This is a genomic window from Streptomyces sp. NPDC046931 (assembly GCF_040644655.1).
In the GTDB taxonomy this organism is placed as follows: Bacteria; Actinomycetota; Actinomycetes; order Streptomycetales; family Streptomycetaceae; genus Streptomyces.
In genome coordinates this window covers 1-57,031 of record NZ_JBEYWX010000028.1, presented here as the reverse complement: position 1 = coordinate 57,031, position 57,031 = coordinate 1, and the positions used below count along the sequence as shown (strand labels likewise).

The 57,031-nt window shown below is 70.6% G+C and carries 49 protein-coding genes (1 of these 49 cut by a window edge); 17 read left to right on the top strand and 32 right to left on the bottom strand.

All coding sequences use genetic code 11. The features are described from left to right. From ABZ876_RS33135 to ABZ876_RS33105, 7 genes are all read right to left on the bottom strand, one after another. On the bottom strand, positions 1-158 hold the 5' portion of the coding sequence (locus ABZ876_RS33135) for a hypothetical protein (RefSeq protein WP_361788816.1). 37 nt of this gene lie to the left of the window's left edge; the window shows 158 of its 195 coding nt (coding positions 1-158); the start codon lies at positions 156-158; its stop codon lies off the left edge, out of view. Between the two features lie 48 nt (positions 159-206). Next, complete coding sequence (locus tag ABZ876_RS33130) at positions 207-4,487, bottom strand: TIR domain-containing protein (protein ID WP_361788815.1); 4,281 nt, start codon at positions 4,485-4,487, stop codon at positions 207-209. 73 nt (positions 4,488-4,560) lie between these two features. Next, positions 4,561-5,265 carry a hypothetical protein gene (locus ABZ876_RS33125; RefSeq protein ID WP_361788814.1) on the bottom strand — a complete coding sequence of 235 codons (705 nt, stop codon included), beginning with the start codon at positions 5,263-5,265 and terminating at the stop codon, positions 4,561-4,563. Continuing rightward, on the bottom strand, positions 5,265-6,083 hold the full coding sequence (locus ABZ876_RS33120; protein ID WP_361788813.1) for a hypothetical protein: 819 nt from the start codon (positions 6,081-6,083) through the stop codon (positions 5,265-5,267). The genes ABZ876_RS33125 and ABZ876_RS33120 overlap by 1 nt, the downstream gene beginning before the upstream one ends. Beyond that, on the bottom strand, positions 6,080-7,231 hold the full coding sequence (locus ABZ876_RS33115; RefSeq protein ID WP_361788812.1) for a hypothetical protein: 1,152 nt from the start codon (positions 7,229-7,231) through the stop codon (positions 6,080-6,082). The genes ABZ876_RS33120 and ABZ876_RS33115 overlap by 4 nt, the downstream gene beginning before the upstream one ends. Beyond that, a complete protein-coding gene (locus ABZ876_RS33110) occupies positions 7,228-9,516 on the bottom strand; it encodes a hypothetical protein (protein WP_361788811.1) in 2,289 nt (762 codons plus the stop codon). The genes ABZ876_RS33115 and ABZ876_RS33110 overlap by 4 nt, the downstream gene beginning before the upstream one ends. Positions 9,517-9,856: 340 nt before the next feature. After that, positions 9,857-10,816, bottom strand: a complete 960-nt coding sequence (locus ABZ876_RS33105; RefSeq protein ID WP_361788852.1) for an ROK family protein — start codon at positions 10,814-10,816, stop codon at positions 9,857-9,859. A gap of 232 nt (positions 10,817-11,048) precedes the next feature. On the opposite strand from ABZ876_RS33105, the gene ABZ876_RS33100 reads away from it, so the two are divergent. After that, positions 11,049-12,125 (top strand): LacI family DNA-binding transcriptional regulator, encoded by a 1,077-nt coding sequence (locus tag ABZ876_RS33100; RefSeq protein WP_361788810.1) that lies wholly within the window; start codon positions 11,049-11,051, stop codon positions 12,123-12,125. A gap of 95 nt (positions 12,126-12,220) precedes the next feature. On the opposite strand, the gene ABZ876_RS33095 is transcribed toward ABZ876_RS33100, so the two are convergent. After that, on the bottom strand, positions 12,221-13,525 hold the full coding sequence (locus ABZ876_RS33095; RefSeq protein ID WP_361788809.1) for an aldolase/citrate lyase family protein: 1,305 nt from the start codon (positions 13,523-13,525) through the stop codon (positions 12,221-12,223). Between the two features lie 243 nt (positions 13,526-13,768). On the opposite strand from ABZ876_RS33095, the gene ABZ876_RS33090 reads away from it, so the two are divergent. Further along, complete coding sequence (locus tag ABZ876_RS33090; RefSeq protein ID WP_361788808.1) at positions 13,769-14,674, top strand: endonuclease/exonuclease/phosphatase family protein; 906 nt, start codon at positions 13,769-13,771, stop codon at positions 14,672-14,674. A 56-nt stretch (positions 14,675-14,730) separates the two neighbouring features. Here the strand turns inward: ABZ876_RS33090 and ABZ876_RS33085 are convergent, their stop codons facing one another. The 4 genes from ABZ876_RS33085 to ABZ876_RS33070 form a co-directional block, all read right to left on the bottom strand. Beyond that, positions 14,731-15,693 (bottom strand): electron transfer flavoprotein subunit alpha/FixB family protein, encoded by a 963-nt coding sequence (locus ABZ876_RS33085; protein ID WP_361788807.1) that lies wholly within the window; start codon positions 15,691-15,693, stop codon positions 14,731-14,733. 54 nt (positions 15,694-15,747) lie between these two features. Beyond that, positions 15,748-16,533 carry an electron transfer flavoprotein subunit beta/FixA family protein gene (locus ABZ876_RS33080; protein WP_234515268.1) on the bottom strand — a complete coding sequence of 262 codons (786 nt, stop codon included), beginning with the start codon at positions 16,531-16,533 and terminating at the stop codon, positions 15,748-15,750. Positions 16,534-16,727: 194 nt separating this feature from the next. After that, positions 16,728-17,237: a flavin reductase family protein gene (locus ABZ876_RS33075; protein WP_361788806.1), complete on the bottom strand. Its 510-nt coding sequence runs from the start codon at positions 17,235-17,237 to the stop codon at positions 16,728-16,730. Between the two features lie 252 nt (positions 17,238-17,489). Beyond that, on the bottom strand, positions 17,490-17,861 hold the full coding sequence (locus ABZ876_RS33070; protein ID WP_361788805.1) for a thioredoxin family protein: 372 nt from the start codon (positions 17,859-17,861) through the stop codon (positions 17,490-17,492). Positions 17,862-18,096: 235 nt separating this feature from the next. On the opposite strand from ABZ876_RS33070, the gene ABZ876_RS33065 reads away from it, so the two are divergent. Beyond that, positions 18,097-18,825 (top strand): lysophospholipid acyltransferase family protein, encoded by a 729-nt coding sequence (locus ABZ876_RS33065; protein WP_361788804.1) that lies wholly within the window; start codon positions 18,097-18,099, stop codon positions 18,823-18,825. Between the two features lie 6 nt (positions 18,826-18,831). Here ABZ876_RS33065 and ABZ876_RS33060 read toward each other — a convergent pair whose 3' ends face one another. From ABZ876_RS33060 to ABZ876_RS33040, 5 genes are all read right to left on the bottom strand, one after another. Next, a complete protein-coding gene (locus ABZ876_RS33060) occupies positions 18,832-19,524 on the bottom strand; it encodes a phenylalanine--tRNA ligase beta subunit-related protein (protein WP_361788803.1) in 693 nt (230 codons plus the stop codon). Positions 19,525-19,532: 8 nt separating this feature from the next. After that, positions 19,533-20,126, bottom strand: a complete 594-nt coding sequence (locus ABZ876_RS33055) for a transglutaminase family protein (RefSeq protein ID WP_361788802.1) — start codon at positions 20,124-20,126, stop codon at positions 19,533-19,535. A gap of 95 nt (positions 20,127-20,221) precedes the next feature. Further along, the gene (locus tag ABZ876_RS33050; RefSeq protein ID WP_361788801.1) at positions 20,222-21,292 is read right to left on the bottom strand and encodes a low specificity L-threonine aldolase; all 1,071 of its coding nucleotides are present in this window, start codon (positions 21,290-21,292) and stop codon (positions 20,222-20,224) included. Then, positions 21,289-22,041, bottom strand: a complete 753-nt coding sequence (locus ABZ876_RS33045) for an SDR family NAD(P)-dependent oxidoreductase (protein WP_361788800.1) — start codon at positions 22,039-22,041, stop codon at positions 21,289-21,291. The genes ABZ876_RS33050 and ABZ876_RS33045 overlap by 4 nt, the downstream gene beginning before the upstream one ends. 56 nt (positions 22,042-22,097) lie before the next feature. Beyond that, positions 22,098-23,495, bottom strand: coding sequence for a DUF6421 family protein (locus tag ABZ876_RS33040; RefSeq protein WP_361788799.1), 1,398 nt, complete (start codon positions 23,493-23,495; stop codon positions 22,098-22,100). 454 nt (positions 23,496-23,949) lie between these two features. Between ABZ876_RS33040 and ABZ876_RS33035 the strand changes: the two genes are divergently transcribed. After that, the gene (locus tag ABZ876_RS33035; RefSeq protein ID WP_361788798.1) at positions 23,950-24,633 is read left to right on the top strand and encodes a glycerophosphodiester phosphodiesterase family protein; all 684 of its coding nucleotides are present in this window, start codon (positions 23,950-23,952) and stop codon (positions 24,631-24,633) included. A 78-nt stretch (positions 24,634-24,711) separates the two neighbouring features. Here the strand turns inward: ABZ876_RS33035 and ABZ876_RS33030 are convergent, their stop codons facing one another. Next, entirely contained in the window at positions 24,712-25,260 is a 549-nt protein-coding gene (locus ABZ876_RS33030; RefSeq protein ID WP_361788797.1) for a GNAT family N-acetyltransferase, read from the bottom strand. A gap of 73 nt (positions 25,261-25,333) precedes the next feature. Between ABZ876_RS33030 and ABZ876_RS33025 the strand changes: the two genes are divergently transcribed. Both ABZ876_RS33025 and ABZ876_RS33020 read left to right on the top strand, forming a co-directional pair. Then, entirely contained in the window at positions 25,334-25,726 is a 393-nt protein-coding gene (locus ABZ876_RS33025; RefSeq protein ID WP_361788796.1) for a VOC family protein, read from the top strand. 61 nt (positions 25,727-25,787) lie between these two features. Continuing rightward, a complete protein-coding gene (locus tag ABZ876_RS33020) occupies positions 25,788-26,555 on the top strand; it encodes a VOC family protein (RefSeq protein WP_361788795.1) in 768 nt (255 codons plus the stop codon). Positions 26,556-26,726: 171 nt separating this feature from the next. Here the strand turns inward: ABZ876_RS33020 and ABZ876_RS33015 are convergent, their stop codons facing one another. Together ABZ876_RS33015 and ABZ876_RS33010 are read right to left on the bottom strand one after the other, a co-directional pair. Next, entirely contained in the window at positions 26,727-27,344 is a 618-nt protein-coding gene (locus ABZ876_RS33015) for a MarR family transcriptional regulator (protein WP_361788794.1), read from the bottom strand. Continuing rightward, entirely contained in the window at positions 27,341-28,978 is a 1,638-nt protein-coding gene (locus ABZ876_RS33010; protein ID WP_361788793.1) for an FUSC family protein, read from the bottom strand. Before ABZ876_RS33010 ends, ABZ876_RS33015 begins: the two co-directional genes overlap by 4 nt. 172 nt (positions 28,979-29,150) lie before the next feature. Here ABZ876_RS33010 and ABZ876_RS33005 point away from each other — a divergent pair, with 172 nt between their 5' ends. The 3 genes from ABZ876_RS33005 to ABZ876_RS32995 all read left to right on the top strand — a co-directional run bounded on the left by ABZ876_RS33005 (position 29,151) and on the right by ABZ876_RS32995 (position 31,690). Continuing rightward, positions 29,151-29,696: a DUF5134 domain-containing protein gene (locus ABZ876_RS33005; protein WP_361788792.1), complete on the top strand. Its 546-nt coding sequence runs from the start codon at positions 29,151-29,153 to the stop codon at positions 29,694-29,696. 189 nt (positions 29,697-29,885) lie between these two features. Further along, a complete protein-coding gene (locus ABZ876_RS33000; protein ID WP_361788791.1) occupies positions 29,886-30,821 on the top strand; it encodes a M56 family metallopeptidase in 936 nt (311 codons plus the stop codon). Positions 30,822-30,991: 170 nt separating this feature from the next. Further along, on the top strand, positions 30,992-31,690 hold the full coding sequence (locus ABZ876_RS32995; RefSeq protein WP_361788790.1) for an HAD-IA family hydrolase: 699 nt from the start codon (positions 30,992-30,994) through the stop codon (positions 31,688-31,690). Positions 31,691-31,704: 14 nt separating this feature from the next. Here the strand turns inward: ABZ876_RS32995 and ABZ876_RS32990 are convergent, their stop codons facing one another. Next, positions 31,705-31,950, bottom strand: a complete 246-nt coding sequence (locus ABZ876_RS32990; protein WP_361788789.1) for a DUF2630 family protein — start codon at positions 31,948-31,950, stop codon at positions 31,705-31,707. 243 nt (positions 31,951-32,193) lie between these two features. On the opposite strand from ABZ876_RS32990, the gene ABZ876_RS32985 reads away from it, so the two are divergent. Beyond that, complete coding sequence (locus ABZ876_RS32985) at positions 32,194-32,883, top strand: helix-turn-helix domain-containing protein (protein WP_361788788.1); 690 nt, start codon at positions 32,194-32,196, stop codon at positions 32,881-32,883. 66 nt (positions 32,884-32,949) lie between these two features. Here ABZ876_RS32985 and ABZ876_RS32980 read toward each other — a convergent pair whose 3' ends face one another. After that, a complete protein-coding gene (locus ABZ876_RS32980; protein ID WP_361788787.1) occupies positions 32,950-33,414 on the bottom strand; it encodes a DUF6214 family protein in 465 nt (154 codons plus the stop codon). 228 nt (positions 33,415-33,642) lie between these two features. Between ABZ876_RS32980 and ABZ876_RS32975 the strand changes: the two genes are divergently transcribed. Further along, complete coding sequence (locus ABZ876_RS32975; protein ID WP_361788786.1) at positions 33,643-35,055, top strand: FAD-dependent oxidoreductase; 1,413 nt, start codon at positions 33,643-33,645, stop codon at positions 35,053-35,055. A gap of 80 nt (positions 35,056-35,135) precedes the next feature. Here the strand turns inward: ABZ876_RS32975 and ABZ876_RS32970 are convergent, their stop codons facing one another. Continuing rightward, positions 35,136-35,735, bottom strand: coding sequence for a hypothetical protein (locus ABZ876_RS32970; RefSeq protein WP_361788785.1), 600 nt, complete (start codon positions 35,733-35,735; stop codon positions 35,136-35,138). A 282-nt stretch (positions 35,736-36,017) separates the two neighbouring features. Between ABZ876_RS32970 and ABZ876_RS32965 the strand changes: the two genes are divergently transcribed. Then, entirely contained in the window at positions 36,018-37,103 is a 1,086-nt protein-coding gene (locus ABZ876_RS32965) for an exo-alpha-sialidase (RefSeq protein WP_361788784.1), read from the top strand. Between the two features lie 348 nt (positions 37,104-37,451). Here ABZ876_RS32965 and ABZ876_RS32960 read toward each other — a convergent pair whose 3' ends face one another. From ABZ876_RS32960 to ABZ876_RS32925, 8 genes are all read right to left on the bottom strand, one after another. Further along, a complete protein-coding gene (locus tag ABZ876_RS32960; RefSeq protein WP_361788783.1) occupies positions 37,452-39,413 on the bottom strand; it encodes a zinc ribbon domain-containing protein in 1,962 nt (653 codons plus the stop codon). Beyond that, positions 39,410-39,985 carry an IS607 family transposase gene (locus tag ABZ876_RS32955; protein ID WP_361788782.1) on the bottom strand — a complete coding sequence of 192 codons (576 nt, stop codon included), beginning with the start codon at positions 39,983-39,985 and terminating at the stop codon, positions 39,410-39,412. The genes ABZ876_RS32960 and ABZ876_RS32955 overlap by 4 nt, the downstream gene beginning before the upstream one ends. A gap of 11 nt (positions 39,986-39,996) precedes the next feature. Further along, positions 39,997-43,302: a TIM-barrel domain-containing protein gene (locus ABZ876_RS32950; RefSeq protein ID WP_361788851.1), complete on the bottom strand. Its 3,306-nt coding sequence runs from the start codon at positions 43,300-43,302 to the stop codon at positions 39,997-39,999. 53 nt (positions 43,303-43,355) lie between these two features. Then, positions 43,356-44,360 (bottom strand): ABC transporter permease, encoded by a 1,005-nt coding sequence (locus tag ABZ876_RS32945; protein WP_361788850.1) that lies wholly within the window; start codon positions 44,358-44,360, stop codon positions 43,356-43,358. A gap of 23 nt (positions 44,361-44,383) precedes the next feature. Further along, on the bottom strand, positions 44,384-45,346 hold the full coding sequence (locus ABZ876_RS32940) for an ABC transporter permease (protein ID WP_361788781.1): 963 nt from the start codon (positions 45,344-45,346) through the stop codon (positions 44,384-44,386). Continuing rightward, positions 45,339-46,856, bottom strand: a complete 1,518-nt coding sequence (locus ABZ876_RS32935; protein ID WP_361788780.1) for a sugar ABC transporter ATP-binding protein — start codon at positions 46,854-46,856, stop codon at positions 45,339-45,341. Before ABZ876_RS32935 ends, ABZ876_RS32940 begins: the two co-directional genes overlap by 8 nt. A gap of 1 nt (position 46,857) precedes the next feature. Next, positions 46,858-47,955: an ABC transporter substrate-binding protein gene (locus ABZ876_RS32930; RefSeq protein ID WP_361788779.1), complete on the bottom strand. Its 1,098-nt coding sequence runs from the start codon at positions 47,953-47,955 to the stop codon at positions 46,858-46,860. Positions 47,956-48,097: 142 nt separating this feature from the next. Next, the gene (locus ABZ876_RS32925) at positions 48,098-49,111 is read right to left on the bottom strand and encodes a LacI family DNA-binding transcriptional regulator (protein WP_361788778.1); all 1,014 of its coding nucleotides are present in this window, start codon (positions 49,109-49,111) and stop codon (positions 48,098-48,100) included. Between the two features lie 167 nt (positions 49,112-49,278). Here ABZ876_RS32925 and ABZ876_RS32920 point away from each other — a divergent pair, with 167 nt between their 5' ends. Then, positions 49,279-51,879 carry a PA14 domain-containing protein gene (locus ABZ876_RS32920; RefSeq protein ID WP_361788777.1) on the top strand — a complete coding sequence of 867 codons (2,601 nt, stop codon included), beginning with the start codon at positions 49,279-49,281 and terminating at the stop codon, positions 51,877-51,879. A gap of 168 nt (positions 51,880-52,047) precedes the next feature. On the opposite strand, the gene ABZ876_RS32915 is transcribed toward ABZ876_RS32920, so the two are convergent. Continuing rightward, a complete protein-coding gene (locus ABZ876_RS32915; RefSeq protein WP_361788776.1) occupies positions 52,048-52,200 on the bottom strand; it encodes a hypothetical protein in 153 nt (50 codons plus the stop codon). Between the two features lie 199 nt (positions 52,201-52,399). On the opposite strand from ABZ876_RS32915, the gene ABZ876_RS32910 reads away from it, so the two are divergent. The 4 genes from ABZ876_RS32910 to ABZ876_RS32895 all read left to right on the top strand — a co-directional run bounded on the left by ABZ876_RS32910 (position 52,400) and on the right by ABZ876_RS32895 (position 56,999). Beyond that, on the top strand, positions 52,400-53,494 hold the full coding sequence (locus ABZ876_RS32910; RefSeq protein WP_361788775.1) for a DUF1996 domain-containing protein: 1,095 nt from the start codon (positions 52,400-52,402) through the stop codon (positions 53,492-53,494). Between the two features lie 11 nt (positions 53,495-53,505). Beyond that, positions 53,506-55,254 carry a discoidin domain-containing protein gene (locus ABZ876_RS32905; protein WP_361788774.1) on the top strand — a complete coding sequence of 583 codons (1,749 nt, stop codon included), beginning with the start codon at positions 53,506-53,508 and terminating at the stop codon, positions 55,252-55,254. Between the two features lie 81 nt (positions 55,255-55,335). Further along, complete coding sequence (locus ABZ876_RS32900) at positions 55,336-56,376, top strand: LacI family DNA-binding transcriptional regulator (protein ID WP_361788773.1); 1,041 nt, start codon at positions 55,336-55,338, stop codon at positions 56,374-56,376. A gap of 494 nt (positions 56,377-56,870) precedes the next feature. Then, positions 56,871-56,999 (top strand): hypothetical protein, encoded by a 129-nt coding sequence (locus ABZ876_RS32895; RefSeq protein ID WP_361788772.1) that lies wholly within the window; start codon positions 56,871-56,873, stop codon positions 56,997-56,999. Positions 57,000-57,031: the final 32 nt, after the last annotated feature.

The following is a 57,031-nucleotide window of genomic DNA, read 5'->3' as shown; positions in this document are numbered from 1 at the left end:
AGGCCGTCCTGGTCGATCGTGTGGTCGACCGTGCTCAGGGTGTCCTTGACGTTCAGATCACCGACCGCGTCGCGGTCGGCCGCGTGGGAGGGCGTGACCGCCGCCACGACGAAGCCGGTGGCAAGGGAGGCGAGGGCGAGCATGCTGCGCTTCTTCATGACCGGTTCAACTGCTCCCACCGGCCACAGGTCACGCCCCTCGGCCGGTCAGTACCGCGGGGCCCAGTCCAGCAGTTCCGGCCAACCGCCCAGGGAACCCTCCGCCCTCCCGTGGAGGTAGTTGCTGCCCCTCATGCTCTCCCGCAGCGAGGCGGGCGTGGTCTCCTCGCGGAACAGCACGTCGAGCCAGGCCGGTTTGGGCTTGAGCTGGGCCGCGGCGGACACCACGGGTGTGCAGAAGGCCGGTTCACACAGCATGCGCCGTATCCAGCGTTCCTGGTCGACCGGTGCCAGCCGGGTGCACAGGTCCCCCAGGAAGACCGCCCAGGGCCGAGCGATGTCGCGCTTCCACTTCACGTTCGCGGGCTGGACCCGGTGCATGGCCTCCACGACCGTCGCCGTCAGGCGGGCCGCCTCCACGGGGTCCTCGGAGACGAGGCGTTCCATGAGGAACCCCAGGGACCGGAAGATCTCACTCACCGTCCCGCTGCCGAGATTCGACCGCACGTCGTACCCGGCGCGCTCGGCAAGGCAGAGCGCGAAGGCGACGATGCCGTCGGCGCGGTGGAGTGCTCCGAGATGGGCGTGCGCCTGGGTCAGCAGCATGCGGGCCTTGGACTCATGGCTGATGACCTGCTCGGTCGCCCGGGACGGCGGCTGGGACCGTGCCGCCCGGCCCGCCTTGAGCAGCGGTCTGAGGGCACGCAGCAGCACCGCGGGAGCATTCGTGTCCCAGACGCGGGCCGGCACGGTCACCGTGGCCAGTTCCAGGAGGGCGTTGCGCAGATCCTGTGCCGCCGCGGCCTCCCAGGCCCGTACGATCTCGTCGGTCGTCGGGTGCTCGTCGAAGCCGAGTTCCAGGTGCACCTTCCAGAGGATGAAGCCGTGCCGGCGGATGTCCGGCAGCCGGTCGGCGACAAGACGGTGCCGGTACTCGATCAGTGCCCGACGGTGCGAGGGCGAGAGCCATTCCCGGACCGGAAGGGCGCCGTCCGCGTCGGACCGCACGGCCTTGGCCATGTCCCCCAGCGTCTGGTGGAGCACCTCCGGGCGTGCCGCGGTCCGCGCGTAGACGATCAGGTGGTCGACCAGTTCGGGGTGGTGGGGCACCGCGTACTGCAGCCGGCCCACCATGTTCTCCAGCGCGGCGCGCCCCTGCCTCGTGCCGCGCTGCGTCTCCTGGACCTCCCGGTCGCCGACGAGGGCGGCGAGAGCGGTGCGTGCCTCGGCGTGTCCGGCGGTGGCGGCTGAGATGAGGAACGAGCTCAGGCCCGTGTTGCTCAGCCACAGGGACCGCTCAGGGTCGGCCGGCCCGGGCCGCGCCTCGGGCAGCAGTGTCAGGAGGGTCTTCGCGGGCAGCCGCGCCTCCTGCAGGGCGTTGCGCCACAGCCATCTGTCGTCCTTGCCGCCCAGCGGTGCGTTCTCCTCGCACGGCAGGGCCCGCAGTGCCCGCGCGCAGCGTCGGCGCGCCTCGAGGGTGAGGGGGTCCTCGCTCTCCGGCGCGGTGTCCGTGCCACCGACGGTGGTACGCGGGTCCTGCCGGAAACGCTTCGCCCGCCCGATGAGCGACTCCGTCAGCACGCCGTAGCACACGGCCAGTTGGTGTGCCGGGTCGCGGGTGGACAGGACCATGTCCAGGTAGTCGGCCGGATCGACGGCGAGTCCGCTCAGTACGGCAGCCGTGTGCATACGCAGCGTCGTCCGCAGCGCCAGTACGTTCGTGCGGCGCCGGCGCCCGTCCACCGCCGCCCCACGCGCGTCGAGCCCGAGCCATCTGCGCAGTTCCGGGAAGACCTCCTCCGCCCTCGGGGCGCTGTTGAGGAAGAAACTGCCGAATGCCCGCTCGAAGGGCACGGTGTCCTGTTTATCCGGACGGAGGTCTTCGAGGCTCTCCATGAAGGTCTTGACGGATGTCCGGACGAGGCGTGGCGGAAGCGGCCAGCGGGCCATCCGCACCAGCAGGTCGGTCAGCAGGGCGAGCCTGCCGGTGGTCACGGCCGTCCGCCAGAACTCGGCGGCCAGAGCGACGGCGCGTTCCTGATTGGCCGGCACTACGGCGTCAAGCAGCCGAAAGGCCACTCTGTCGTTGTGATGAAGCTCGTCGGCGGGCAACGAGTGCAGCCATTCGAAGCAGCCGTGGCTCCGGGTGAACGCCTCGACGGCCACGGCGTCCTGGGTCGCGAGCCGCAGCAGCGCCTCGATCACGCCCTTCCTGACCCGTTTTCTGTCCCGCTCACCCGCCCACAGCAGGGCCAGGTCGTCCAGCGGCCGGCGGAGGTCCGGGTGGGTCACGGACGGCAGCAGCCGCAGGAACCGGTCGATCAACGGGGTGTCGGCGCGCTTCAGCGCGCGCGGCGCGTTCTCGCGCACCAGCGGGCCGGGCTCCTTGAGCTTGGCGTAGACGCGCAGCCCCATACCCAGCAGAGCGGGGTCGTCGGCGGCGAGCCAGTCGGCGAGTGCCGCATCGGCCCGGTCCTTCGAGAAGGTCTCACCACCCGCTTCGGGAAGCCGTCCGGCCATCAGCAGGACCTCGCCGGCCACCTCGCCGAAGTAGAGGTCCGCCGGGTCGCGGGCGACCCGCCTCATCAGACCGTCGACGGCCGAGCTGCCGCAGGCGAGCACCCCCCGGGCCGCCGCGTGCTCGAAGAACGTCTGGTGGAAGAACCAGAGGTACCCGGTCTGCTCCCGGATGGAGAGCACTCCCCGGGAGCGCAGCGCCTCCACGGCTGACGGGACGTCGGGGCCGTCCGGTACCGCGGATCCCCGAGTGCGGGCCAGCTGGGCCTCGATCCCGTCCTCCAGCACGGCCCGCCGGGCATCGAGCCGGCTCGAGGCGAGGATCAGCCGCGCGGCGGCCCTGGCGTGCGGGGACAGGTCGGCCGAGGGGAGGGCGGTCGAGGTCCGCCAGGCCCGCTGGTCGCTGACCACCCGGCGTTTCCAGAACCGGTCGTACAGGTGAGGCGTGTCCACGTCCTCTTCGGGCACGGCGGGCGCGTACAGCTCGAACAGGAGGCGCAGCGCGAAGGGGTTGGCGCACACCTCCCGCAGCGCGCGGCCCAGCGAGGCGGCGTTCGTGACCCGGTCGACGACCTCTTCGGTCGACGCAGTCCCGTCCAGTCCGTCGTAGAAGCCGCGGGCGTAGCTGCGGACGGCCTCGGGCCACTCGTCGGCGTCGTAGGACGCGAGGACCCTGGTCCTGACGTCCACTCCCGCCCGTGCCGTGGCGTTGGTCAGGCGCTGGGACTCCACGGGGCGGCAGGTCAGGAGCGTGGGCAGGGCCAGGCGGTCGGCGGTGCGCACCACGTCGACGACGAGGGCGCAGGCGTCGTCACTGTGCATGAGCAGGTCGACGGTGTCGACCAGAAGAACCGTCGCGGGTTCCCGTCGGGCCGCCTGCTCGATGGCGCGGACGACCACCTCGGGCGCGAGAACGCCCCTGCGCCGGGCGGAGGAGCCGCCGTGCCGCGTCTCGTAGAGGCCGGACAGCAAACTGCTCGCCCGGATGAACAAGGGCCGCTGTCCCTGCTCGGTGAGGCGCCGGTGGATGCTCCAGACGAGGCTCGTCTTGCCGTAGCCGGCCTCGCCCACGACCGCCGTGCACCCTGGGCCCTCCAGGGCCGCGACGACGTCCTTCTCGATGGTGCGCCGGACATACAGCCCCTGGGAGAGCAGCAGTTCCCGGCCCAGGGGATGCAGTCCCACAATGTCGGCTTCGGCGGCAGCGGCCTGCGAGCTGTCCCATAACTCCGCCAACTCCGGTGGGTCGCCGCCCTGCCGGCCGCCCGGCGATGTGTCACGCGGCGGCAGCACCGGCCGGGCTCCGAGTTCGGGCTCGATCTCATACGGCTGCTCGAGCAGATAGCGCAGGAGTTCCTCGGCGCCTCCGCGGGCGAGGGGATCGACCAGGAAGGGCGGTACGGCGGCGGCCAGGAGGTAGTCGGGCAGGTCGTCCGGCGAGCCTCCCGGCAGCACAACGGTGAGGACGCGGCGGTGCCATGTGCGGGGGTGCCGGTACACATAGTTCTCGAGCAGGCCCGTCTCCCAGGCCACCCCTCGGCCGACCCCCGGTGCCTCGGTGCCTTCGGCCCTCCGTTTGTAGGCGGGGGAGGCGATCACCAGGACGAAGTCCGCCTCCTCGGCCTCCTTCAGCATCCACCTGGGCCAGTTCTGGCGCTGCTCGGCGGCCACGCGATCCAGCCGCGCGTCCACGTGGTTGTCCCGCAGCAGGAGATACAGTTCCCGCACCTGCTCGGCGTGGGCCCCGCCGTCGTCCTCGTGCGCGTAGGAGATGAACACCCTTGGCGCGTCGGATGATTCGCTACGCGTCATGAAGAGACCCTACCGGTCGGGATCTCCTTCCCGTGCCCCGCCAAGCGCCGGCCTCCCGGCGTCGACACGGCCCTCAAGACCGGTCGCGCCCAGAGGACAGGAGATTCCTGACCCGCTGCGCGGCCTGTACTTCCCGAGCGCCTTCCAGCAGGACGGAGAGTTCCTGCCCGGCTCGGACCATGCGGGAGCCGAGAGGAAGTCCGGACCCTTGGGCCCGGTGACATCCTTGGACGGCGTACTGGGCCGCCGCCGGGTCCTGGTCGGACAGCATCAGCAGGCGCGCGCGGGCCCACAGCAGTTCCGCGTGTGACAACGCGTCGGCAGGGTCCTCGCTCGAGGCCAGCTGGTGGCACAGGTGGATCACCTCCCCGAGTCTGGCCCCCGCGTGGCGGACGAGGCGCACGAGATGCCGACCGAGGTCGTCGGATTCGTAGACGGTGAAGGCCTCTCGGAACCACGTGACTGCATCGCTCAAGCCATTGACACTGAAGCGCAGGGGAACGCGCACTTCCGCGGAGGCATCGTTCACCCGGAAGACGAACTCCTCGCTGACCGAATCCCCGCTCCCCAGCGCATCGGCGGGCGACGCGAATTGGATGACGCGACCCTCGATGGAACGCTCGCCCCGGGGGAGGTACAGAGAACCCTCCACCATGGGGAGCAGTACACGGACGTCGAGTTCGTAGCGCCGTTTCGCGGCCCCCCGACGCGGAAGGGCGAATTCCAATGTGTAGGGCCGGCGGTCCTGAGCGCGGAACACGGCGTCCAGCTCGTCCATCAGAGATGCCGGATCAGCCACCACACTCCCAGAGCCACGGCCAGAGCCACGGCCACTGCCCCCAGCGCCGGCAGAACCCGGCGTTTCGTTCCATCCCGGGCGGTGCCGTCCCGGCGCTTCGCCGGGATTCCGCCTTTTCCCAGTTGTTCGACCCCCTCCAGGTCACCCTCGTGGAGAAGGGCGGCCACCTCGCCGGACAACGCGGACGCCGCGCGCCGCGCGCCGTCGACGGTGAGCAGAGCGTGCGTGGTGAAGGCGTATCCGGTGTGCTCCTCGGCCAGAAGGAGCCGGGCGCGCGCCATGAAGGCCTCGGCCGCCGTCACGTCGTGGACGCTGCCCGCCCACGACCCGGGGATGTCCTTCCCCGCGTTGTGCGCTTCCGACTCCTCGGCGGCTTGTCTGAGCGTGGCGAGCAACCGGTGTTCGACGTCATCGTGCGCACCCGTCATGAGCGCGTCCACGAGGTCCCCCGGAAAGGCGCCGTCCAGGGCGTCACCCAGACGGGTCCGCTCTTCGTCGTCCAGTCCGCACCGCACCATCCACAGGGCGAGTCCATGCTCGTGGTGGGCGTCCTCCACCACCACCGTGTGCCGGATGCGTGTGCCGAGCACATCGGTGCGCCGCGACGGGATGCCACTGATGAGCAGACTCGCGCCGCCCGCTTCGCTCCGGTGGACGATGACCTCCTCGCTCTCCAGGAAGACCCAAGGAGTGAGCGCGTCCCACCACGGCTCGTCCGGCGTCTCGCCGACAAAGGCGTAGTCCTTTTTCCGCATGGTGCCGCGGGTCATCAGATAGGCGCGCATCGGGCCGCTCACCACTCCTCCACTCGCTCGTCGGCGGGCTGCTGGGCCATGCGTTTCAGTACCGCTGTCAGCTCTTCCTGGTGCCGCGCGGCATCGGCCATGATCTGTTGGCTGGACAGACGGGTGTTCCTGTTGGCCAGCGCCTCCCCGAAGACGTAGTAGTCCAACGCCCCCCAGAACCCCTTGGTCTCCAGCTTGCGCCCCAGCGCCACCTCATAGACGCCCCTGGCCGTGTCCGCTCGCCGCTGCTCGGCGGCGTCCTGGCCGGAGACCACGCATCGGCACAGCTCCCGCATGACGGTGGCGGCGGCCTTGGGCCGCACTTCGGGCGGAATCTCCCGGAATCGGTAATGCCCGCGAAAATCCAGGGTCCGGTCGCCGTCGTCGTCCACCTCGACCCATTCCGCCTCCATGAGGTCCACACAGCCGTAGGTGTCGATGGGCGAGTAGACCACCCGTACGTTGCGGTCCTTCGCCTCCTCGTGGACGACACCGACGATCGTCTTGTACTTTTCCCGGACGAGTTGCCGCAGTCTTGCCGCTTCTCGCCCTTTGCCCCCGTTGTCATCGAAGTACTTTTCGCATTTCAGCGGCGCGAGAAGGAGTACGGCCGGCTCGTCACGGTGCTCGGGCCGGTTGCGGGCGCGTGCCCATTTCCGGGCAGAGGCCTCTACGTCCTCAAGACCTAGCAGGTCCGCCACCGCCCGGCGCTGCGCCGGAGTCACCGCCTCCATCAGTACGGCGGCGTCCACGGGGACCAGCAGCATCAGGCTTTCGGTGATGTGCCTCTCGCACTCGGCCCAGCTCTCCTTGGCCTGGGTGACGCGGGCACGCACGGCAGGGTCGAGCCAGCCGCCCGGGTAGTCGAGGATGCTGAACGGGATGCCCGGCCTGCTGTCCCCGAATGCCTGGAGGCTCACTTGATACAGGGCCTTCTCCTGGCTGCCCCTCAGGGACGCCGCGTCGAACTCGCGTGCTTCGATGGCCCGCCGGAGTTCCTTGCGGTTCCTGCGGACCCGCAACTCGGTGGTCTCGTCCAGGACGAGACTGATTCCGCTACCGGCCAGCATGGATTCCGTCTCGGCCAGGACGGCGGTGAGCAAGGTCGTCTTCCCGACTCTGGACGGGCCCACCATGGACGCCTTGAACGACAGGGTCATCGCAGGCTCCCCTCTGCCGCGGGGTGCCGCGGATCCACGTCACCGATCAGGCGGCGCAACTCCGCCACCAGGCCGCGCACGCGGCGGACCTGAGCCGTCACCGCTTGGGGCCCGGCGCCGTCGGAGGGCCACATGCGGTCCTGGAACTGCGCGACGAGGCGTCTGAACTCCGTCTCGGACTGTTCGGAGCGCACGAAGGAGTCCTCGAACTGCTCGCCGTACGCGAACAACGCCTGGGCCGCGGTCGCCGGCTCACGGGCCAGGACCGCTTGAGCGTCGTAGGCGGCCTGCCGGGCCAGTTGGGTGATCCTCTCCAGCAGGAGTTCGGCGCCCTCGGCCGTGCGGGGCACCGCGAGCAAGGTGGTCGGGCCGTCCGCGCCCGCCGGATCGTCCGGTTCGGGGAGGAGCACGTCGAGGGCACGACGCAGATGGGGCAGCACCCGAGTGTGGTAGTCGAGCCGTACGTCCAGCGCGGAGTCGAGCGTCCCGGCGAGCACCGGGCAGGGGTCGTACGCGTCGTGCAGGACACGGGCAAGGGCCTGCAGGAAGTCCTGCGGCCGAACGGTGTCCGCGTCGTGGGAGTCACGGGCGAGGAGCGCCAGCTTGGAGCCCAATGCATCGACCAGGCCCGCCCAGTATTCCTCCCGACGCTGCGTCAGCACGTCGTCCACGGCCGCGAAGCGGCGTGCCATCTCGACCCGCACCCGGTTGAGCTCCATGGATGCGAAGGGCAGCGACGCCCGGTCCACACGCAGGCGGTTCAGCGCCCGTTCTCGCCACGCCTCGACGCCTTCGCCGAAGCCGTCGAGCGCCCAGGAGCGGACGTCCTCGTGCACTTCCGCGACGCGCTCGAGGAACTCGGTGTCGTCGAAGTCGTCCGCGGTACGAGCCCTGAGGGTGTCGACCCATGCCTGGAGCGAAGCCGCCACTTCCTCACGCAGTCGTTCGGCGCGGTTGATCGTCTGTTCCGCCGATGTGGGCACCGCCAGGGTCCGCAGTACGGCGGTCCAGGCGGCCAGTTCCTTCGCGATCACGTCCGTGCGTTCGCGGCACACCGCGATCGCGTCCGCGATGACCGCCTCGTCCATGCGCGGCAGAGCGGTCGCCAGGTGCTCCAGAACCGGTCGCAGCACCCGGTCCCGTACCGCGTCGCGGTCGGCGCCGTCCTCGAGCACCACCCAGTAACCGCGATGCCTCTCGTTCCCGTTGAGCCGTTGCGTCAGGTCGTCGGAAAGGGCGCGGACGTTCTCGGGAAGACACATACCCGTGTTGACCAGGATCATGGTGAAGTCCCGTACGTCCGCGACGGTGCAGACACTTCCGATGAGCTGAAGGGCGCGGGCGTCCTCCTCCGCCCACATGGCGTTGGTGTCGGTCGGCCGCTTGACGACGATGACGAAGTCGACGTCGTTGCGCAGGCCGTCGAGATGGTGTGCCTCGGCCTCGGGGACCAGTTCGCCGAGTCCGGGCATGTCCACCAGACCCAGCGCTGTCACTTCGTCGATCGGGAAGGCACAGGTGATCGCCGCGTCCCGGACGGCAAGGTACGGCCGCTTCACCGGCGGCGCCGCACCACCCTCCGGATAGGCCACCCACTCCCTGATGTCCGACAGGTCCACCGTCCGGACCTCGCCGGTCAGACAGTGCCGGTAGGTGCCGAGTGCCTCCTGTGCCTCACGGACACGGGCCAGCATCGGGGCCAGCCGGGGCTGGTCAGCCTTGCCCGCTGCGTCAGCGGGCGGCGGATAGTCGTAGCGCGCGAAGGCCGACAGGTCACCTGGTGCGGGATGGAGGCCCAGTTCGGCGTGATAAGGAGCGATCACTTCCCTGAGGAACGACCCCTCGGTGTGCATCGTCAGCAGTGCGCCGCGGTCGGTGGCCGAGTGGTAGATCCGGCTGCGCACGGCGGTGACCGGCTGGCCGCGGCCACTGGGAATCTGCTGGTCGTCGAGCCCGGACAGCGACTGGAGCACCGTGCTCTTGCCGTTGCGGGCACGGCCGCTCACCCCGATGTTGACGGTGTTGCGACCCACCCTGCCGCGCACCCCGGCCAGCACGTCCAGGCAGTCCTGCACCGCTCGCTCGATCGCCTCCGTGTCGAGCGAATCCAGGGCGGCGTGGGCCGGCCCCCGTGGACCGGCCGGGCCGGCACTCCTGGTCGCGGCACTCAGTTCCCGGACCAGTTGCCGCATCCGGGTCCACCGGTCCAGTTGCTCGTCGACGACAGGCAGATGCTCCCGCCGCCGACGCAGCACGGCATCGAGACTTTCCTTGATATCGCTCACGGACGAGCCGCCCCCCTATACGCAACCCGTGTACGCGCGTACGTCCCCACAGGCGCACAGGCTCCATGCCCCCACAGCATGGCCGTGATCGCCGGATTGCGCCCCGAGACGGCCACCGTAGGAGACGCGCCGGGCCGGCCGCAGCCAAATCGATGCCCTACCGCCGAAGACAGCCAATCCGGTCACAAAGAGCGAAATTCAGCACTGAAGAAGAATTAACTCAGTTAGTAAACCGCCAAACAACGGGCGGCAGCGGTCAAGTTCGGTCACACCGGCCGTGCGAGGCGGCTTGTCGGCACCCGCCGCACCTGTGCGCTCGGGGCCGCGCGCGGGCGGGGCGTCAGGTCGCGAGGCCCGCCGCCGGCACGCTGCTTCGGCCCCTCAGGGCCGCCGCGGCCGCGCCCACGAGTCCCGCGTCCGTGCCCATCAAGGCGGGCGTGACGGCCAGACCTTGCACGAAGGAGAGCGTGGCGTAGTCGGAAAGGGCCCTGCGCAGGGGCGTGAAGAGGACCTCGCCCGCGTTGCCCACTCCCCCGCCGATGACCGCGATGTCGATCTCCACCAGCGTCGCGGTCGCGGCGATCCCGGCCGCCAGCGCCTGCGCGGCCCGTTCGAAGGAGGCCACGGCCACCAGGTCGCCCTGACGCGCGGCTGCGGCCACCGCGGCGGCCGAGGTGTCGCCGTCCGGGCCCGGCCGCCAGCCGCCCTCCAGGGCGCGGCGCGCGATGTTCGGTCCGCTCGCGATGCGTTCCACACACCCGCGCGAACCGCAGGGGCACGGATCTCCGTCCAGGTCGACACTGATGTGCCCGATGTGGCCCGCGTTGCCGGTCGGGCCCGGGTGCAGCCGTCCGCCCAGGACGAGACCGCCACCGACTCCGGTCGACACCACCATGCAGAGCGCGTTGTCATGGCCGCGGGCCGCGCCCTGCCAGTGCTCGGCGGCCGTGATGGCCACACCGTCGCCGATCAGCTCGACGGGCAGGCCGCCCGTCGCCGACCGGACCCGCTCGACGAGCGGATACCCGCGCCAGCCCGGCACGTTGACCGGGCTCACCGTGCCCGCGGAGGCGTCCACCGGGCCCGCGCTGCCGATCCCGACGGCACGCGCCCTGCACCAGAGCGGGGAGAGCGTCAGCTCCGCGATCACGTCCGCCACGGCGCCCATCACGGTGTCGCCGTCCTCCTGCGCGGGCGTCGCGCGCTGCGCGCGCAGCAGGATCCGGCCGTGGCCGTCCACCAGCGCCCCGGCGATCTTGGTGCCGCCGATGTCGAGGGCGGCCACGAGGTCGGTGTGCATCAGTGTCAGCTCTCCCAAAGCTTGAGTCGTACCGGAGTGGTGCCGGACCGGACGCACCGCGGTGGTCACCGCGGGGTCCGGGCCTCCGGCCGGGTACGGGCAGGAGGCGCCCCTGGGGGAAGGCGCAGGCCGGAGATTGCGGTGGACAGTGTCTCCCGCATCTGACAACGTTGTCCAGGCTCTATGCTCGACGCCACATCCTCATACAACCCCATGGACCGACGCACCCCCCGTGGACGACAGGACAGGACAGCGCATCGTGCCCGAGACCGCCCGCAGAGGAGACCGCGTGTCCGGAACCCGCTACGGCAATCGCCCGACCATGAAGGACGTGGCAGCGCGAGCCGGAGTCGGTCTGAAGACGGTCTCCCGTGTCGTCAACGGCGAGCCCGGCGTCACCCCGGACACCGAGCGCCGGGTCCAGGAGGCCATCGAGGCGCTGGGCTTCCGGCGCAACGACAGCGCACGGGTTCTGCGCAAGGGCCGTACCGCGAGCATCGGCCTGGTTCTCGAGGATCTCGCGGACCCGTTCTACGGACCGCTGAGCCGGGCGGTCGAGGAGGTCGCCCGAGCCCATGGCGCCCTGCTGATCAACGGCTCCAGCGCCGAGGACCCGGAGCGCGAGCAGGAGTTGGTGCTGGCGCTGTGCGCGCGCCGGGTGGACGGCCTGGTCGTCATCCCGGCCGGTGACGACCACCGCTACCTGGAGCCCGAGCTCAGGGCGGGCGTCGCCACGGTGTTCGTGGACCGTCCGGCCGGGAGGATCGACGCGGACGTGGTGCTGTCCGACAGCTTCGGCGGCGCTCGTGACGGGGTGGCCCATCTCATCGCACACGGCCACCGGCGGATCGGCTTCGTCGGTGACATGCCGCGCATCCACACCGCGGCGGAGCGGCTGCGCGGCTACCGGGCCGCCATGGAGGAGGCCGGGATACCCGTCGAGCGTTCCTGGATGTCCCTCGGCGTCACCGACCCCGAACGGGTGCGCCGGGCCGCCGAGGAGATGCTCTCCGGTCCGGCCCCCGTCACCGCGATCTTCGCGGGCAACAACCGGGTGACGGTCACCGTCGTGCGCGTCCTGGCCGAGCACCGCCGTCCGGTCGCCCTGGTCGGCTTCGACGACTTCGAGCTGGCCGATCTCCTCAAGCCCGGCGTCACGGTCGTCGCCCAGGACGCCGCCGCCCTCGGCCGTACGGCCGCCGAGCGGCTCTTCCGCCAGCTCGACGGCACACTCGTCACCCCTGAACGCATCGAACTCCCGACCCGCCTGATCACCCGCGGCTCCGGGGAGCTGCCGCCCGCGGACTGACGGGCGGCGCACGAGCGACGGCACCCCGCCGACATGGGCGAGACGGTGCCGGTGGTCGAGTGTGAGCCCACCGAGCCCGGACCCCTCTCGCGGTCCTACGGGGCCGATGCCGTCAGGCCGCCCCGTCGCGGCATCGCGAAACCCTCCAGATCCGCTCGGGTCAGGCCGGTGGCCCGGGCGACCTCGGCCGTGTCGAGCGCGCCGCAGTCCAGCCCGCGCAGCAGATACCCGCTCAGCGCCTTCGCGGTCGCCGGCTCGTCCATGACGTCGCCGCCTGCCCGGCCCACGTACCGGACCAGCCGCGCCGCCGCCTGTTCGAAGCCCTCGCGATAGAAGGCGAAGACGGCCGCGTACCGGGTCGGGAGGTGGCCGGGATGCATGTCCCAGCCCTGGTGGTAGGCGCGGGCCAGCGCCCGCCGGGTGAGCCTGTAGTGCAGCCGCCAGGCCTCGTGCACCTTCTCGCTCGGGCCGACCGGCAGGACGTTGGTGGAGCCGTCGCAGACGCGTACCCCGGTGCCCGCGGCCGCGACCTGCATGACCGCCTTGGCGTGGTCGGCGGCCGGGTGGTCACTGGCCTGGTAGGCGGCGGACACGCCGAGACAGGCGCTGTAGTCGAAGGTGCCGTAGTGCAGCCCGGTGGCGCGTCCTTCGGCGGCCTGGATCATCCGCGCGACGGTGGCCGTGCCGTCGGCGGCGAGGATGGCCTGGCTGGTCTCGATCTGGATCTCGAACCCGATACGTCCGGGCTCGAGCCCGTGCGCCTTCTCGAACTCCTCCAGGACCCGCACCAGCGCGGTGACCTGCTCCGGGTAGGTGACCTTGGGCAGGGTGAGCACGAGGCCCCGGGGCAGGCCGCCGGCCTCCATCAGGCCGGTCAGGAAGATGTCGAGCGTGCGGATGCCCCGGTCGCGTACCGGCGCCTCCATGCACTTCATGCGGATACCGGTGTACGGGGCCGCGGTGCCGTCACGGTGGGCCTGTGCGATCAGCCGTGCCGCACGGGCGGCCGCCTGGTCCTCCTCGGCGTCCGGCCGTGCCCCGTAGCCGTCCTCGAAGTCGACGCGCAGGTCTTCCACCGGTTCGCGCTCCAGCTTCGCGCGCACGCGGTCGTGGACGGGCTCGGCGAGGTCGTCGGCGAGGCCGAGCACGGTGGCCAGTGACGCGGCGTCCGGGGCGTGTTCGTCGAGGGCGGCCAGGGCCCGGGCGCCCCAGGAGCGGACGGTGTCGGCGGCGAAGGCGTCCCCCGGGACGTAGACCGTGTGGACGGGTTGACGCGTGCCCGGGTCACCGGGGTATCGGCGCTCCAGTTCGGCATCGACCGGGGCGAGAGAGGCGCTGATCTCCTCGTGGACGGCACTCCCGAGGCTTGTCGCCACCCGCTCCCGCTGACCCTGGCCCATCCCGAACCCTCCCACTTTCCGCCTCACGGAATCAACAATCCGTTGAACGAAGCTAGCCGCGGCACTTGCCGTGGGTCAACACCTTCCGGGCAGGGGCCGGCGCCCACCGGATACGCGAGGCGACCTCTCTCCTTCAGGTGGCACACTCCGCGCGCCTTTGCCGTGTTCACGCTCATCCCATGCGGCTCTGTCACACTACGGGGCGCAGGGCTCGTCCGGCACCCGCCACAGAAGGAGCCTCCCGTGCCCCACCTCAGTCGACTCACGCGCCGTCTGGGACTCAAGAGCGCCGTGGCGGCCGCAGCCGCCCTGCCCGCGTCCAGTGCGGCACTGTCCCCGCGGCGCGCCCAGGCCGCGGCCCGGCAAGACCGCCACCTCGAGGTCATGTCGTTCAATCTGCGGTACGCGAGCACCACCGAGCCCCACAGCTGGGCGGTCCGCCGCCCGGTGATGCGCGCGTTCCTGAGCCGCGAACGGCCGCATGTCATCGGCACCCAGGAGGGCCTCTACCAGCAGGTGCGCGACATCGCGGCGGACCTCGGGGCGGAGTACGCGTGGATCGGCACGGGCCGTGCGGGCGGCAGCCGCGACGAGTTCGTGGCCGTCTTCTACGACACGCGCCGGCTGACCCCGGTCGAGTACGACCACTTCTGGCTCTCCGAGACGCCCGATGTGATCGGCTCGAACACCTGGGGCGGCGCCTGCGTCCGCATGGTCACCTGGGTCCGCTTCCGCGACGCGCAGCCGCCTGCGCGGGAGTTCTACGTCCTCAACACCCACCTGGACAACAAGAGCCGGTACGCACGCACGCGTGCGGTGTCCCTCATCGCCGATCGCATCGCCGGACTGGACCGCTCGCTGCCGCTCGTGGTGACCGGCGACTTCAACGCGGCCGCCCACAAGGACCCCGTCTACGACACGCTGCTCGGCGCCGGGCTCGTGGACACCTGGGACACGGCGGTGGAGCGCACCGCGCCGTACGGCACGTTCCACGGTTACCGTCCGCCGCGGCCGTACGGCGATCGCATCGACTGGATCCTGGTCACGCCCGGTGTGACCGCGCACTGGGCATCGGTCAACACCTTCGCGCCGGACGGGCGTTTTCCCAGCGACCATCTGCCGGTGCAGGCGTCCCTGACCCTGGGATGAACGAGGCCCCCGGGACCGCGACGGCGGTCCCGGGGGCCTCGTACCCGCGAAGTCGCTCAGCCCTTGCGGGCCTTGACCTCCTCGGTCAGCTGCGGGACGACCTCGAACAGGTCGCCGACCACGCCGTAGTCGACCAGGTCGAAGATCGGGGCCTCGGCGTCCTTGTTGATCGCCACGATCGTCTTCGAGGTCTGCATACCGGCGCGGTGCTGGATCGCACCGGAGATACCGGAGGCGATGTACAGCTGCGGCGACACGCTCTTGCCGGTCTGGCCGACCTGGTTGGTGTGCGGGTACCAGCCCGCGTCGACGGCGGCACGCGAGGCACCGACGGCCGCGCCGAGGGAGTCGGCGAGCGCCTCGATGATCGCGAAGTTCTCCGCGCCGTTGACACCACGGCCACCGGAGACCACGATCGCGGCCTCGGTCAGCTCGGGGCGGCCCGTCGACTCACGCGGCGTACGGCCGGTGACCTTGGTACCGGTCGCCTTGTCGGAGAACGTCACCGCCAGCGCCTCGACGCTGCCGGCGGCCGGGGCGGCCTCCACGGCGGCCGAGTTCGGCTTGACCGTGATGACCGCGGTGCCCTTGGCGACACGGGACTTGGTGGTGAAGGAGGCGGCGAAGACCGACTGGGTGGCCACCGGGCCCTCCTCGCCGGCCTCCAGGTCGACGGCGTCGGTGATGATGCCGGAGCCGATGCGCAGCGCCAGACGGGCGGCGATCTCCTTGCCCTCCGCGGAGGACGGCACCAGGACGGCGGCCGGGGAGACGGCCTCGTAGGCGGCCTGGAGCGCGTCCACCTTCGGGACGACCAGGTAGTCGGCGTACTCGGAGGCGTCGTGGGTGAGCACCTTCACCGCGCCGTGCTCGGCGAGCGCGGCGGCCGTGTCGGCGGCTCCGTTGCCGAGGGCGACGGCGACCGGCTCGCCGATGCGCCGGGCCAGGGTCAGCAGCTCCAGCGTGGGCTTGCGGACGGCACCGTCCACGTGGTCGACGTAGACGAGAACTTCAGCCATGGGAATGGATCTCCTTGCGGATTGCGAAGTCAGGGGCGGTCAGGCTGAGGAGCCTTAGATGAACTTCTGGCTCGCGAGGAACTCAGCGAGCTGCTTGCCGCCCTCGCCCTCGTCCTTGACGATGGTGCCCGCGGTGCGCGCCGGGCGCTCGGCGACTGCCTGGACCGCGGTCCAGGCGTTCTCGAGACCGACCTCCTCGGCCTCGATGTCCAGGTCCGACAGGTCCCAGGACTCCACCGGCTTCTTCTTGGCCGCCATGATGCCCTTGAAGGACGGGTAGCGCGCCTCGCCCGACTGGTCGGTGACCGAGACGACGGCCGGCAGGGACGCCTCCAGCTGCTCCGAGGCGGCGTCGCCGTCACGGCGGCCCTTCACGGTGCCGTCCTCGACGGAGACCTCGGACAGCAGCGTCACCTGCGGCACGCCCAGGCGCTCGGCCAGCAGCGCCGGTACGACACCCATGGTGCCGTCGGTGGAGGCCATGCCGGAGATCACCAGGTCGTAGCCGGCCTTCTCGATGGCCTTGGCCAGCACCAGCGAGGTGCCGATGGCGTCGGTGCCGTGCAGGTCGTCGTCCTCGACGTGGATCGCCTTGTCGGCGCCCATCGACAGAGCCTTGCGCAGCGCGTCCTTGGCGTCCTCCGGGCCCACCGTCAGCACGGTGACCTCGGCGTCGTCGGCGTTCTCCGCGATCTGGAGCGCCTGCTCGACCGCATACTCGTCCAGCTCGGAGAGCAGACCGTCCACGTCGTCCCGGTCGACGGTCAGGTCATCGGCGAAGTGCCGGTCGCCAGTGGCGTCGGGCACGTACTTCACAGTGACAACGATCCTCAAGCTCACGCCGGCTCTCCTACTGCATCGTCATTTCTGGGCTGCCTTCTTGCAGGCAGCATAGGCGCCTGAAGCGGCCGATCCCGGTCGGGGCGACCCCGCGCTCCGAACGAGATATTACTCGTCAGTACACCCAGTACCTGCCCGCTAAGCAAGCGCTTTGAACTGTGACCTTGGCAACGCTGTGTAACCGGCCGGTAGGTTCAGTCACGCAGTCCGTTGAAGCGTCCCTGGTGGTAGAGCAGCGGACGTCCGGCGCCGGAGGGGTCACCGTGGACGACCTCGGCGAGGACGAGGCGGTGATCGCCGGCGGGCACCCGCGCCACCACTCGGCAGACGAGCCAGGCGAGCACGTCGTCCAGGACGGGGACTCCCATGGGGCCCTCTCGCCAGCTGGTGGATACGCCGAAGCGGTCGGCACCACTGCGGGCGAAGGTGCCGGCCAGAGCCTCCTGGTGCTCGCCGAGTATGTGCACGCCGACATGGCCGGCCTCGGAGACGGCGGGCCAGCTGGACGCACCGATGCCGATGCCGAACGAGACGAGGGGAGGCTCGGCCGAGACCGAGGTGAGGGAGGTGGCGGTGAAGCCGACCGGGCCGCCGTCTCCACGGGCGGTGATCACGGCGACCCCCGCCGCATGCCGGCGGAAGACCGCGCGCAGGAGGTCCGGAGAAGCTGTCCGAGCGGGGTCGAGGCCGGGCGTTGCCGTCATGGAGTTGTCCTTCTGCAAGTGACGTGGGGAGGATCCGTGGCTGCTCAGCAGGCCGGACAGCGGGCGCTCGCGGTGCGGGCCAGGTCCACGTGGACACGCTCGAAGAGAAGGAGTTCCGGGGGCATACGGTCAGACTGACGATAGGTGATGGGTGCAGTCAAGTGCGTCCCAGGATCCGCGAGATGCGTCACCGGCTTCCACACGGTCGCCTTCACCCGGTCCCGAGCGGCCCGGCACCCTCGGCCGACGGCATCACACGGCCTCGCCGAGGGCGGCGATCACGTCCGCTTTGCGGGGCTGCCCCGTCGCCCGCCGTACGATCCGGCCGTGCGCGTCCAGGACGAGCACGGTGGGCGTCTTGACGATGCCGAGGGCGCGGACGAGTTCGAGCCGCCGCTCGGCGTCGATCTCCACATGCGCGACCCCGGGCACCATCCCTGCGACCTCCGTGAGCACCCGCCGTGTGGCCCGGCAGGGAGCGCAGAAGGCGCTGGAGAACTGGACCAGCGTGGCCCGCCGGCCAAGCCCCTGGCCCAACTCGGCCGCGCCGAGCCGCCGTCCGTCGTTCCGCCCGCGCACTCTCACTCTCCCGCTCCGCCAGTCGCCCTCCGTTGCAGCGTTCACAGGACTGCAAGGATTCCCGGCTCCCCATCTTCGCCCCCGCGACCACGCGTGGCGGTCACGCGGAACAAGAGCATACGAAAAGCCCATGACGGGGCATTCGGCTGACGTGATGAGGATCTCGCCGCGCGCGGGCACCAGGACTGGCCCCGCAATCGTTCTTCGGGCACGATCTGCGAGACGCCGTAAACCTACGGCTGCGTAACTTCCCAGGCAGAGAGAAGGGTCCGCCCCGTCCATGGCTGAGCTCGTCTACCGTCCCGTCATCGGTCTCGCACTCACGATGTTCAAGGCATGGGATCTGAAGATCAACTGCAAGGGATCGGAGAACATCCCGCGCTCGGGCGGTGCAGTGCTGGTAAGCAATCACATCAGCTATCTCGACTTCGTCTTCAACGGCCTGGCGGCCCTGCCGCAGAAGCGCCTGGTGCGCTTCATGGCCAAGGAGTCCGTCTTCCGGCACCGGATCTCGGGCCCGCTGATGCGCGCCATGAAGCACATCCCGGTGGACCGCAAGCAGGGCGAGGCCGCGTACGCGCACGCACTGGACTCGCTGCGGTCGGGGGAAATCGTCGGGGTCTTCCCCGAGGCGACCATCTCGCAGTCGTTCACCCTGAAGAGCTTCAAGTCGGGCGCGGTGCGCCTGGCCCAGGACGCGGGTGTCCCGCTGGTCCCGATGGCGGTCTGGGGCACTCAGCGGCTGTGGACCAAGGGCCACCCGCGTAACTTCAAGCGCAGCCACATCCCGATCACGATCAGGGTCGGCGAGGCGTTCGAAGCCTCGCGGGACACCTACGCCGGCGCGCTCACCCGGCAACTGCGCGAGCGTGTGCAGGAGTTGCTGGAGGCCGCCCAGCGCGCCTACCCCGGGCGCGCCAAGGGCCCGGAGGACTCGTGGTGGATGCCGGCCCACCTCGGCGGTACGGCGCCGACCCAGGAGCAGCTGCGCGCCGCCGAGGCTCGCTGAGCCGGATCAGGCGGGGGCGTGCACCGTGATCCGCGCCCCGGGGCTGAACTTCTCCAGGAGTTCGGCCAGTTCGGTGCCGGCCCGCTCCACGTCGGCCATCGGCGTCGGCGCGAGGCTCTCCAGCAGAAAGACCGCGGAGGCCGACTCCTCGGTGAGCCGGGTGCGGGGCCCCTGGCGCCAGTTCCAGCGGCGGCAGGTCACACCCATCTCGTCACGCCACACCACCTCGCCCGGGTCCGGATGCTCGACGGTCTCCTCGCCGCCCGCGACGGTCACGAAATCCTCGTCGCCCGTGGCCCTGACAAGGTGCATGGCGCCCCGGACCCGATCGAGGTCCTCGCCGCCGACCGGGATCAGATGGGCCACGCTGACGGCGTTGTAGATGTCGACGAGCACATTGATCCTCGGCAGTCCGGCGTCCGACAGGGCTCGCCTGGCGAGCGCCTCGGCCGAGTTACGGGTGCGGGACGGCTTGGCGCCGAAGGCCGTGTACACCGCGCGCCAGGCCGCCATGTGCGGATCCTCGTGCGGGGCACGTCCGTCCAGTCGTACGGCGAGGCGGCGGGCCGCGTCGTCCAGCAGCGCGGACGTCTCCTGAACGCTGGGCCCGTTGACAAGTCCGTGGGCCTCGATCGCGAGGTGCGTGAAACCGGGCGCGAGGGCGCGCACCTCGGCGGACACGGTCGGGGAGGGAGTCATCGCCTGCCTCAGAGTGCGGTGGGCAGCGTCTTCCGGAGGGCCTCCCGGTCGGGGGCGGCTCGGAGCGCACGTAGCACGGCCGGGTGAGGTTCAGCATACAAGACGGGATAGTCCATCTCATTGGACTCCTCGTCGGGGGTCCAGGCCAGTCGCTCACCGTCGAGTCGGAACCGGGCGTCCACGCCCGGCTTGTTCCCGCGGGGATCCTGCCGGTGCCAGGCGCCGTGGAACCGCACGGCGACCAGACCGTGCACGGCATGACCGCCTTCGTCGTCATGCAGCAGCCGCTGATAGCACAGCGCCGCCGGGATGTCCTCGGCACGCAGCAGCGCGGCCAGGGCGTGCGCCTTGGCGTGGCAGATGCCGGTGCGGAGCCGGAGAACGTCGGAAGCACGCCAGGTGACACGCGGGTCGCCGCTGTCGGCGGAGTGCGGGATGGTGTCGCGCACGAACTCGTAGGCCGCCTGCGCATAGGCATACGAGTCAGCCACCTGTCCGGCCAGCCGGGCGGCTGCTTCGCGCACCACCGGATGATGGTGGTCGACGGCCTCGTCTGCGGCCAAGTAGGCGGACAGGTCGGTCGTTTGCTGGATCAGCTCCATGTTCGCAGAGCATAGGTATGCGACCGACCGGTAGTCAATGAACTTTCGATCGGTCGCATATCTATGCATCAAGCGGCGTGTCTGGGAGGGGGCGCCTAGCGCGCCATCTCCTCCTTCAGCGCCGCCAGGAACCGGTCCACGTCGTCCTCGGTCGTGTCGAAGGCGCACATCCAGCGCACGACCCCGGCCGCCTCGTCCCAGAAGTAGAACCGGAACCGCTGCTGAAGACGCTCGCTCACGTCATGAGGAAGCCTGGCGAAGACCCCGTTGGCCTGCACCGGGTAGAGAATCTCCACCCCGTGCACGGCCCGCACACCCTCCGCGAGCCGCTGCGCCATCTCGTTGGCGTGGCGGGCGTTGCGCAGCCACAGGTCCTTGGCGAACAGGGCCTCCAGCTGCACCGACACAAAGCGCATCTTCGACGCGAGCTGCATGGACAGCTTGCGCAGGTGCTTCATATGACTGACGGCGTCCTGGTTGAGCACGACGACCGCCTCGCCGAACAGCGCGCCGTTCTTCGTCCCGCCGAGAGAGAGGATGTCGACGCCGACCGCATTGGTGAACGTGCGCATCGGCACGTCGAGGGAGGCGGCCGCGTTGGCCATCCGGGAACCGTCCAGGTGCACCTTCATGCCGCGCGCATGGGCGTGCTCGCAGATCGCACGGATCTCGTCGGGCGTGTAGAGGGTGCCCAGCTCGGTGCTCTGGGTGATCGAGACGACCTGCGGCATGGCGCGGTGCTCGTCCTCCCAGCCGTACGCCTGCCGGTCGATCAGCTCGGGCGTGAGCTTGCCGTCGGGCGTGGGCACGGTGAGCAGCTTCAGCCCGCCCATGCGCTCGGGGGCTCCACCCTCGTCGACGTTGATGTGCGCGCTCTCCGCACAGATCACCGCGCCCCAGCGGTCGGTGACGGCCTGGAGCGCGACGACGTTCGCACCGGTGCCGTTGAACACCGGGAAGGCCTCGGCCGTGGAGCCGAAGTGGCTGCGGATGATCCGCTGGAGGTTCTCGGTGTAGACGTCCTCGCCGTACGCGACCTGGTGCCCGCCGTTGGCCACGGCCAGGGCGGCGAGCACCTCCGGGTGAGCCCCGGCGTAGTTGTCACTGGCGAAGCCGCGGACCTCCGGGTCGTGACGGCGACGCGCGTCGGTCTTGGGAGGGTTCACGGCTTCTCGGTCAGCCACAGACGTTTTCCGTTCACTTCCGCGGCGGGCTTGCTCCAGACGTCGGCGATGGCCTCGGCCAGGTCCTTGACGTCCGTGAAGCCCGCGAACTTCGCGTTGGGGCGGTCGGCGCGCATCGCGTCGTGCACCAACGCCTTCACCACCAGGATCGCAGCCGCCGACGTCGGGCCACCCTCGCCCCCGGCCTTGCGGAAGTAGTCGGCCATGGCCAGGGTCCATGCCTCGGCGGCGGCCTTGGCGGCGGCATAGGCGGCGTTGCCCGCGGCGGGCTTGGTCGCGCCCGCGGCGCTGATCAGGACGTAGCGTCCGCGGTCGCTGCGTTGCAGCGCCTCGTGGAACGCCAGGGAGGTGTGCTGCACGGTGCGAACGAGCAGCAGTTCGAGGAAGTCCCAGTCGTCGAGGCTGGTCTTGGTGAAGGTCTCACTGCCGCGCCAGCCGCCGACCAGGTGCACCAGTCCGTCGACGCGCCCGAAGTCCTTCTCGACATGGGTGGCCCAGTCACGGGTGGACTGGAGGTCGAGCAGGTCCACCGTGTCCCCGGTGACGGTGGCGCCGCCGAGCGCGTAGCGGGCCGCGTCGACGGCCTCCGCGAGCCGCTCGGGGTCGTTGTCCGAGGCCACCACGGTCGCCCCGGCCTCGGCCAGCCTCAGCAGTGTCGCCCGGCCCGCGGCTCCGCCCGCGCCCGCCACCGCGATCACCGCGCCACTCAGTGGCCCATTCCCGTTCCGCATCGTCCTCGCCTCCTGAACAGCGTCCGCCGCATCAGCCGTACCCACGGCACGGGCGCTCACGCGGCGACTCGCTCGGCGATCTCCGCGGTGATGCCCTTGGTGGAGGCGATCACGTTCTTGAGCTTCTTCTGGAGCGCCTCATAGAACATGCTCAGCGGAAACTCGTCCGGAAGCACGTCGTCCACGAGCTTGCGCGGCGGCTGGGCCAGGTCCAGGGCCTCGGGGCCCTTGGCCCACTTGGAGCCGGGGTGCGGCGCCAGGTAGGTGGAGACCAGCTCGTAGCCGGCGAACCAGTGCACGAGCTTCGGGCGGTCGATGCCGTCCCTGTACAGCTTCTCGATCTCGGCGCACAGCTGGTTGGTGACCTGCGGGGCGCGCTCCCAGTCGATGGAGAGCTTGTTGTCCGTCCAGCGGAGGACATCGTGCTTGTGCAGGTAGGCGAAGAGCAGCTGACCGCCGAGGCCGTCGTAGTTGCGCACGCGGTCGCCGGTGACCGGGAAGCGGAACATGCGGTCGAAGAGCACCGCGTACTGCACGTCACGGGCCTGCGGGACGCCGTCCGCCTGGAGCTTCACGGCCTCCTTGAAGGCGGTGAGGTCACAGCGCAGCTCCTCCAGGCCATACATCCAGAACGGCTGGCGTTGCTTGATCATGAACGGGTCGAACGGCAGGTCACCGTGGCTGTGGGTGCGGTCGTGGACCATGTCCCACAGCACGAAGGCCTCTTCGCAGCGCTTCTGGTCGTGGACCATCGCGGCGATGTCCTCGGGCAGCTGCAGGCCCAGGAGGTCGACGGCGGCCTCGGTGACCCGGCGGAAGCGGGCGGCCTCGCGGTCGCAGAAGATGCCACCCCAGGAGAATCGTTCCGGCGCCTCACGGACGGCGATGGTCTCCGGGAAGAGGACGGCGGAGTTGGTGTCGTAGCCCGCGGTGAAGTCCTCGAAGGTGATGCCGCAGAACAGCGGGTTGTCGTAGCGGGTGGCCTCCAGCTCGGCGAGCCACTCCGGCCACACCATGCGCAGGACGACCGCCTCGAGGTTGCGGTCGGGGTTGCCGTTCTGCGTGTACATCGGGAAGACGACCAGGTGCTGGAGGCCGTCCCGGCGGTCTGCGGCGGGCTGGAAGGCCAGCAGCGAGTCGAGGAAGTCGGGCACCTGGAAGCCCTCGTCGGCCCACCGGCGCAGATCCTTCATGAGCGCCTCGTGGTAGGCGACGTCGTGCGGGAGCAGCGGGGAGAGCGCCTCGACGGCCCCCACCACATCGCCGACGGCCTCTTCGGCGGCCGCGCGCTCCGGGGCACCCTCGGCGGCGAAGTCGATCGAACCATCCTCGGCCTGCCATGGCCGGATCCGTTCCACGGCATCCTTGAGCACGGGCCAAGCCGGGTGGTCCACCACCTTGTCTTGCGGAGGAACCTGCCCCTCCGAACCCACCTGCACAAGAATTTCCGTCATGACCCATCCTCCACGGGAGAACCTCAAGTAGGGACACCGTAAGCGGGGACGGTTTCTTCCAGCAAGAGGGGGATCGGGAAATTATCCTGCCCAACCCCCACCTTCACCGCTCTTTTTCCTGCCGGACACCAGAAGAACGTGACATCCGCCATACGCCCGCGGCCACCCGGAGGCGCTGACCGCCAACAGGCGGCCGTACTGTTTTCGGCCGGCCCGGTGAAGGGGAGGGCCCGGGAGAGGCGGCGGGGCCCATGGTCAACAGCAGCGCGACGCGCCCACCAAGGAGTGACACCCGGCCGGCCCTGCGGGTCCCGATTCGCGCCGCGCCGTGCGCCCGTTGACCCGTGTAGGAGCGGGTTCACCGCGCACCGGGGCCATTAGGCTGCGCCCTGCCGCGACGGTGCGGGAACGCCTCGCGGCAGCCGAGCCGCCGTCGACGGAAGCGAGTTGAACCTTGAACTTCCTCACCATCGGTCATCGCGGAGTCATGGGTGTCGAGCCCGAGAACACCCTCCGGTCCTTTGTCGCCGCCGAACGCGCGGGCCTCGATGTGATCGAGCTCGATCTCCATCTGAGCAAGGACGGCGCTCTCGTGATCATGCACGACGCCGAAGTCGACCGTACGACCGACGGCACCGGTGCGATCGCCGAGAAGACCGTCGCCGAACTGCGCGCTCTCGACGCGGGCAGCGGTGAGCGGGTCCCCGTCTTCGAGGAGGTCCTGGACGCGGTGAAGACGCCGCTCCAGGCGGAGATCAAGGATGTGGCGGCGGCCCGGGCACTGGCCGAGGTGATGCATCGCCGGGACCTCGTCGGCCGGGTCGAGGTCTCGTCGTTCCACGCAGAGGCGATCGCCGAGATCGCCCGGCTCGTACCCGGTGTGCGTACCGCGCTGGTCGCCAGCCGCTACGGCACCGACGTGGCCGAGAACGCCGTCGCCGCCGGCGCCCGGACGGTCTGCCTCAACATCCGCCGGCTGACCCTGGAGGTCGTCGAGCACGCGCGGAAGGCGGATCTGAGGGTCATCGGCTGGGTCGTGAACACCCTGGACCATCTACGGCTGGCCCGCGCGCTGGAACTGGACGGCGCGACCACCGACTACCCGGAGATCAAGCGCACCGGCCGCTTCACCGCCTGAGGGCCAGCGCCGCGCACGGCCGCGTCGTTCGACGCCGTACGCCCCGTCCGGCCACCGGGCCGGACGTCGGAGCCGGATTCAGCGCAACGGCTTGACCAGCAGCTCGAACTCCAGGTCGTCGCGCTGCGGGATACCGAAGCGCTCGTCGCCGTACGGGAACGGGCTCATCCGTCCCGTACGGCGGTAGCCGCGCCGCTCGTACCAGGCGATGAGGTCGTCCCGGACGGAGATCACCGTCATCTGCATCTCCGTCACGCCCCAGGCGTCCAGGGCCATCCGCTCCGCCTCGGCGATCACCGTCTTGCCGAGACCCGCGCCCTGGAGTGCGGGGCTGACCGCGAACATGCCGAAGTAGGCGTGCTCTCCGCGGTGTTGGATCTGGCAGCAGGCGACGATCGTGCCGTCGCGCTCGACCGTGAGCAGCCGGCTGTCGGGCGACTCGATGACCTGGAGCACCCCCTCCGGGTCGGTCCGCTGCCCTTCCAGGATGTCCGCCTCGGTCGTCCACCCGGCCCGGCTGGCGTCGCCGCGGTACGCCGACTCGATCAGCTTGACCAGCGCGTCCACGTCGGCTTCGGCGGCGTCGCGGAAGGTCAGACCGGTCGTGGCGGTGGCGGCGCTGTGCATGGGCTGCTTCTCCGATCTCAGGGGCGCGGCGCGGGCACCGATGAGCGTAACGCCCCCGCTAGGCTCCGTTTGCATGGTCCACGTACTGAACAGCCGCGTTCTCCTGCGCCCCACCGACCCCGAGCGTTCCCGCGCCTTCTACGGCGAGAAGCTCGGGCTCGCTGTCTGCCGGGAGTTCGGCACCGGACCGGAGCGCGGTGTCGTGTACTTCCTCGGTGGCGGCTTCCTGGAGGTCTCGGGGCGCGGTGAGGCACCGCCCTCCCCCGCGCTGAAGCTCTGGCTCCAGGTGCGGGACATCGTGGCCGCGCACGCCGAGCTGGCCGAGGCGGGCGTCGAGATCGTGCGACCGCCCGTGAAGGAGCCGTGGGGCCTGATCGAGATGTGGATCGCCGACCCGGACGGCACCGAGATCGTGCTGGTGGAGATCCCTGCCGACCACCCCCTGCGCTACCGCCCCGGGATCTGATGCCGCGGGCCGGGCGGCGGCATAGCCTGCTGAGGGGGACCGCAGGGTGGGAGGCAACCCCATGAAGCTCGAGAAGCCGGTGACCGGCGGCCCCTGCTGGGCGGAGCTCGGGACCAGCGACCTGGAGAGGGCCAAACGGTTCTACACCGAGCTGTTCGGCTGGCGTCCGGAGACGGACCCCCGGCCGGAGTCGGGCGGATACACGGTCGCCCGCCTCGGTGACGCGGCGGTCGCGGCCCTGGCCCCGCTGTACCAGCAGGAGCAGCCGGTCGCCTGGAACGTGGCGTTCTCCGTGGACGACGCCGACGAGGCTGCCGAGGCGGTGGGGGTGGCCGGGGGCACGGTGCTCCTGGGTCCGGTGGACGTCCACGACGCGGGCCGTTTCACGGTCGCCCTCGATCCGGACGGCGCGGCGTTCCAGATGTGGCAGCCGCGGGCCTTCGCCGGTGCCGGACTGTTCAACGCTCCGGGTGCGCTGGGCTGGGTGGAGCTGCTGACCCGCGTCCCGGAGAGGGCCACCGACTTCTACACGACGGTCTTCGGCTGGACCGTGCACCCCTCCGCCGACTACACGCAGTGGGGCGTCGGCGACGCCGACTTCGGCGGCATGGTGACCATGGGCGACCGGTTCCCGCACGAGGTGCCGGCACACTGGCTGCCGTACTTCGCGGTCGAGGACGTGGACGCCATGACGTCCGTCGCGACGGAGGCGGGCGGGCGCGTCCTCATGGAACCGGCCTCGGTGCCGGACGGCCCGCGCATCGCCGTTCTGAAGGACCCCCAGGGCGCGGTGTTCGGCATCTACGCGTCCGGTCGAGAAGAGGGCTAGCTGCGCCCGCACTTCGCGGCGGCCACGGAGACGACATCCCTCTCTTCGTGGATGCGGATACGACCTGGGCGCGATGCGGCGGGGCGGAACGGTAGACCAGGGTGGGGCTCCCAGGGGTTCCGCCTCCCGCCGTGGGTGGCCGCGGGTGGTCGCCCGGCCCCCGGTGCGCGCTCAGCCGCGCGGCGCGCCGAGCCGTCCCTCCAGCTGGACGAGCAACTCACCGAGCAGTGCCGCGAGTTCCGACTGCTCCCGGCCGTCGAGGCCGGAGAGGACGGCCGTCTCGTAGGAGAGCTGCTCGGGCAGGACGGAGTCGACCAGATCGCGGCCCGCCTCGGTGAGGCGGAGATGGGCGACACGGCGGTCCCGGTCGTCGCCGCGCCGCTCGACCAGGCCGCGTTCGGTGAGCTGCTTGAGCCGCTTGGTGACGGCGGCACCGGAGGAGAACGTCTCGCGGGCGATCTCGCCCGGGGTCAGCTCGTGGCCCGTGCGCCGCAGCGTGCCGAGGACGTCGAACTCGGGCCGGGTGAGCCCGGCGCGGCGCAGCGGCGCGTCCTCGGCCTGCTGGAGCAGGGCGGCGCACCGGTTGACGCGACCGATGATCTCCATGGGCCCGGTGTCGATGTCGGGGCGGACGGCGTGCCACTGGCGCACGACGGCGGCGACGGTGTCGCCCGCCCCGCCGCGCCCGGCCACTGCCCCGGCCAAGGGCTGCCCCGTCGGGGCACCGGCGGCTGTCCGTCCGCCCGCGTCGTCGCCCGGTGCCGCCGCCCGTCCGTTCCCTGCCGTCATGCCCGTGCGCCTTCCGAGGTGTGCAGTCCCTGCCGTCGTATCGTCGCGGCGAGCGTACGGTGTCCGGCCTGTTCGGCGCGCAGCACCCGCTCCTCCGGCAGGGCGCGCTGCCACCACTCGCCGGCCGTCGCGTCGGCCGCGGCACGCAGGTCCACCACCGCGGCGGCGAGGCCGCGGCGCGCGGCCTCAAGGGCGCCCGGTTCGGGGTGCTCTACGGCCACCGCACCGGCCGCGCGCCCACGGGCCCGCTCCAGGGCGGCGAGGGCGTGTTCGAGGCGGTCGCCGGCGCGCCGGTTGGTGACGACTACCGCGGCGACGAAGCCGGCGAGCGCTCCGACCAGGGTGTCCAGGACTCGGTCGGCCATCAGCGCGCCGGGCTCCTGGTACCGGGAGAACTCGGTGACGAGCAGGGCCATTGGGGTCACGCAGACGCTGCCGAGCCAGTAATTGCGGCTGATCAGGGCTTCCGCTCCGAAGTTGAGGGCGAGGCCGCACAGCACGAGGGTAAGCCGGCTCTGGTGGGCGAGCGGGGCGACGGCCGCGAAGAGCAGGACGCCGACGAGGTTGCCGACGACGCGCTGGATCCCCCGGGTCCAGGTGAGGGTGACGTTGGGCTGGTAGAGCGAGGCGGCGGTGACCAGGGCCCAGTACGGGCGGCCGACGCCGAACGCGAGCGCGGCGTATCCGGCGAGGGCGCAGCCGAGCGCGGTGCGCAGGGCGAGGGGGGCCAGCAGGCCGAGCCTGCGGTGCACCGGGCGTGGCGGGCTGCCGAGTCCGGCCTCCACGCCGAGGAGTTCGTCGGCGGCCTCGCCGGGATCGTCCGGCTGCGGGACGGGCCCGGTGCCCCGCAGGGCACGAGCCCAGCCCCGAAGCCGCCCGGGGTCGCTGTCGCCGGGCGCCGCGAGTGCGACCTCGGCACGGACGACGAGCCGCTCGAGGTCACGTCGGGGTGCGGAACGGGCCCCGGTCGACAGCAGCGTATGCCAGGCGCCGTGTACGGCGGCCGCGGCGCCGGCGCGGGCGGCGGCCGTACGGGTTTCCGTGAACGCTGCGGCCGCGCTCAGCGCGTGGGCGGTGGCCCGGCGCTCGGGTCCGTGGGGTCGCAGCAGGCCGGGGGCCATGCCGACGATCCAGGACCAGGCGCCCGCCGCCGTGGCGAGGGCGAGATGGCCGGGCAGGTGGGCGAGGGTCCCCGGGACGAACAGGGACGCCGAGCTGATGAAGGTGAAGATCACGTTTCCCGGCGGCCCGATCCGGGTCGCGTCGCACAGCACCTTCTGCACGGCCGCGAGCAGGGCTCCCACGGTCACCAGCACCACCGCGTTCGTGGTGAGCGAGGCGGCGAGCAGGGCGACGGCGAGGCCGCCGAGCATGCCGAGGACGACCAGGGCGAGGGTACGGGCGCGGGCCGCGTACGGGCGGCTGTGTCCGTAGAGGGCGCAGAGCGAGCCCGCCATGGTGTAGGCCGCGAGGTCGAGGCGGCCGAGGGCGAGCAGGATCAGGTTCGGCGGGGCGACCGCGGCGACCACGCTCAGCGCGGGCTTGAACCAGATCTCCGAAGGCTTGCCGAGGCGCAGGAGGCCGCACAAGGGAAGAGGGCGCATACGGGAGGCACCGGGGGTCGCACTGCTCATACCCATAAGTTTAACATGTATTTTACTCGTAAATAATTCGGGTGCTCGGACGCCCTCACCTGTGTCGCGTCCCCCGCGCTCCCCCGGCGTACCCCTGTGCGCTCGCTTGCGCACCCTCGGTGACGGGCATGCCCTCCTGAGTCCGGCGCCGAGTCGAGCGGGGAGGTGCGCCATGCACGGACCGGCTTCGCCCGGCTGGCTGCTCGTCGCGCTGTGCGCGGCTACCGGGGCCTACTGCCTGCTGCGCATGCGCAGCAGGGTCGAGGAGCAGCGCCGGACCGCGCGAGGCGAGGCGCTGATGGGGTTCGGCATGGCGGTGATGGCCGTGCCCGCCGCGGTCGCGACACCTCCGCGAGGGTTCTGGTTCGCCTACGCCCTCCTCTTCGGCGGGGCGGCCCTGCGGGCCCTGTGGGCGGCCCGGAGGAGCGCCCACCATCTGCACCATCTGGTGGGGGCCGGTGCGATGGCCTACATGGCGGCGGCGATGGCCGCCTCGCCCGGACACCACGGTCATGGGGGCGTCCCGCCACTGACCGGGGCGCTTGTGCTCTACTTCGCGGCCTACGTGCTGTGGTCGGGGATGCGTCTGGTGCCGGTCGCCGCGGTGGCCACGGGCGGGGGCGCGCGCACCGTGGGCTGGGGCGACCGTCCCGAACTCGCGCGGGTGTGCCGGCTGTCCATGGCCATCGCGATGCTGGCGATGCTGTTCGCCCTCTGAAGTGCGCGACGCGCGGGCGCACCGTCCCGACGCGGCTCGGCACATCGCAGGCGCGTCGAGCCGTTCGCAACCCGGCGCGACGCAGCGGTACCGACCCCTTCGCGGGCGGTTCAACCAAACCGTGGCGTGCGTCACTTTGCCGCGGCAGTACGTATCCCGTGGCGCCGCCCGGCTCATAGGCTTCGGCCCATGATGGTCCCCGCGGCCCTGCTGCTGCTCGGCGCCCTGACCGCCGTGCTCGCCCCGCGGCTGCTCGCCCGGGCGGACTGGCCGGACCGGGAACCGGTGGTCGCCCTGTGGGTGTGGCAGTGCGTGGTGGCGGCTGTACTGGTGTGCTGCGCGCTGTCGATGACCCTCAGCGCGGCCGCGGCCTGGGCTGCCGTGCGGGGTCATGTGTTCGCCTCCGCGCCACACGGTGTCGTGGACGCCTACGCGCTGGGCACCGGAAGCCCGTGGGCCGCGACGACCGCCGTCAGCCTGGCGTGCGCCGGGGTGTGGAGCGCTGCGATGCTGGTCCGGGAGGTCGTACGGGCACAGGCACGCCGTCGGCGCAGCCGGGCCGAACTGCTCGTACGTGCTCCGCAGTTGCCCGGTGAGGAACCCGGCACCGACCGGCTGGTCGTCCTGGAGGGGGAGCGCCCGGACGCCTGGTGGCTGCCCGGCGCCGCGCCCCGACTGGTCATCACCACGGCCGCGTTGCGCCGGCTCAAGGGCAGGCAGCTGGACGCGGTGCTCGCGCATGAGCAGAGCCACGCGCGGGCCCGGCACGACTGGCTGCTGCACTCGTCGGCCGCGCTCGCCAACGGATTTCCGCAGGTACCGGTCTTCGCCGCGTTCCGCGACGAGATGCACCGGCTGGTCGAACTCGCCGCGGACGACATGGCGTCGCGCCGCCACGGCCGCCTCACCACCGCGCTCGCACTCGTGGAACTCAACGAAGGCCGGGTGGTGTTCGGCCCCTGTCCCACGCCGGGGACCCATGTGCCCCAGCGCGTCCTCCGCCTCCTCACTCCCCCGGACCGGCTGCCGGCGGCGCACCGGCTCAGGCTGACGGCGACCGCGGCGCTGGTTCCCGTGCTTCCGGTGCTGGTGGCGTTCGTGCCCGGGCTGCGGGCCCTGGGATAGCCGGCGGTCGCCTGGGCCGGACACCGGCTGGCCCCGGGCCCCACGCGTCGGCACGATCGCGCCATGCCTCCGGCGCCCGTCGAGTCGGCGCGTTCCGCACGAGAGCGGTCCGTCCCTGACCCGCGGAGGGGTCCTTGACCCGCGCGGAGGGTTCGCGAAGGATCGGCCCCATGGCGATCAAAGGCGTGCTGTTCGACTTCTCCGGGACCCTCTTCCGTATCGAATCGACCGAGTCGTGGCTGCGCGCCGTGGTGACGGAAGCCGGACTCGCCCTGTCCCAGGAGGAATTGGTCCACACGGCCGAGCGACTGGAGTCGGCCGGCGCGCTGGCCGGCGGCGCCCTTCCCACGGCTCCGATGTCGGACGAGCTGGCCACGCTGTGGGCGGTGCGGGACCGTAGCTCCGAGGCGCACCGAGCCGCGTTCACCGGCCTGTCACGTCAGGTGCCGCTGCCTGACCCGCGGCTCCATGACGCCCTGTACGACCGCCATATGACGCCGGACGCCTGGCGGCCCTACCCCGACACGATCGAGGTGCTCCGCTCGCTGCGGGAGCGGGGGGTGGCCGTCGGCGTGGTCAGCAACATCGGCTGGGACCTGCGCCCGGTCTTCCATGAGCACGGTGTCGCCCCCTACGTGGACACCTTTGTACTGTCGTACGAACATGGCATCCAGAAGCCGGACACCCGGCTGTTCGCCCTCGCCTGCGACGCGCTCGGCCTCGCCCCGCAGGACACGCTGATGGTGGGGGACGACCGCCACGCGGACGGCGGCGCGGCGGACCTGGGCTGCACGGTGCACTTCGTCGACCACCGCCCGGTTTCCGAGCGCCCGGACGGCCTCCGTCCGGTCCTGGACCTGATCGGCTGAGCCCTCGGCCGCTCTCAGCTCTCGTAGTCCTCGACCTGCGACGCCGGGCGGACGCGGGCGTCGTCCGGGTTCTCTCCGAACTCGGCTTTCGCGCGGCGCTGGCGCAGCAGGTCCCAGCACTGGTCGAGCGCTCGTTCCAGTTCGGCGAGCCGTTCCTGCTCCGTCACGCTGTCGATCCGACCGGACCGAAGCGCATCACGCAGGCCGCGCTCCTCGTCCACCATCGCTGAGATCCGGCCCAGGATCTGCTCTTGGTCCATGTGTGAACGCCTCCTCGGGGACTCGTGCCCACTCTAGGGACGGTCGAGCGCCTCTGCGACACATGTCGTCCGGGCCCCGCAGCCCGTAAGGGAGCGAGGGATGGGCACGGCGTCACCGGCGGCCGCCTTGGACCGTCCCCCGTGCGGCCCAAGGCAGACGCCACCCGGCACCGGCCCCGCCGGGGCACGGTCCGGATGCGCTGAGTATAGTTGGCTGACAGCCAGTCAACGCAGGAGTCCAGGATGTCCCCGCGCAGCGCCTCGGTCAATGAAGAATTGCGGCGGCGTTCCCGTGAACGGCTGTTGCAGGCCGCGGTCGAGCTGGTCGGCGAGCGCGGCTACGACGCGACGACGCTCGGCGACATCGCGGACCGCGCCGGTTCCGCCCGCGGCCTGGTGTCGTACTACTTTCCGGGCAAGCGGCAGCTCGTCCAGTCCGCTGTGCACCGGCTGATGCACCGCACCCTGGAAGAGGCCCTGGAGGGTGAGCCGCGCACCGATGACGGCCGGGAGCGGATGGCGCGGGCCATCGACGCGATCCTCGGCCTGACGGTCCATCACCCGGTGCTGATGCGCCAGCACATGGCGGGGATGCTCTACGCGGAGGGGTTCGTGCAGTGCCCCGAGCAGCAGCGGCTCGCGGAACTGCTGCGGGACACGGTCGCCCGGCACGGATCGACGGACCCCGCGACCGATTACCCGAAGCTGCGGGCCCTGTTGATGGGCGCGGTCTACGCGGCACTCGTACCCGGTGCCCCGATGCCGCTGCCGGTGCTGCGGGCGGAGCTGTTCCACCGGTACGGCCTGGACCGGCGGATGGGGGCCGCGCCGGATTCCGAGGACACACGCGAACCGTACGACGCGGACCTGTCGCGGTTCTTCGCGACGGAGAGCCGGAGTCCGGAGAAGGACGGCCAGGGCGACAGGGTCTAGCAGGACGACAGAGGCGGCGACGCGGTCCGGTCGGGTCCGCGCCCCCGGCCGGGCCGCCGGCCCCGCTCAGCCCCTGTTGTGCCGCGGGGTCAGGAGTCCGGCGTCGCGCGCACCGCCGATCAGCTTCAGCGATCCGCGGCGGCTGCGACCCGTCGCGCACATCACCGCGAGCACCGGGTCGACGCCCCGTCCCTGGGCCGCGAGGTACTCCTCGGCGACCCGCCGCATCCCTTCCACGCCCGGCGGCCAGGCCGGGCCGTCGCGGCTCACGAGCGCTCCGGAGGACTCGGACCGCGGGGCGGGGTTCGTGCCGCAGGCCTCGAGCAGGGGTTCCTCGATCCAGTCGACGAGCGCCGCCAGATCGTCGAGGGACAACGGCGGCTGGGCCCTCACCTCCTCGATGTTCACACAGCCACCGGCCGTCACGGCGAGCACGTCCACCCGGCCGCCGTCGGGCAGATCGAGCCGGACGGCGAACCACGACGTGACGTTCCCGCACTCCTGCACTTCCCAGGCGGGCCATACGGACACCGGCCCGTCCGAGGGGAAGCCGGATCGAAAGTGATCGGAAAAATCCCCAAAGGACGCTTCCCACATACACGCAACGTAAGCGGCCGATCACATACCATGCCAAGAGCCACGCACGGCAGGGACCGCTCCGCACCCCGTCGGCCCAGCGCCGCCACCGCCCCTCCCCTCCCGCCGTGCGCGGTGCAATGCTGGAGCCACCAGCGATCTCCTCAGCGAGGGAGTTCCGCCGTGCTGCATGTCGCCGTCGTCGGCTCCGGGCCAAGTGGGGTCTACACCGCCCAGAGCCTTGTCCAGCTGGATCCAGAGGTACGCGTCGACGTCCTCGACCGGCTGCCCTGCCCGTATGGGCTGGTGCGGTACGGCGTGGCGCCCGACCACGAGAAGATCAAGTCGCTTCAGAACAACCTGCGCACGGTTCTGGAGCACGAGCGGATCCGGTTCCTCGGCGGAGTCGAGGTGGGCGCGGGCGGCGTCGACCCGGCCCGGCTGGGCGAGCTGTACCACGCGGTGGTCTACTGCGTGGGGGCCGCGACCGACCGGCATCTCGGCATCCCGGGCGAGGAGTTGCCCGGCAGCTGGTCGGCCACGGAGTTCGTGTCCTGGTACAGCGCACACCCGGACTCCGTCGCCGACGGTTTCGTGCTCGGCGCGCGGTCGGCCGCGGTGATCGGTGTCGGTAACGTCGCGGTGGACGTGGCCCGGATGCTGGCCCGGGGAGTGACGGAGCTGAGCCCCACCGACATGCCTCAGGCGGCGCTCACGGCGCTGGCCGCCAGCGAGATCACCGAGATCCACATGGTGGGGCGGCGCGGCCCCTCGCAGGCCCGGTTCACCACCAAGGAACTGCGGGAGCTGGGCACCCTGCCGGACACCGACGTGATCGTGGACGAGGAGGAGATGGCGCTCGACCCGGCGTACCGGGACCCGTCCGGGCTGCCGGCCACCCAGCGCCGCAATGTGGAGGTGCTGCGCTCGTGGGCGGCGACACCTCCGCGGGGAGCCCCGCGCCGGATCCGGCTGCGGTTCTTCCTGCGGCCGGTGGAACTGCTCGCCGCCGGGGGTACCTCCCCGCTCGAGGGGAGCCGAGACCTCGGAGGACGTCGCGTGGGCGCGGTGCGTTTCGAACGCACGGCCCCCGACCCGGACGGCTCAGTCAAGGGCACCGGGCGCTACGAAGACGTGGAGGCCCAGCTGGTGCTGCGTTCGGTCGGCTATCGCGGAGTGCCCCTGCAAGGGCTTCCGTTCGACGCGAAGAGCGGGACCGTACCGCACCGTGCGGGACGGGTACTGCGGGACGGGGCCGTCTCACCGGGCGAGTACGTGGCCGGGTGGATCAAGCGGGGCCCGACGGGCGTGATCGGCACGAACCGGCCCTGCGCCAAGGAGACGGTCACCTCGCTGCTCGAGGACGCCCCCGGCCTTGTGGGCCGGGAGGTGCCCGAGGACGCGCTCCCCTGTCTGCGGTCGGACGGGCTCACCCCTGTCGAGTGGCCGGGGTGGCTGGCGATCGAACGGGCGGAGGCGGAGCTGGGGGTCTCGCTCGGCCGGTCGGTGGTGAAGCTCCCGGACTGGCAGTCCCTCATGACCGCCGCGCAGCGCGACCCACAGCGGCAACCGCCTCGAGATCAACAACCTGCTTGAGCGAGCTGCCGTCTTCCTTCACGACGACAGCCGTGTTCCTCCATGACGACAGCCGTGCAGGCTGCCGGCGCCGGACCGGGTCAGCCCGTCTTGCGGCCCCACATCGGGCCGAACCGCGCCCAGGCCGCGTCCCACTCCGCCATGCGGCGCCGTTCCAGGCGTTCCCGCACGATGCGCCCGCCCATGTACGGCACCGTGGCGACACTCATCCCGACCAGCACCCCGGCCATCGCCGCGCGCGTGCCGGCCTCGGATCTGGAGGCGGGCCGGGTCACCAGAGAGCCGGCGCCGTCCGTCCACACGGTGACGGCCGTGCCCGTACGGCTGCCGGCGGCCACCCGTGCCCGGCCGCTGTGGGGCCGGCCATCGGTCCCGGTCCAGCGCACGTCCGCCCAGACGCGCCCCGCACCGGACGAGGTCGCGGTGATCGCCTTCGGCGCGTCCTCGGTGAGCAGGGCCACGACCGGACGCCACTCGGCCCGCTCCCGGGCCAGTCCCTGCTCCACGGAGTGCGTCGCCGCCAGCCCCGTCAGCACTCCCCCGACCACGGTCACCACCCACACCGTGAGCACGACCCAGGCCTCCAGCGCATCGCTGCGGCGCCGCAGCGGATTGCGCCGCCACCGCCACCCCCACACCCTGGGACCGCGGAACGCCGTCATCGATGACAGCCGCCTCATCGATGCCCTCCTCCTCACGCACACACGGATACCCCCGACCGCCCTCCCATACGGGCGCCGGGCCGCCACTGCTCATATGACGTCCGCCGCCCCGCCGGATTTCCGGGCCGAAAGGCCGGTGCCGGGCCGCCGCACCCCCCGGTCCATACCAGGGCGGAGCCCGCTCCGCCTTCCGGCAACACGGCTCCTGACCTGCATGAACAAGACGTCCAGGGGTGAGTGTCAGTGCCGGGGTGCACACTGGCCGGTGTCTGGAACAACGACGTTTCGGAGGTGGCCGGCATGGCCGAGGTACTGCTCACCGTGGGCACACGCAAAGGACTGTTCATCGCGCGGCGACGGGGCGGCGCATGGGAGTTCGACGACGGTCCGTACTTCAACGCGCAGGCGATCTACTCGGTCGCCATCGACACCCGCGGTGCGACCCCGCGCCTGCTGGCGGGAGGGGACAGCTCGCACTGGGGGCCGTCCGTCTTCCACTCCGACGACCTGGGCCGCACCTGGGCCGAGCCGGCCCGACCCGCCGTCAGGTTCCCCAAGGACACCGGTGCCTCGCTGGAGCGCGTGTGGCAGCTGCACCCCGCGGCCGCCGAGCCGGATGTGGTGTACGCGGGCACGGAGCCCGCCGCGCTGTACCGCTCGGAGGATCGCGGCGAGAGCTTCGAGCTGGTGCGACCCCTGTGGGAGCACCCGACGCGTGGCGGATGGGTGCCGGGTGGCGGTGGCGAGGGCCTGCACACGGTGGTGACCGACAAGCGGGACGCCAAGGCCGTGACGGTCGCCGTGTCGACGGCCGGGGTCTTCCGGACGCGGGACAAAGGCGCCAGCTGGGAACCGTCCAACTCGGGCGTGTCGGCGGTCTTCCTGCCCGATCCCAACCCGGAGTTCGGCCAGTGCGTGCACAAGATCGCGCAGGATGCTGCGGCCCCGGACCGGCTGTACCTCCAGAACCACTGGGGGGTGTACAGGAGCGACGACGCAGGCGCGCATTGGACGGACATCGGGAGCGGGCTGCCGTCCACGTTCGGGTTCGCCGTGGCCGCCCATCCCCACCGCGGGGACACGGCATATGTCTTCCCGATCAACGCGGACGCGGACCGGGTTCCGGCCGACCACCGCTGCCGAGTCTTCCGGACGGCGGACGCGGGCAAGAGCTGGGAGCCGCTGACGGCCGGCCTGCCCGGCGAGGAGCACTACGGCACGGTTCTGCGCGACGCCCTGTGCACGGACGACGGGGACCCCGTGGGGGTGTACTTCGGCAATCGCAACGGCGAGTTGTACGCGTCGGCGGACGACGGCGACAGTTGGCGGCAACTCGCGTCCCATCTGCCGGACGTCCTGTGCGTACGGGCGGCGGTGATCGCCTGATCCGGCCACCGGAACACGGCGGCCCCTGGGAGGAAGGACTTGCGTTCGTCATATCCCCTCGCAATATGGCCTGTTCGTGACACACACGGTCATTGCCGGTCGCCCTCGAGCCACCGGTTGATCGTCGGCGTGCGCCCGGCAGTAGGGTGACGCCCGTGGCACCACACGAGATGTGGCGACCCGTGGCGTTGTCGACACGGCTGATCGGTGGGTGACCGCCGGTGGGGTGTGACAGCGGCGGTGGTGGTAGGTGCGAAGGAAGTCCGCCAGGGCGTGGCGCGTTCGGTGTTGCCGGTGCAGGTCCGCAAGGAGGCCCATTCGCCCAAGGGACGGCTGAAGCGTCTCTGATCAGCTAAGCGATCCCGTGTGAACGGTAAGGTCTGGCACGGGTTCTGCCCACCTGGGCGGGGATGCATGAGCGTGGAGATGGAATCCTGCGCCCAGTGTTGCTCCGCGTGGCCGGTGTCGGCGGGTGGTGGGTGTGCTGATCGTGGTCGCGCCCTGGTGCCGGTGGGCTGCGCGGGGCAGCCGGGTCCGGCCCGGTGGTGCGTGTCCCTCCGGACGCTGGCCGGCCGGGCGGGTGGGCCTGGCCGGGGAGGGAACCTCACGTCGCCTGGGCGTGAGGCGGTTGGTTCGCGGCCGGGTGGGGCCGGTCTTCGACCGGTCCGTCCGGCTGGCCTTCGGGACGGCGGTGAGATGGGCCTTGGCCTCCATTGTGTCCACCACGGCACGGATCACCATCTGCCCGGTGGAGTGGTCCACGATGGTCTTGGTCTGGTGGGCGAGGCCGCGTGCGGCGATCCGCCGCCAGGCGCCCTGGTCACGGTCGCCCTGCCATCCGCACTCGGGGTTGGGGCAGATGGCCCACTTCCAGCCGGACACGGCAGGCCGGTCGGGGGCCTTGCGGTGCCTGAGCGGTGTGAGGCAGTGCGGGCAGTGCTTTGAGGTGTTGCGCGCAGGCACGGTGACCACGGCGATGCCGACTTCGGCAGCCAGGTGCCGCATGCGGTCGGTGATCTGGCCGCGCACGGTCTGCGAGAGGCGGGTGTTGTGGGTGCGGCCCATGCCGCCTGCTTCCATCGACCGCAGGTCTTCCAGGTAGATGACCGTGGCCCCGGCCGCGATGGCCTGATCCACAGCCCAGCGGGCGGCCGACCATGCCAGGGCGTCGTTGAGGTTCGAGCGGCGCTCGGACACGCGCCGGATCTCCTCGGCCAGCACTGCGGCCTTGCCCTGCAGGGCGGGATCGGCGAGCCGGAGGTAGTGGTCGGTCTTGGCGTGCAGGCGTTCGGAGATACGGCGGAGCCGGTACTGCTTGGCCTGCACACCTGCGGCCCGGAACTGGGCACCGTGGGCGAGTGCGCTGATGCGGCCGTCGTCGTGGAGGCGGCCAGCGCCAGCGGACAGGAGCGTGCCCAGGCCCCAGTCCACGCCCAAGGCGACCGTATGGCCCGCCCGCCTCGTCTTGGGTACGCAGTGGGTGTAAGCGAGGTCGGCCCGCACCTTGCCACCCGTGATGCACACAGTCGGCAGGTGGATCACCGCGTTCGCCGCAACGGTCGGTGGCAGGGCGATGGGGCATGCCACCCACGTCCAGTCGGCGTACTTGTGCGGGTCGGGGCGGGTCGGGAGCTGGAGCCGCAGCAGGGCCCGCTGCCCGTCATCGGAGCGCTTGATGGTGGCCTGCTGCGCGTCGCACGCGGCGAGCAGCAGCATGCGGGCCACACGCGGCGCGCCCTCCAGTTCGAACACATCGGCCGGCAGACGCCCGTGCTTGCGCTGGAAGGAGACAGCCTGGCGGGTCCGGGAGCGAATGACGCTGGAGGGCAGGTACTCCCCGCCAGGGATCACCCCGCGTACCTGATCCCACTCTTTGGCAGTGCGCTTGGCGGGATCGGCAGGCCAGGCGGCCAGAACTCCGGCGGCCAGGTCAGCACGCCACTTCACCGATCGCAGCGCACGCCCGGCCATCTCCTGGGCCATGCGCACGATCCGGTCGTTCACCTTCACCCCATCGGGGGCGATGGTCCAGCCCAGGCGGCGCAGCGCCATCCACGCATTCGACGGCAGCCTGCGGCCTGCGGCATCCTCCCCCGAGGCCAAAGCGTTCACGTCGGCGGTGTTCCAGTGCCCGGCCAGCAGCGCGCTCGTCATGCCGGCCACCAGGTCCACGCACCAGCCGACCCGCTCGAGCAAGCCAGCAGTGGTGAGGACGTCGCCGGTCTTCTCGTCCACGCCCGCACGAATGAAGGCGCGGGCGCAGGCGGTACGGGCCCTCTCGCCGTCGGCGAGCGGCAGCTTTCGGCTCACCACACCCGCCCCTTGTCGCTGCACTGGCCCGACTCGGTCAGCAGACGGCGGCGGTTGTCCGCACTGCGCATTCCGTACAGCCGCCCGGCGAACGTGGTCGCCAGGCAGACGAAGTCCTCCAGTAGTTCATCCCGACCGCCGAGCTTCTTCGGGTGCAGTACCTCCACGGTGACGCCGTACACGGCGAACAGCCGCTTGAGCCAGCCGACACCGAACCGGGCCAGCCGGTCCTCATGCGTGACACGAACAACGCTCACAGAGCCGTCCGACACCATCGCCAGTACACGGTTGAGTCCGGGCCGGTTCTCCTTCAGGCCCGAGCCGCGATCCTCGACGACCTTGACGATCTCGCCCGTGGAGGTGGCCCGCAGTTCGGCCTCCTGGGCCTCCAGCGAAAACTCCTGCCCGGACGAGCCGGACACGCGCACATACAGCAACTCCAGCCGTGAACGGACAGTTGTGGAATCGCCGCCGCGCGTCATGTCCTCCACATCCACGCAGGAGAACCGGCGCTCACGGCCGACCCACGTAAACGGGATCTTGCCGTCCAACGCCCACTGACGAAGCGTCATCGGGTGTATCCCTAGACACTTCGCAGCCTTGGACATACGCAGCAACTCCATGCACGGAACGATACATACGCAACACTAGGGACTAATACCGAAGTTGATGAGCCTACGTCCTTGCGGTTGGTCTGCAGTCGGCAGAAGCGGGTGAGTTCGCCGACTCGCGCCGAGGTCCGCCGGGCCCTGCCCCCAGGTACGACATGCGCGGCAGGGCCCGCACGAGTCCCCGCCCTTCTACTTGTACACGATGGCCGTTGCAGCGCGGATGCTCTGCGTGTTCCCTTGGCGGGTGCGATCTTCAGCAGGTGGGTGCCCTTGTGTTCGGCGTAGCGGATCCGGGTGGTTGCCGCACATCCGGAGTGCGAGGTGGTGCCGTCGTCCTCGTAGAGGGAGAAGGCGCGGGATGCTCCTGGGGCCACCGTGACGCTGACCTTGTCGAGCGGGCTCCGGCCGTCGTTGGGCACGTTGTCGGACCGGGTAGTGACGATGCCGCCCGCTCGGACGAAGACCGGCATGGTGTCCAGGGTGGTCGTGATGTCGTGCGTGGCTCCGCCGGCGGGTGCGGTATAGGTGCGGCCGGTGAAGTAGTCCGTCCACTGGCCGGGAGGGAACCACACCGACGTGGTGGTGTCGGTGCCGGGTGTGGTGACGGGTGCGATCAGCATGCCGGGGCCGTAGAGGTACTCGCTGTCCGCCTTGGTGTAGGCGTTCTCCTCTTCCGGGTAGTGCAGGGACAGCGGGCGGACGATCGGGGTGCCGGTGGTGTCGGCCTCGTGCGCCAGGGTGTACGTGTACGGCACGAGCGCCTCGCGCAGCCGGAGGAACTTCTCCGCGGACTTCTGCGCCTCGGGGCCGTACTGCCACGGGAGTCGGTCGCTGTGGTTGCTGTGCAGCCGGTCGATGGGCTGGAAGGTGCCGAACTGCACCCACCGTGCGTACAGGTCGTCGGGCAGCTTGGTGGTGCGGTGGGTCTGGCCGTTCGAGGTGTATGTCTCGGCCCCGGGGATGCCGTATCCGTCGTTGTGGCCGCCGATGTCGTGGCTGACGGCGGCGAGGCCGGTGGCGGCTGACTCCCCCGGCGTATAGCCGATTTCGGCGCGCAGGGTGCCCCAGTTCGAAGTCGTGTCACCGGAGAAGTGGAGGGTACTGCGCTTGTCGGCCCAGGGGCCGGTGGGCAGGCCTACGCCGCCGCTGTAGCCGCCGGCCTGGAGGGAGCCGTAGGCGCGGGACAGGACGAAGCCGCGGTCGCTGGTCTCGGAGGTGAGGTCGGCGTACTCCTGGTTGATCCATGCGTCCGGGGTGGCTCCGGACTGCGAGGAGCGGGAGGCGTCGCAGCACCAGTCCAGCCACCAGAAGTCGTTGCCGGCCTGGTCCATCGGCCGGTGCAGGTCGAAGTAGGCCTTGAGCTGGTCGGCATCGCCGAAGTCGAAGGTGTGGCAGTCCGAGCCCGCACTGCCTGCGCAACCGCCTTTTCGCAGCTTGCCCTTGGCCGTGCTCTGGGCCTTCGCGAACTGCGGGTCGGAGCCGAGGATGCTCGGATGCACGTTCAGGGTGTTGTGCAGCCCTTGGCCGCTGGACCAGTCGAAGAACGTCTTGGGATCGGGGAACTTGGCCGGGTCGAAGTTCCAACCACTCCAGGTGTTCGGCGACTTGAAGTCGGTGTCCGTGACCAGCACGTCCAGGGGGACGTCCGCCGCGCGGAACGCGGGCAGGATGGCGTTCTCGTAGCCGCTCGCGGTGCGGTCGATGTATTCGGAGTACCAGACACCGTAGGCCCAGCGGGGCAGCAGCTGTGACGGCCCGGTCAGGGTGGCCAGGTCGGACAGGCCCTGGTGGTAGTCGTGTCCGAAGGCGAAGACGTAGCCGTCCTGGTAGGGCCGGCCGCCGTGGGCGGGGCGTGGGGTGGCCTTCTTGGTGCCGGTGTCGTAGACCGCGGAGGGGGTGTCGTCGAGCAGGTGCCAACCGTCGCGGTGAAGGAGACCGGGTGTGGTCCAGGGGGTGGGGTCGTTGTCGCCGTTGAGTCCGTCGAGGCTGCGGCGGTAGCCGCCCAGGGCGAGGTGGGGTGCGGGGGCGGCCTCTCCTTGCCGGCTCAGGGCGAGGGTGTCCAGGTTGACGTGGCAGCTGGTGGACTCCGGGCAGTTCAGGGTGACTTCGTCGGTGCCCGCCTTCAATTCGACGGGGTCGGAGGCCGACTGCCAGGTGTCCCAGTTGTCGGTGGCCGGGAGCGTGAGGGTGTGGGAGGCGCCGTTGCCGGTGCGGACTTCGATCGTCCGTGGCTGGTGCAGGCCGTCGCCGCCGGTGCCGTTGGCGTAGCGCAGGTTCAGCAGGTAGGTGCCGTCGTCGGGCACGCCGGTGATCCGGTCCGAGATGGCGGACCCCTGGTTGAGTTCGGCGGTGAAGCCGTAGCCGGCATGCTCCTGGTGATCGGTGGCGATGATTGCGGAGCCCGACAGGAGGGCGTCCTCGGCCTCGCAACTGGTGCCGAACCGGCAGCCGTTGACCGTGGTCCGGGCTCGGACGGGGTAGGTGGCGCCGGAGGTGAGGAGGGCGAGGCTGTCGATGTTGACGCTTCCGGAGTCGGCGGCGGCGCGGTGGAGTCTGACGGTGTGGGGACCGGGGCCGAGCGTCAGCGGCAGGCGGGCCACACCCCAGGTGTTCCAGTCCGATGTCGCGGAAAGGGTGAACGTCTTGTCGGCGCCACCGTCCACGCTGAGGCTGAGGGTGCGTGCCTCGTGGTGGTCGTCGCTGCCTACCGCGTTGGCGTAGCGCATGGCGAGGTCGTAGGTGCCGGCGGACGGTGTTTGCACGTCCGCGGCGAGGGAGTTGTTGTCCACCTCGAAACCGGCGAGGAAACCCTTGCCGGTGAATCCGCTGTGATCGGTGGCCAGGCCTGGACCGTCGTACAGCTGGTCCTCCGCCTCGCACAGGGCGCCGACGGCGCAGACGTCGTGCTGCCAAGGTGCCGCGAGCACCGGCGTGCGCCCTGTCTTGAAGGACGTCGTCAGGTTGTCGGCGTCGAAAGGGCCGGAGCCGACCCGGTAGCGCAGGGTCATGGCGCTGGTGGTGATGGTCAGGACGCCGCCGCTGACGGACGAGATGTAGGGGGGCGGTGTGAAGGAGTCCCGCCCGACGGCGTTGAAGGTGGGGCTGTCCTCGAAGCGGCCGTCCCCCGCGTACTCCGTCCGGATCAATGTCGGTGACAGGACTTCGAAGCGGGCGTCCCGCACGGTCACGTCGGAGGGGCGGGCCGGCCGGCTCCCGGTGCCCGCTGCCCCCACGCCTGGGGTGACCAGGCAGAGCCCCAGTGCCGCGACGGCCACCATCTGAACGACGACGGGGCGGCCCAGCCTGCGGCGGGATCCCGGCGAGGAAGGTTTCACAGCACTCTCCGTCTCCGGCCCAGCCAGGTCTGGGCAACCACCACCACGGCCAGGAACGCCCCGCTGACGACCTGCTGGTAGGCAGAGTCGAGCGAGCCGATCTGGTTGATCACGTTCTGGATGACCTTCAGCAACAGCACCCCGACGAGGGAGCCGCTGATGAAGCCGAAACCGCCGCTGAGCAGGGTGCCGCCGATGACCACGGCGGAGATGGCCTCCAGCTCCATGCCGCTGCCGAGAATCGTGACCCCGGACAGCAGCCAGGCCGCGTTGAGTGCGCCGGCGAGCCCGGCGCACAGGCCCGAGAGCGTGTAGACGGAGATCTTCGTACGGGCCACCGGCGCGCCCATCAGGGCTCCCGCGTCCTCGTTGCCGCCGACCGCGTAGACGTACTGCCCGAATCTGGTCCGGCGCAGCACGACGGCGCCGAGCACGAACAGCGCCACGGTGACCCACACGGGCACTCCGATGCCACCCGAGGAGCCCTGTCCGAGGGTGGCGAAGAAGGAGTCCTTGTCGACGAGATACGTCTTCGAGCCCTCGTCGGTGATGGCCAGCAGGATGCCCCGGGCGCCCAGCATCGCCGCCAGAGTGACGATGAACGGCGGCAGCCGGACACATGCGATCAGTACCCCGTTGACCAGGCCGATCAGTCCGCAGACGGCAAGCGGCAGCAGCAGGGCCACCGCCGTGCCGTACTGCGAGCCCCAGGCGGCGAGAACGCCGCCGAGGGCGAACAGCGAGCCCACCGACAGGTCGATGCCGCCGGTGACGATCACGAACGTCATGCCGAGGGCGACCACGGCGAGGAACGCCGAGGACAGCGCAATGTTCTCCAGGTTGTCGCCCGTCAGGAAGGTGTCGAAGCTCAGCGACGCCACGGCCATGGCGATCACGAGGGTGACCAGGGCGCCGTGTTGCTGCGCGAGCCCGCTCAGCCGTTCGGAGCGGTTCATGCGCCCGGGACCGGCGACCTCGCCGCTCACGGTGCCGGTCGGCATCCCGGCCTCTCCGGTCTGCGTGGTCATCGCCTGCCTCGTTCCCGGGCCGCGTAGACGGCGAGGACGATCACCACGGCCTGGGCGATCTGGGTCCACGACGGCGGCAGATCGTGCTTGATGAGGGTGGTGGTCAGCAGCTGGATGAGCGCGGCACCCGCGACGGTGCCGCCTATGCGCACCCGTCCACCGCTGAGCGGGGTGCCGCCGACGACCACGGCGGTGATGGCGGACAGTTCCATCAGGGTGCCGAGGGAGGTGGGGTCGCTCGCGGCGAGGCGGGCGGTGGCGAGCACGCCCGCGACCGCGGCGAGGGCGCCGGAGCAGACGTAGACCACGACCAGGACCCGGCGTACCGGGAGTCCGGCGAGCCGGGCCGCCGGCCGGCTGTCGCCGATGGCCAGGACCTGCCGCCCGAAGGTGGTGCGGCGCATCGTGAACGCGACCAGCACCGCGAGCGCCGCGGCGATGAGGACCGGGTAGGGCACGCCCAGCACGTCGCCGGAGCCGACTGCCGCCAGGCCGGGGTCGTGTACGTCCTTGAGCTGGGGCAGCAGGACCAGGGCAAGCCCGCGTCCGGCGACCATCAGGGCGAGGGTGGCGACGATGGGCTGGACGCCGACGAACGCGATCAGCGCGCCGTTCGCGACGCCGACCACAACACCCGCGGTCACCGCGATCAACGCGGCGATCCAGGGCCCGTAGCCGAGGTAGAGCGAGAGCAGGGAGGTGGCCAGTGCCATCACCGAACCCACCGACAGATCGACGCCCTCGGTGCCGATCGCCAGCGCCATGCCCAGCGCGACGATCAGGACGGGGGCGACCTGGACGGCCTGGGTGCGGAAGTTCTCCGCGGAGGCGAAGTGGGGGGTGAAGGCGAAGTTGAACAGCAGCAGCACGAGGACACCGGTGTACACGCCGTAGTCCCGCAGCAGGCGCAGCAGCCGCGTGCGGTCCAGCACGCCGCGCGCGAGGGCGAGTTCAGTCATCGCTTTCTCCAGCGGGTACGGCGGCGATGGCACGCATCAGCTCGCCCTCGGTGACGGCGTCACCGGTCAGCTCACGGACCACGGCGCCGTCCTTGAGGACCACCACACGGTCACTGCCCTCGATCAGTTCCTCGGTGTCGGAGGAGATCAGCAGCACGGCGAGGCCGTCGTCGGCAAGTTCGTCGATGAGTGCCTGTACCTCGGCCTTGGCGCCGACATCGATGCCGCGGGTCGGCTCGTCCAGGAGCAGTACCTTGGGGTGCAGGGCGAGCCAGCGGGCCAGCAACACCTTCTGCTGGTTGCCGCCGGAGAGTTCGCCGACCTTCTGGTGCGCTCCCGCGGCCTTGATGCGCAGCCGTTTCATGAACGTCTCCACGATCCGGTCGACGCGGGTGTCGTCGACGAGGCCGAAGCGGGACAGCCCGGGCAGGGCGGCGAGCGCGATGTTCTCGCGCACCGACAGGCCCGGCATGATGCCCTCGGCCTTGCGGTCCTCCGGCAGCAGGCTGATGCCGGCGCGGATCGCGGCGGCGGTCGATCCCGCCCGTACCGGGATGCCGGCGACGACGACCCGGCCGGTGTCGATGGGCAGGGCACCGGCGATGGCCTTGGCGGTCTCGCTGCGGCCGGAGCCGAGCAGCCCGCCCAGACCCACGACCTCGCCGGGCCGGACCGACAGCGACACACTCCGCAGTTGGTGATGTAGCGTCAACTCGGTCGCGGTGAGAACCGGTTCGGCGGTGGTGTCGTGCGAGCCGGAGAACTTGGTCATGCCCTCCGTGCGCACCTCACCGATCTCCCGGCCGAGCATCATGGCCACCAACCGCAGCCGGTCGAGGTCGGCGAGCGGGCCGGTGTGCACCACGCGTCCGTCGCGCAGGACGGTGATCGTGTCGCAGAGTTCGTACAGCTCGTCCATGCGGTGGCTGACGTAGACGACCGCGACGCCGCGCTCGCGCAGCATACGGATCACCTCGAACAGGGTCTGCACCTCGCGGGGTTCGAGGGAGGAGGTCGGTTCGTCCATGATGACGACGCGGGCGTCGACGGCCACGGCACGGGCGAGCGCGACCATCTGCTGGGCGCCGACGCCGAGTTCGCGCAGCGGCCGGTGTACGTCGACCCGGATGCCGAGTCCGCGCAGTGCGTCGTCGGCCTCGCGGTGCATGCGCCGGAAGTCGATCAGACCCAGCCGGCCCAGCGGTTCACGGCCGAGGAACAGGTTGCGGGCCACGCTCATCAGCGGGACGAGGTTGACCTCCTGGTAGATGGTGGAGATGCCCGCCTGCTGGGCCTGCAGCGGTGTGGTGAAGCGGACCGGTTCTCCGTCGTACGTCACCTCGCCGTGGTCGGGCCGGTACACCCCGGTGAGCACCTTGATGAGCGTCGACTTGCCCGCCCCGTTCTCGCCGACGAGCGCGTGCACCTCCCCGGCGCGCGCGGTGAAGTCCACGTCGGACAGCGCGCGCACGCCGGGGAAGGCCTTGGACAGCTGGGTGACCGAGAGCACGTCAGTAGGCCTTGCCGAGGTCCGACCGGGCGTTGCTCTTGTCGTAGGCGCTGTCCTTGATAACGATGTCCTGCCCGACCTTCTCGCCCTTGGTGAAGGTGTCGAGGGCCTGGAAGGCGAGCGGCCCGAAGCGCGGGTTGGACTCGATCACCGCGTAGATCCAGCCGTCCACGATGCCCTGTACGGCGTTGCGGGTTCCGTCGATGGTCACGATCTTGACGTCGCCGGGCTTCTTGCCCGCTCCCTTGAGGGCGTTGACGGCGCCGAGACCCATCTCGTCGTTCTCGGCGTAGATCCCGGTGATGCCGGGCTTGGACTGGATGAGGTTCTCGGTGACCGACTGGCCCTTCTCGCGGGCGAATTCGCCGGTCTGACGGAACACGACCTTCAGGCCGGGTGCCTTCTGCTTGATGCGGTCCTCGAAGCCCTTGGTGCGCTCGGTGGTCACGTTGTTGCCGGCCGCGCCGAGGAGGACGGCGATCTCGCCCTTGCCGCCGGTCGCTTCGATCATCTGGTCCGCGGCCCGTTTGCCCTGCTCGACGAAGTCGGAGCCGATGAAGCTCACATAGTCCTTGCAGGCCGCTGCGTTGATCCTGCGGTCGATGGTCACGATCGGGATGTGCTTGGCGGCCGCGGCGCGCAGCACCGGCTCCCAGCCGTCGGAGTTGAGCGGGGCGATGACCAGCAGGTTCGCTCCCTTGGCGATGAGGTCCTGGACGTCGCTGATCTGCTTGGAGAACTGCGACTGGGCGTTGGCGGTGAGTAGTCTGACGCCCTGTGCCTTGGCTTCGGACTTGATGGAGGCGGTCTCCGCGATCCGGAAGGGGTTGGCCTCCTTCTCGGACTGGGAGAAGCCGACGGTGGCGCTTTTCAGATCGAGTTTCCGGCCGCCGTAGGCATCGATGGTGCAGGCCGGTCCGGAGGCGGAGCCGGGTGAGGCGACCACCTGGTCGGCGTCGTCCTGCTGCGAGGCGGAGGGTTTCGTGCCCGAGTCGTCCTCGGACTTGGTGCATCCGGTCGTGAGCGCGAGGCTCGTCACGAGGCCGGCGGCGAGAAGCGTTCGCGCGGAGGTGCGACGGACAAGTGCGGTGGGCTTCATGAGTGTCCCCAAACGGCACGGCCCCGGAGCTAAGAGCGCTCTCGGGGAGGCTTGCTCTTGCGTCAACTCGGCGTGCACGTCGTTCAGGGGAGGTTTTTACATCGTTGGAAGAGCCGTGTAAAGCCTTCCGTCCGACATCTCGTCACCGTCGGCCCAAGGTGCTCTCCCGCTCGACCAGCTCGAACTTCGCGGTCAGTTCGCGTCCGCCGGGCTCCTCGCGACCCGACAGGCTGCGCAGCAGCGAGGCCACGGCCATCCTCGCGATGGCCTGCTTGTCCGGTGAGACCGTCGTCAGGGTGACGGCACCGAAACGCCCCTCCGCGATGTCGTCGAAACCCACCACCGCCACGTCCCAGGGCACCCGGAGGCCTCGCTCGTGCAGCACCCGCATCGCCCCGATCGCGATCAGGTCGTTGAAGGCGAAGACACCGTCCGGACGCACGCCGGAGTCCAGCAACTCGGCCATCGCGCGCGCCCCGTCGTCCCGGTCCCAGCCGCCGACCGGCACCACCAGGCTGTCCGGCGCGGGTACCCCGGCCGCCGCCAACTCCGCGCGCCAGCCGTTCAGCCGCAGGTGGGCGGGCTGGTTGACGGAGTCGGTGCGCACGCCGAGGTAGGCGATCCGGGTTCGGCCGCGGCCCAGCAGATGACGCACCGCGCATCGGGCCGCCGCCACGTTGTCGATCGCGATGTGGTCGAAGGGCAGGCCGTACTCGCGCTCACCGAGCAGCACCAGCGGTACGTCGCCGGACCGGCCCCGCAGATCCTCGGCCTCCAGGGTCAGTGGGCTGAGGATCAGCCCGTCGATCACACCGCCCCGGAATCCTTGGCTGACCAGGATCTCCTGTTCGCGCTCGCCCCGCGTGTGGTCGAGCAGGACGGTGAACTCGTGCTCCGCGGCCGCGTCGATCACGGCGCCGGCCAGTTCCGCGAAGTACGGGTTACCGAGCTCGGGAACGGCGAGCGCGATGATCCCCGTCCGGCCCTTGCGTAGATGTCGCGCGGTCAGATTGGGCCGGTAACCCAGCTGGTCGATCGCCGCCTGCACCCTGGCCCGCATGGCCGGGGTGACGTGCGGATGGTTGTTCACAACGTTGGACACGGTCTTGATCGAAACGCCCGCGCGTTCCGCCACGTCCCTCAGGCTGACCCGCAAGGGATCTCCTCAGCATCGATGAGTGCCCCGTACCCCGGGGATTGTCATGTCTTGTCATGTCCCTGGACAGAGGCCGAGAGCCGTGCTCTCATGCCAACTGCCGTTCCTTCCAACGTTGTACAGACAGAAGCAACGAGCCGCCACCCTTCCTCACCCAAGGAGGATTCGTGCGCATCAGACCCCTCGGACAACGCCTCGCCCTGCTGCTCGCCGCGGCACTGGGCCTTGCCGGCCTCACCGCGGCACCCGCCGCCACCGCGGCCGACGATCCCGAAGTCCACGGCCTCAAGGGCGAGTACTACACCCAGTCCGCCCCCGGCGCCTTCGACTTCCACGATCTCAAAGCCATCGGGTTCGACCCGAACCTCGACTTCGACACCCTGGAGCCGCGTCTGAACTTCGCCACCGGCCAGTCGGACGACGTCAGCGTGCGCTGGACCGGGAAGATCGTCCCGGAGAAGACCGGCCCCCACACCTTCTCGATCACCGGCGACAACGGCTTCCGGCTGTGGGTCGACGGGAAGGCGGTCATCGACCACTGGGTGGACGACTGGGACCGCGAACAGGCGGGTCAGTCCGTCGAGTTGACGGCGGGCAAGGCCTACGGAATCAAGGTCGAGTACTTCGAGCACTACGGCGGCTCCAACCTCCACCTGCGCTGGACCCCGCCCGGCGGCACAAAGACCGCGGTACCGCAGTCCGCGTTCCGCCTGCCCGACGGCTTCGACTACGACGGGGCCGTCTCCACGGCCGTCCTGGCGAGCGGCCGTACCCTCGCCCTCGAGTTCGCGCAGCCGCTCAGCGCGCCGCCGGCCGGTCTCGGCGAGCACCTCGATGCCGTGATCGGGGGCGCCGCCTGGCCCCTGGGGGACGCCCGGCTGGACTCCACCGACCCCCGGAAGCTGCTGATCACGCTGAAGGAGCCCGTCGTCGGCAACAAGACCGGCACCGCGTCAGGTCTCGCCGACGTGCGCTACGACGGTCAAGGCGGGTTGACCGGCACGGATGGCAACGTTGTCAACTCCTTCTGGAGCAGCGGTGCCAACAGGTCGACGTACGAGTTGCGCACCAAGTGGGCCGACAAGGTCGGGCCGAGCAACGCCCACCCGGAGTACCCGAGGCCCCAACTCACGCGTGGTGCCTGGCAGAACCTCAACGGCTCCTGGCAGTTCGCCGCAGCGACGGCGGGAGAACAGCCGCCGGTGGGCAGGAAGCTCGGCGAGAAGATCCTCGTCCCGTACCCGGTCGAGTCGCAGCTGTCCGGGCTCGAACGGCACGAGGACCGCATGTGGTACCGGCGTACCTTCACCGTCCCTGCCGACTGGAAGATCGGCTCCGGCAAGAGGCTGCAACTGAACTTCGGCGCGGTCGACTGGCGAGCGGAGGTGTATGTCAATGGCGCCAAGGTGGCCGAACACCAGGGCGGATACGACAAGTTCAGCGCCGACGTCACCGATGCCCTCAAGCCCGGCCGCACCCAGGAGCTGATCGTCGGCGTCTACGACCCCACCGACGCGACCGACGGCGAGAACCCGCCGGTCGGCAAGCAACGCCTGGACCCCAGCGGCATCTGGTACACGCCGACCTCCGGCATCTGGCAGACGGTGTGGATGGAACCGGTGACCGCCGACCACGTCGACCAGCTCAAGCTCACCCCGAACGTCGACGCCGGCACTCTCACCGTCGAGCCGCAGGGCGTCCGCGACGGCCTGCCGGTCACGGCGACGGCCTACGAGGGCGAACGCAAGGCGGTCACCGTCACCGGCCGCAGCGGCAAGCCCCTGACCCTGCGCATCCGAAACCCGCGTCTGTGGTCGCCCGACGACCCGTTCCTCTACGACCTGAAGGTGAGCGTCGGAGCCGATCGTGTCGGCAGCTACTTCGGGATGCGGTCGATCAAGGTCGAGAAGGTGAACGGTGTCCCGCGCACCCTCCTCAACGGCAAACCGATCTTCATGATGGCCACTCTGGACCAGGGCTTCTGGCCGGACGGCCTGTACACCGCCCCGACGGACGAGGCTCTCGCCTACGACCTGAAGGTGCACAAGAGCATGGGCTTCAACGCGGTGCGCAAGCACATCAAGGTAGAGCCCGACCGCTGGTTCTACTGGGCCGAGCGGCTCGGTCTGATGGTGTGGCAGGACATGCCCGCGATGACGGCCGGAGTGAACCCGTCGGCCCAGGCGCGCGCCGAGTACGAGCGCGAGATGAAGCAGATGATCGACGAGCACTTCAGCAGCCCGTCGGTCGTCATGTGGGTCACCTTCAACGAGGGCTGGGGCCAGTACGACATGGCCCGCATCTCCGACCAGGCCAAGTCCTGGGACCCGACCCGGCTGGTCAACTCCATGTCCGGGCTCAACCTCGGCGACGACGGCGGCACCGGCGACGTCATGGACGAACACAGCTATCCCAGTCCGGCCCTGCCGCCCCACCCCGACGGTCAACGTGCCCTGGTCAGCGGTGAGTACGGCGGACTCGGCCTTGCCGTACCGGGACACGCCTGGTCCGTGCAGCAGTCGTATGTCGATGTCGACCCGGCGACCTACACCGACGACTACCTGGCCAAGCTCGCCGAGGTCCACGCGCTGGCCTGCAAGGGCGGCAACGGCGCGGTGTACACCCAGATCTCGGACGTCGAGGGTGAGCTCAACGGCCTGCTGACGTACGACCGCAAGCTCGTCAAGCCCGACGTCCAACGGCTCAGGACGGCCCAACAGGCGCTGATCTCCGACGCCTCACGGGCCACCCCGGCCGGGTGCGCCTGACGCCCGCCCGGAATCGGCGAACGCCTCCCCGCGCTGCGCCGAGTGTCCTGCGCCGTCCATGAAAAGGGTGCGGTCCGCCGCCGCTCGGACGGCGGCGGACCGCACTCCCGCCGCTGTCACCGGGTTCATCACCGCACTACTTCCAACGGACTCCGTCCAGCAGGTTGTTCACGAGTCCGATGACGAAGTCGTCGGTGACGGGTTCGTCGGGATGAGCAGTCGGCGGTAGACGGCACCCCAGAGCTGGTCGACGAGGATCTGCACGTCGATGTCGGTGCGGATCTGGCCGAGCTCCTGGGCTCGGTGAAGGCGGCTGGGCAAGTCTTCTGAAGTGAAAATCTCTCCGGGCCCCTCTTCTGCCGGATCCCTTGACTCCTTGTGGCATGCCCTCAACACTCCTCGGCGGGAGAGCGCTCTCCCGAACGTCTCCTGGCGGCCCCCACGTCAGCTCGCCCGACGTCACGTCATAGGGACGCCTGGCGACGGCCTCTGACACCCCACCGTTCAGGAGGAGGTCTCCATGCCACAGAGATCGAAGGGCCTGTCAGCCACGCTGGTCACCGGCGCGTTCCTGCTGACCTCGCTCGGCCTCGGCGGCGTCGCCCTCAGCGCCGGGCCGCCAGCACCGCACAGCGCCGCCGCGCGGTCGTTCGCGGCCACCCACTCCGGTCATGCCATGGCCGCGTCCACGGCCGACTCCCCGGAGGATCCGGACGGCGACGGCTACATTCCCGCGAACCCGCCCGTCACCGGCGTGACGCCGTCCACCCAGGACCCGCCGCACCGCTACTTCCACGAGTTCCAGGCCAACTGCCCGGTCACCCACACCAGGCCGGACGACCCCATCGTCTACCCGCAGCAACCGGGCAAGTCCCACGACCACACCTTCATGGGCAACACGACGACCGGCGCCAACAGCACGACCGCCTCGCTGGCGGCCGGCGGCACCACGTGCAAGGCCCCCGGCGACCTGTCCGGCTACTGGATGCCCACCCTCTACAACGGCGACCAGCAGATCCTGCCCGTCGGACCGCAGGTCATCTACTACAAGGCCGGTGTCACCGACTACACCAGCGTCCGGCCCTTCCCCAAAGGCCTGCGCTTCGTCGTCGGCAGCCCCATGCAGAGCGCCGACGAGTTCCGGCACCACCCCGGCTTCGTCGAGGGCTGGGAGTGCGGTGACAGCTACTTCAACACCGAGTTCCCCACGACCTGCCCCGACCGCGCGGACGTCCGGCTCGACATCCGTTTCCAGGCGCCCAGTTGCTGGGACGGCAAGTACCTCGACACCCCCGACCACAAGAGCCACATGGCCTACCCCGTGGTCAAGCCCGGCACGAACGACGACATGTGCCCGGCCGACCACCCGGTCGCACTGCCGATGATCGAGTTCAAGATGGCCTTCCCAGTCAAGAACGACATGTCGAAGGTGCGGCTGTCCAGCGGAACGGGTCACAGCTTCCACTACGACTTCTTCAACGCCTGGGACGCTCCCACGCTCAAGGCCCTGGTCGACCACTGCGTCGTCGGCGGGCTCCAGTGCGACGCGCGCGGCTACGACGAGACCCACCCGGAGGCGGGCGCCGCGCTCGACGAGCACTACCGACTGCCTTGAGGAGTTCGCGAATGACCCCACGACCCCGCACCCGCCGCATCGCGGCACCCCTCACCGCCGGAGTGCTGGCGGCCGGATTCCTCGCCGCTCTGCCCGCCGCCCAGGCCCACGCCGCGGGCAGCGTCGTCAAGGTCACCGGCAGCCAGGGCGCCTGGCAGCTGACGGTGGACGGGCAGCCGTACCAGATCAAGGGCCTGACCTGGGGCCCGAGCGTCGCGGACGCCGAGAAGTACATGCCGGACCTCAAGTCCATGGGCGTCAACACGATCCGCACCTGGGGCACCGACGCCACCAGCAAGCCGCTGTTCGACTCCGCGGCCGCCCAGGGCATCAAGGTCGTCGCGGGCTTCTGGCTGCAGCCAGGCGGCGGACCCGGCAGCGGCGGCTGCGTCAACTACCTGACCGACACCGCCTACAAGAACCAAGTGCTCGATGAGTTCCCCAAGTGGGTCCAGACCTACAAGGACAACCCCGGCGTGCTCATGTGGGACGTCGGCAACGAGTCTGTCCTCGGGCTGCAGAACTGCTACAGCGGCGACGAACTGGAGAGACAGCGCGACGCCTACACCACCCTCGTCAACGACATCACCAAGAGGATCCACACCGTCGACCCCAACCACCCGGTCACGTCCACCGACGCATGGGTCGGCGCCTGGCCCTACTTCAAGAAGAACGCGCCGGACCTCGACCTGTACGCCGTGAACTCCTACAACGCGGTCTGCGACATCAAGTCCGCCTGGCAGCAAGGGGGCTACACCAAGCCCTACATCGTCACCGAGACCGGGCCGGCCGGCGAGTGGGAGGTCCCCGACGACGCCAACGGCGTCCCGTCGGAGCCCTCCGACCAGGCCAAGGCCGACGGCTACACACGGGCCTGGGACTGCGTCACCGGGCACAAGGGAGTCGCGCTCGGCGCCACGATGTTCCACTACGGCACCGAGTACGACTTCGGCGGCATCTGGTTCAACCTGCTGCCCGCCGGCCAGAAGCGCCTGTCGTACCACGCCGTGAAGAAGGCCTATGGCGGCGACACCAGCCACGACAACACCCCGCCCGTCATCTCCGACCTGACCGTGGAGGGCGGCGCGGGCCAGGTGCAGGCCGGACGTGACCTCGTCCTGGCCCTGAAGGCCACCGACCCCGACGGCGACCGGATCTCCTACGAGGTCCTCGACAACAGCATCTACATCGACCAGAGCAAGAACCTGGCCTCACTGCCCTCCACCGACCTCGGCGGCGGCCGTCTCAGGATCACCGCACCCGACCGTCCGGGTGTCTGGAAGGTCTACGTCAAGGCGACCGACGGCCGGGGCAACGTCGGCGTCGAGACCCGCTCGATCCGCGTCGTCCCGCCGATTCCGTCCGGCACCGATGTGGCACGGGGCAAACCCGCCACCGCCTCGTCCTACCAGGCGGGTTACGGTGACTGCCCGTGCACCGCGGCCAACGCGGTCGACGGCAATCAGGCCACACGCTGGGCCAGTGACTGGAGCGACCCGCAGTGGCTCCAGGTCGACCTCGGCACCCGCACCACGTTCCGGCACGTCCAGCTGTCCTGGGAGGCCTCGTACGCCAAGGCCTACACCATCCAGACCTCCGACGACGGCCAGAACTGGCAGACCGTACACACCGTGTCCGACGGCAACGGCGGGATCGACGACTTCGACGTCACCGGGACCGGCCGCTACGTCCGCATCAACGGCACGGCGCGGGGCACCGGTTGGGGCTACTCGCTCTACGAGTTCGGCGTCTACGCCTGACGGACGGCCCTCTCCCGGAGTGCACGACCCGCTGCGGGAGAGCGCTCTATTGCCTGTTGCCAGGTCCGTTAGGGTGCCTGCATGAGCAGAAGGGCCCCGACACTGGAGGACGTCGCCCGGGAGGCCGGGGTCTCCCGGGCGACCGTGTCCCGGGTCGTCAACGGCATCCGCAACGTGGATCCCGAGATACAGGAGGTGGTCCGCGGGGCCATCGAGCGGACGGGTTACGCGCCCAACCGGGCCGCCCGTTCCCTGGTGATCCGGCGGGCCGAGACCGTCGCCCTGGTGGTCTCCGGCGCTGGGGACACCACGGACGCCGGCCAGAACGCCTTCGCCGCATCGGTGTTCGCGGACCCCTTCTTCGGACGGGTCATCAGCGGGATCGTCGGCTTCCTGCGCCCCCGCTCGATGCACCCCGTCCTCATGTTCGCCGAGTCCGCCGAGGCGCGGGAGGAGGTGCTGAGCTACCTGCGCCAGGGCCGTGCCGACGGCGCCCTCGTGGTCTCCACCCACGCGGACGACCCGCTGCCCGCCCTTCTCGCCGACGCCCGGCTTCCCACGGTGCTCTTCGCCCGTCCGTCCCGTCCGGTCCCGCTCAGCTACGTGGACCTGGCGCACCGGGACGGCGGGCGCCTCGCCGCGGAGCACCTCCTCGCGCGCGGCTGTCGCCGACCCGCCACGGTCTGCGGCCCCCTGGACGTGGCGGCGAGCCAGGAGCGCCTTGCCGGGTTCCGTGACACGCTCGCCCGCCACGGACACCCCTACGTCCCGGTCGCCGAGGGCGGGTTCACCCTGGACAGCGGTCTCGCGGCCATGTCCGAACTGCTGGCCCGCCACCCCGGCACGGACGGCGTGTTCGCCGCCAACGACCTCATGGCGCAGGGCGCCTGCCAGGTCGTACAGGAGCGCGGACGCCGGGTGCCCGAGGACGTCGCGGTCGTGGGCTTCGACGACTCCAGCATCGCCGTGACCTGCCGGCCCCAGCTGACCACGATCCGCCAGCCGGTCGAGGAGATGGCGGCGGAGATGGCCCGCCTGCTCGACGAGCACATCCACGGCGGCCGCACCGATGCGACGTCGGTCATCTTCGACCCGGAGCTGGTGGTCCGCGACTCGGCCTAGCTGTGCTGTACGGACAGGTTGGCGACGCGGCTGGCTGGTGTGCGCCCGCCGATGCCGGTCACGCCGCAGGAACTGTGCCGCGCCCTGCCCACGCCGGCCGCCGCAGCGGCTGATCACGTCCGTCGGCCGCCGGCGCGGGTGGAGCCCTGGCCCGGCCAGTGGGCGTCGCTTCAGCCGTGTGCGGGGTGCCTGGCCCGGTACCACGACCTCGTGACGCCTGTGGTGCCGGCCTGCGGCGAGCCGTGGCAGGTGTGCGTGCGGCACGGCCGGTGGCTGCGCAGCACCGGCGGCGGGTGCGGCGGCAGCAGCGGGTGGGGCCGTATGCGCGGGCGCTGCCGGCCGATGCGCTGCAGGTGCCCCGGCCTGGTGTCAGAGTGGGCGGGTTCGCCGAGGGCAGGAGCAACCTCTTGTCACCGACGTACTCGTGGTCGGCGCGACCGGCAGCATCGGCCGCCTCGCGGTGGCGGCGCCCTGCACACCACGGTGCACGGAGGGTGCAGACCGCGGTGATCGGCTTCGCGGCGGTCCTGTCCTGCGGCGCCGTTGTGTCGGTGGTCGTCGCGTTGCGGGATCGCGCACCCGGTCCCGGTGAGTTCTCGGCGCAGTCCGCTCGCCGCTCCTGACCTCCCTGCGGCGCATGCGACACGGCTGTCTG

What these genes read in the sequence shown, in the direction of transcription:
- ABZ876_RS33020 (WP_361788795.1), top strand. Translation starts at nt 25,788, where the DNA reads ATGAAGCTCGAGAAGCCGGTGACCGGCGGCCCCTGCTGGGCGGAGCTC.
- ABZ876_RS33015 (WP_361788794.1), bottom strand. Translation starts at nt 27,344, where the DNA reads ATGACGGCAGGGAACGGACGGGCGGCGGCACCGGGCGACGACGCGGGC.
- ABZ876_RS32930 (WP_361788779.1), bottom strand. Translation starts at nt 47,955, where the DNA reads ATGAAGCCCACCGCACTTGTCCGTCGCACCTCCGCGCGAACGCTTCTC.
- ABZ876_RS33030 (WP_361788797.1), bottom strand. Translation starts at nt 25,260, where the DNA reads ATGCACAGCGCCGCCACCGCCACGACCGGTCTGACCTTCCGCGACGCC.
- ABZ876_RS33040 (WP_361788799.1), bottom strand. Translation starts at nt 23,495, where the DNA reads ATGACGGAAATTCTTGTGCAGGTGGGTTCGGAGGGGCAGGTTCCTCCG.
- ABZ876_RS33130 (WP_361788815.1), bottom strand. Translation starts at nt 4,487, where the DNA reads ATGACGCGTAGCGAATCATCCGACGCGCCAAGGGTGTTCATCTCCTAC.
- ABZ876_RS32970 (WP_361788785.1), bottom strand. Translation starts at nt 35,735, where the DNA reads ATGAGGCGGCTGTCATCGATGACGGCGTTCCGCGGTCCCAGGGTGTGG.
- ABZ876_RS32995 (WP_361788790.1), top strand. Translation starts at nt 30,992, where the DNA reads ATGGCGATCAAAGGCGTGCTGTTCGACTTCTCCGGGACCCTCTTCCGT.
- ABZ876_RS32945 (WP_361788850.1), bottom strand. Translation starts at nt 44,360, where the DNA reads ATGCCGACCGGCACCGTGAGCGGCGAGGTCGCCGGTCCCGGGCGCATG.
- ABZ876_RS33115 (WP_361788812.1), bottom strand. Translation starts at nt 7,231, where the DNA reads ATGACCCTGTCGTTCAAGGCGTCCATGGTGGGCCCGTCCAGAGTCGGG.
- ABZ876_RS33085 (WP_361788807.1), bottom strand. Translation starts at nt 15,693, where the DNA reads ATGGCTGAAGTTCTCGTCTACGTCGACCACGTGGACGGTGCCGTCCGC.
- ABZ876_RS32905 (WP_361788774.1), top strand. Translation starts at nt 53,506, where the DNA reads ATGACCCCACGACCCCGCACCCGCCGCATCGCGGCACCCCTCACCGCC.
- ABZ876_RS32990 (WP_361788789.1), bottom strand. Translation starts at nt 31,950, where the DNA reads ATGGACCAAGAGCAGATCCTGGGCCGGATCTCAGCGATGGTGGACGAG.
- ABZ876_RS32965 (WP_361788784.1), top strand. Translation starts at nt 36,018, where the DNA reads ATGGCCGAGGTACTGCTCACCGTGGGCACACGCAAAGGACTGTTCATC.
- ABZ876_RS32940 (WP_361788781.1), bottom strand. Translation starts at nt 45,346, where the DNA reads ATGACTGAACTCGCCCTCGCGCGCGGCGTGCTGGACCGCACGCGGCTG.
- ABZ876_RS32955 (WP_361788782.1), bottom strand. Translation starts at nt 39,985, where the DNA reads ATGACGCTTCGTCAGTGGGCGTTGGACGGCAAGATCCCGTTTACGTGG.
- ABZ876_RS32985 (WP_361788788.1), top strand. Translation starts at nt 32,194, where the DNA reads ATGTCCCCGCGCAGCGCCTCGGTCAATGAAGAATTGCGGCGGCGTTCC.
- ABZ876_RS33055 (WP_361788802.1), bottom strand. Translation starts at nt 20,126, where the DNA reads ATGGAGCTGATCCAGCAAACGACCGACCTGTCCGCCTACTTGGCCGCA.
- ABZ876_RS32910 (WP_361788775.1), top strand. Translation starts at nt 52,400, where the DNA reads ATGCCACAGAGATCGAAGGGCCTGTCAGCCACGCTGGTCACCGGCGCG.
- ABZ876_RS33025 (WP_361788796.1), top strand. Translation starts at nt 25,334, where the DNA reads ATGGTCCACGTACTGAACAGCCGCGTTCTCCTGCGCCCCACCGACCCC.
- ABZ876_RS33105 (WP_361788852.1), bottom strand. Translation starts at nt 10,816, where the DNA reads ATGCACACCGACCTCGTGGCCGCCCTCGACATCGGCGGCACCAAGATC.
- ABZ876_RS33095 (WP_361788809.1), bottom strand. Translation starts at nt 13,525, where the DNA reads ATGGGCCAGGGTCAGCGGGAGCGGGTGGCGACAAGCCTCGGGAGTGCC.
- ABZ876_RS32950 (WP_361788851.1), bottom strand. Translation starts at nt 43,302, where the DNA reads ATGGTGGCCGTCGCGGCACTGGGGCTCTGCCTGGTCACCCCAGGCGTG.
- ABZ876_RS33060 (WP_361788803.1), bottom strand. Translation starts at nt 19,524, where the DNA reads ATGACTCCCTCCCCGACCGTGTCCGCCGAGGTGCGCGCCCTCGCGCCC.
- ABZ876_RS33000 (WP_361788791.1), top strand. Translation starts at nt 29,886, where the DNA reads ATGATGGTCCCCGCGGCCCTGCTGCTGCTCGGCGCCCTGACCGCCGTG.
- ABZ876_RS33005 (WP_361788792.1), top strand. Translation starts at nt 29,151, where the DNA reads ATGCACGGACCGGCTTCGCCCGGCTGGCTGCTCGTCGCGCTGTGCGCG.
- ABZ876_RS33075 (WP_361788806.1), bottom strand. Translation starts at nt 17,237, where the DNA reads ATGACGGCAACGCCCGGCCTCGACCCCGCTCGGACAGCTTCTCCGGAC.
- ABZ876_RS33065 (WP_361788804.1), top strand. Translation starts at nt 18,097, where the DNA reads ATGGCTGAGCTCGTCTACCGTCCCGTCATCGGTCTCGCACTCACGATG.
- ABZ876_RS33010 (WP_361788793.1), bottom strand. Translation starts at nt 28,978, where the DNA reads ATGAGCAGTGCGACCCCCGGTGCCTCCCGTATGCGCCCTCTTCCCTTG.
- ABZ876_RS33125 (WP_361788814.1), bottom strand. Translation starts at nt 5,265, where the DNA reads ATGGACGAGCTGGACGCCGTGTTCCGCGCTCAGGACCGCCGGCCCTAC.
- ABZ876_RS32900 (WP_361788773.1), top strand. Translation starts at nt 55,336, where the DNA reads ATGAGCAGAAGGGCCCCGACACTGGAGGACGTCGCCCGGGAGGCCGGG.
- ABZ876_RS33045 (WP_361788800.1), bottom strand. Translation starts at nt 22,041, where the DNA reads ATGCGGAACGGGAATGGGCCACTGAGTGGCGCGGTGATCGCGGTGGCG.